Annotated in this window: 47 protein-coding genes, 3 pseudogenes and 1 CRISPR repeat array (1 of these 51 running past the window's edge); of the genes and pseudogenes, 32 read left to right on the top strand and 18 right to left on the bottom strand. The window is 41.3% G+C overall.

From position 1 onward, the window contains the following. Nucleotides 1–19, top strand: partial view of a pilus motility taxis protein HmpF gene (hmpF, locus tag H6G97_RS08445; protein WP_190940195.1) — the end only. The gene continues 1742 nt to the left of window position 1, outside the view; the window shows 19 of its 1761 coding nt (coding positions 1743–1761); the start codon falls outside the window, past its left edge; it ends in the stop codon at nucleotides 17–19. Nucleotides 20–75: 56 nt separating this feature from the next. On the opposite strand, the gene H6G97_RS08440 is transcribed toward hmpF, so the two are convergent. Together H6G97_RS08440 and tilS are read right to left on the bottom strand one after the other, a co-directional pair. After that, nucleotides 76–249, bottom strand: a complete 174-nt coding sequence (locus H6G97_RS08440; protein WP_190940194.1) for a hypothetical protein — start codon at nucleotides 247–249, stop codon at nucleotides 76–78. Nucleotides 250–286: 37 nt separating this feature from the next. Beyond that, entirely contained in the window at nucleotides 287–1282 is a 996-nt protein-coding gene (gene tilS, locus H6G97_RS08435) for a tRNA lysidine(34) synthetase TilS (RefSeq protein ID WP_190940193.1), read from the bottom strand. A 219-nt stretch (nucleotides 1283–1501) separates the two neighbouring features. On the opposite strand from tilS, the pseudogene nrdJ reads away from it, so the two are divergent. The 5 genes and pseudogenes from nrdJ to H6G97_RS08405 all read left to right on the top strand — a co-directional run bounded on the left by nrdJ (nucleotide 1502) and on the right by H6G97_RS08405 (nucleotide 7762). Beyond that, nucleotides 1502–4090: pseudogene (gene nrdJ / locus H6G97_RS55885) on the top strand (ribonucleoside-triphosphate reductase, adenosylcobalamin-dependent). Nucleotides 4091–4411: 321 nt separating this feature from the next. Further along, entirely contained in the window at nucleotides 4412–4630 is a 219-nt protein-coding gene (locus H6G97_RS08420; RefSeq protein WP_190940192.1) for a ssl0294 family protein, read from the top strand. 181 nt (nucleotides 4631–4811) lie between these two features. Beyond that, complete coding sequence (locus H6G97_RS08415) at nucleotides 4812–5981, top strand: pyridoxal phosphate-dependent aminotransferase (RefSeq protein ID WP_190940191.1); 1170 nt, start codon at nucleotides 4812–4814, stop codon at nucleotides 5979–5981. A gap of 107 nt (nucleotides 5982–6088) precedes the next feature. Further along, complete coding sequence (locus H6G97_RS08410; RefSeq protein WP_190940190.1) at nucleotides 6089–6526, top strand: secondary thiamine-phosphate synthase enzyme YjbQ; 438 nt, start codon at nucleotides 6089–6091, stop codon at nucleotides 6524–6526. Nucleotides 6527–6709: 183 nt separating this feature from the next. Then, a complete protein-coding gene (locus tag H6G97_RS08405; protein WP_190940189.1) occupies nucleotides 6710–7762 on the top strand; it encodes an aromatic ring-hydroxylating oxygenase subunit alpha in 1053 nt (350 codons plus the stop codon). A gap of 1 nt (nucleotide 7763) precedes the next feature. Here H6G97_RS08405 and H6G97_RS08400 read toward each other — a convergent pair whose 3' ends face one another. Continuing rightward, a complete protein-coding gene (locus H6G97_RS08400; RefSeq protein WP_190940188.1) occupies nucleotides 7764–8441 on the bottom strand; it encodes an SDR family oxidoreductase in 678 nt (225 codons plus the stop codon). 11 nt (nucleotides 8442–8452) lie between these two features. Beyond that, nucleotides 8453–9433: an alpha/beta hydrolase family protein gene (locus H6G97_RS08395; RefSeq protein WP_190940187.1), complete on the bottom strand. Its 981-nt coding sequence runs from the start codon at nucleotides 9431–9433 to the stop codon at nucleotides 8453–8455. A gap of 300 nt (nucleotides 9434–9733) precedes the next feature. Here H6G97_RS08395 and H6G97_RS08390 point away from each other — a divergent pair, with 300 nt between their 5' ends. The 6 genes from H6G97_RS08390 to H6G97_RS08365 all read left to right on the top strand — a co-directional run bounded on the left by H6G97_RS08390 (nucleotide 9734) and on the right by H6G97_RS08365 (nucleotide 16830). Continuing rightward, entirely contained in the window at nucleotides 9734–10129 is a 396-nt protein-coding gene (locus H6G97_RS08390) for a hypothetical protein (RefSeq protein ID WP_190940186.1), read from the top strand. A 605-nt stretch (nucleotides 10130–10734) separates the two neighbouring features. After that, complete coding sequence (locus H6G97_RS08385) at nucleotides 10735–12507, top strand: WD40 repeat domain-containing protein (RefSeq protein ID WP_190940185.1); 1773 nt, start codon at nucleotides 10735–10737, stop codon at nucleotides 12505–12507. Between the two features lie 374 nt (nucleotides 12508–12881). Beyond that, nucleotides 12882–13874, top strand: a complete 993-nt coding sequence (locus tag H6G97_RS08380) for a glycosyltransferase family protein (RefSeq protein ID WP_190940184.1) — start codon at nucleotides 12882–12884, stop codon at nucleotides 13872–13874. 298 nt (nucleotides 13875–14172) lie between these two features. Then, nucleotides 14173–14364, top strand: coding sequence for a hypothetical protein (locus H6G97_RS08375; RefSeq protein ID WP_190940183.1), 192 nt, complete (start codon nucleotides 14173–14175; stop codon nucleotides 14362–14364). 90 nt (nucleotides 14365–14454) lie between these two features. Continuing rightward, nucleotides 14455–15597 (top strand): AI-2E family transporter, encoded by a 1143-nt coding sequence (locus tag H6G97_RS08370; protein WP_190940182.1) that lies wholly within the window; start codon nucleotides 14455–14457, stop codon nucleotides 15595–15597. Nucleotides 15598–15660: 63 nt separating this feature from the next. Further along, the gene (locus H6G97_RS08365; protein WP_190940181.1) at nucleotides 15661–16830 is read left to right on the top strand and encodes a homocysteine biosynthesis protein; all 1170 of its coding nucleotides are present in this window, start codon (nucleotides 15661–15663) and stop codon (nucleotides 16828–16830) included. 85 nt (nucleotides 16831–16915) lie between these two features. On the opposite strand, the gene H6G97_RS08360 is transcribed toward H6G97_RS08365, so the two are convergent. Then, nucleotides 16916–17941: a hypothetical protein gene (locus H6G97_RS08360; RefSeq protein ID WP_190940180.1), complete on the bottom strand. Its 1026-nt coding sequence runs from the start codon at nucleotides 17939–17941 to the stop codon at nucleotides 16916–16918. Between the two features lie 378 nt (nucleotides 17942–18319). Between H6G97_RS08360 and H6G97_RS08355 the strand changes: the two genes are divergently transcribed. After that, complete coding sequence (locus H6G97_RS08355; RefSeq protein WP_190940179.1) at nucleotides 18320–19213, top strand: tetratricopeptide repeat protein; 894 nt, start codon at nucleotides 18320–18322, stop codon at nucleotides 19211–19213. Nucleotides 19214–19299: 86 nt separating this feature from the next. On the opposite strand, the gene H6G97_RS08350 is transcribed toward H6G97_RS08355, so the two are convergent. Both H6G97_RS08350 and H6G97_RS08345 read right to left on the bottom strand, forming a co-directional pair. Next, nucleotides 19300–19920, bottom strand: a complete 621-nt coding sequence (locus tag H6G97_RS08350; protein ID WP_190940178.1) for a TMEM165/GDT1 family protein — start codon at nucleotides 19918–19920, stop codon at nucleotides 19300–19302. Between the two features lie 705 nt (nucleotides 19921–20625). Beyond that, nucleotides 20626–21588 (bottom strand): protochlorophyllide reductase, encoded by a 963-nt coding sequence (locus H6G97_RS08345; RefSeq protein WP_190940177.1) that lies wholly within the window; start codon nucleotides 21586–21588, stop codon nucleotides 20626–20628. A gap of 388 nt (nucleotides 21589–21976) precedes the next feature. On the opposite strand from H6G97_RS08345, the gene H6G97_RS08340 reads away from it, so the two are divergent. The 4 genes from H6G97_RS08340 to H6G97_RS08325 all read left to right on the top strand — a co-directional run bounded on the left by H6G97_RS08340 (nucleotide 21977) and on the right by H6G97_RS08325 (nucleotide 28083). Beyond that, on the top strand, nucleotides 21977–23347 hold the full coding sequence (locus tag H6G97_RS08340) for an AAA-like domain-containing protein (protein WP_338421628.1): 1371 nt from the start codon (nucleotides 21977–21979) through the stop codon (nucleotides 23345–23347). 204 nt (nucleotides 23348–23551) lie between these two features. Beyond that, nucleotides 23552–25114: an AAA-like domain-containing protein gene (locus H6G97_RS08335; protein WP_190940176.1), complete on the top strand. Its 1563-nt coding sequence runs from the start codon at nucleotides 23552–23554 to the stop codon at nucleotides 25112–25114. Between the two features lie 145 nt (nucleotides 25115–25259). Next, nucleotides 25260–27416 (top strand): DNA helicase RecQ, encoded by a 2157-nt coding sequence (gene recQ, locus H6G97_RS08330; protein ID WP_190940175.1) that lies wholly within the window; start codon nucleotides 25260–25262, stop codon nucleotides 27414–27416. A gap of 103 nt (nucleotides 27417–27519) precedes the next feature. Beyond that, nucleotides 27520–28083 carry a Uma2 family endonuclease gene (locus H6G97_RS08325; protein ID WP_199349310.1) on the top strand — a complete coding sequence of 188 codons (564 nt, stop codon included), beginning with the start codon at nucleotides 27520–27522 and terminating at the stop codon, nucleotides 28081–28083. A 155-nt stretch (nucleotides 28084–28238) separates the two neighbouring features. On the opposite strand, the pseudogene H6G97_RS08320 reads toward H6G97_RS08325, so the two are convergent. The 5 genes and pseudogenes from H6G97_RS08320 to H6G97_RS08300 form a co-directional block, all read right to left on the bottom strand. Continuing rightward, nucleotides 28239–28541 (bottom strand): annotated as a pseudogene (locus tag H6G97_RS08320) (nitroreductase family protein); the annotation flags it as partial. Between the two features lie 84 nt (nucleotides 28542–28625). After that, nucleotides 28626–29384, bottom strand: a complete 759-nt coding sequence (locus H6G97_RS08315; RefSeq protein WP_199349308.1) for a class II aldolase/adducin family protein — start codon at nucleotides 29382–29384, stop codon at nucleotides 28626–28628. Then, a complete protein-coding gene (locus tag H6G97_RS08310; RefSeq protein ID WP_190940173.1) occupies nucleotides 29371–30036 on the bottom strand; it encodes a cysteine dioxygenase family protein in 666 nt (221 codons plus the stop codon). The genes H6G97_RS08315 and H6G97_RS08310 overlap by 14 nt, the downstream gene beginning before the upstream one ends. A 213-nt stretch (nucleotides 30037–30249) precedes the next feature. Further along, a complete protein-coding gene (locus H6G97_RS54700) occupies nucleotides 30250–30378 on the bottom strand; it encodes a hypothetical protein (RefSeq protein WP_422394171.1) in 129 nt (42 codons plus the stop codon). A gap of 550 nt (nucleotides 30379–30928) precedes the next feature. Further along, nucleotides 30929–31378, bottom strand: coding sequence for an orange carotenoid protein N-terminal domain-containing protein (locus H6G97_RS08300; RefSeq protein WP_190940172.1), 450 nt, complete (start codon nucleotides 31376–31378; stop codon nucleotides 30929–30931). Between the two features lie 338 nt (nucleotides 31379–31716). Between H6G97_RS08300 and H6G97_RS08295 the strand changes: the two genes are divergently transcribed. The 4 genes from H6G97_RS08295 to H6G97_RS08280 all read left to right on the top strand — a co-directional run bounded on the left by H6G97_RS08295 (nucleotide 31717) and on the right by H6G97_RS08280 (nucleotide 37281). Next, a complete protein-coding gene (locus H6G97_RS08295) occupies nucleotides 31717–32406 on the top strand; it encodes a Uma2 family endonuclease (protein ID WP_190940171.1) in 690 nt (229 codons plus the stop codon). Between the two features lie 135 nt (nucleotides 32407–32541). Then, on the top strand, nucleotides 32542–33381 hold the full coding sequence (gene fdhD, locus H6G97_RS08290; protein ID WP_190940170.1) for a formate dehydrogenase accessory sulfurtransferase FdhD: 840 nt from the start codon (nucleotides 32542–32544) through the stop codon (nucleotides 33379–33381). Between the two features lie 782 nt (nucleotides 33382–34163). Then, nucleotides 34164–35411, top strand: coding sequence for a hypothetical protein (locus H6G97_RS08285; RefSeq protein ID WP_190940169.1), 1248 nt, complete (start codon nucleotides 34164–34166; stop codon nucleotides 35409–35411). Between the two features lie 133 nt (nucleotides 35412–35544). After that, complete coding sequence (locus H6G97_RS08280) at nucleotides 35545–37281, top strand: RluA family pseudouridine synthase (RefSeq protein ID WP_190940168.1); 1737 nt, start codon at nucleotides 35545–35547, stop codon at nucleotides 37279–37281. Between the two features lie 300 nt (nucleotides 37282–37581). Here the strand turns inward: H6G97_RS08280 and H6G97_RS08275 are convergent, their stop codons facing one another. From H6G97_RS08275 to aroA, 3 genes are all read right to left on the bottom strand, one after another. Then, a complete protein-coding gene (locus tag H6G97_RS08275) occupies nucleotides 37582–39171 on the bottom strand; it encodes an alkaline phosphatase D family protein (RefSeq protein ID WP_190940167.1) in 1590 nt (529 codons plus the stop codon). Nucleotides 39172–39396: 225 nt separating this feature from the next. Beyond that, nucleotides 39397–39948, bottom strand: a complete 552-nt coding sequence (locus H6G97_RS08270) for a PEP-CTERM sorting domain-containing protein (RefSeq protein WP_190940166.1) — start codon at nucleotides 39946–39948, stop codon at nucleotides 39397–39399. 1166 nt (nucleotides 39949–41114) lie between these two features. Next, on the bottom strand, nucleotides 41115–42395 hold the full coding sequence (gene aroA, locus H6G97_RS08265; RefSeq protein ID WP_190940165.1) for a 3-phosphoshikimate 1-carboxyvinyltransferase: 1281 nt from the start codon (nucleotides 42393–42395) through the stop codon (nucleotides 41115–41117). Between the two features lie 836 nt (nucleotides 42396–43231). On the opposite strand from aroA, the gene H6G97_RS52280 reads away from it, so the two are divergent. The 8 genes from H6G97_RS52280 (at nucleotide 43232) to H6G97_RS08220 (ending at nucleotide 49923) form a co-directional block, all read left to right on the top strand. Beyond that, the gene (locus H6G97_RS52280) at nucleotides 43232–43495 is read left to right on the top strand and encodes a hypothetical protein (protein ID WP_242054846.1); all 264 of its coding nucleotides are present in this window, start codon (nucleotides 43232–43234) and stop codon (nucleotides 43493–43495) included. Between the two features lie 410 nt (nucleotides 43496–43905). After that, nucleotides 43906–44211 (top strand): hypothetical protein, encoded by a 306-nt coding sequence (locus H6G97_RS08250; RefSeq protein ID WP_190940164.1) that lies wholly within the window; start codon nucleotides 43906–43908, stop codon nucleotides 44209–44211. Nucleotides 44212–44610: 399 nt separating this feature from the next. Further along, nucleotides 44611–44865, top strand: coding sequence for a hypothetical protein (locus H6G97_RS08245; protein ID WP_190940163.1), 255 nt, complete (start codon nucleotides 44611–44613; stop codon nucleotides 44863–44865). Between the two features lie 111 nt (nucleotides 44866–44976). Then, nucleotides 44977–47199 (top strand): FdhF/YdeP family oxidoreductase, encoded by a 2223-nt coding sequence (locus H6G97_RS08240; protein WP_190940162.1) that lies wholly within the window; start codon nucleotides 44977–44979, stop codon nucleotides 47197–47199. A 174-nt stretch (nucleotides 47200–47373) separates the two neighbouring features. After that, nucleotides 47374–47553: a chlorophyll a/b-binding protein gene (locus H6G97_RS08235; protein ID WP_190940161.1), complete on the top strand. Its 180-nt coding sequence runs from the start codon at nucleotides 47374–47376 to the stop codon at nucleotides 47551–47553. A 171-nt stretch (nucleotides 47554–47724) separates the two neighbouring features. After that, on the top strand, nucleotides 47725–48048 hold the full coding sequence (locus H6G97_RS08230; protein ID WP_190940160.1) for a hypothetical protein: 324 nt from the start codon (nucleotides 47725–47727) through the stop codon (nucleotides 48046–48048). A 333-nt stretch (nucleotides 48049–48381) separates the two neighbouring features. Next, a CRISPR array of direct repeats spans nucleotides 48382–49135; the repeat unit is 37 nt; unit sequence ATTGCAATTCAATAAAATCCCTATTAGGGATTGAAAC. A gap of 262 nt (nucleotides 49136–49397) precedes the next feature. Beyond that, on the top strand, nucleotides 49398–49631 hold the full coding sequence (locus H6G97_RS08225; protein ID WP_190940159.1) for a hypothetical protein: 234 nt from the start codon (nucleotides 49398–49400) through the stop codon (nucleotides 49629–49631). Further along, complete coding sequence (locus H6G97_RS08220; protein ID WP_190940158.1) at nucleotides 49624–49923, top strand: hypothetical protein; 300 nt, start codon at nucleotides 49624–49626, stop codon at nucleotides 49921–49923. Before H6G97_RS08225 ends, H6G97_RS08220 begins: the two co-directional genes overlap by 8 nt. Before the next feature lie 242 nt (nucleotides 49924–50165). On the opposite strand, the gene H6G97_RS08215 is transcribed toward H6G97_RS08220, so the two are convergent. The 3 genes and pseudogenes from H6G97_RS08215 to H6G97_RS08205 all read right to left on the bottom strand — a co-directional run bounded on the left by H6G97_RS08215 (nucleotide 50166) and on the right by H6G97_RS08205 (nucleotide 53425). Further along, nucleotides 50166–51395, bottom strand: a complete 1230-nt coding sequence (locus tag H6G97_RS08215) for a glycosyltransferase family 4 protein (RefSeq protein ID WP_190940157.1) — start codon at nucleotides 51393–51395, stop codon at nucleotides 50166–50168. Between the two features lie 70 nt (nucleotides 51396–51465). Further along, entirely contained in the window at nucleotides 51466–51585 is a 120-nt protein-coding gene (locus H6G97_RS52275) for a helix-turn-helix transcriptional regulator (protein ID WP_242054845.1), read from the bottom strand. A 929-nt stretch (nucleotides 51586–52514) separates the two neighbouring features. Further along, nucleotides 52515–53425, bottom strand: a pseudogene (locus tag H6G97_RS08205) (S1C family serine protease). A 159-nt stretch (nucleotides 53426–53584) separates the two neighbouring features. Between H6G97_RS08205 and H6G97_RS08200 the strand changes: the two are divergent. From H6G97_RS08200 to H6G97_RS08190, 3 genes are all read left to right on the top strand, one after another. After that, nucleotides 53585–54424: a uroporphyrinogen-III synthase gene (locus tag H6G97_RS08200; RefSeq protein WP_190940156.1), complete on the top strand. Its 840-nt coding sequence runs from the start codon at nucleotides 53585–53587 to the stop codon at nucleotides 54422–54424. 165 nt (nucleotides 54425–54589) lie between these two features. Next, nucleotides 54590–54883 (top strand): 2Fe-2S iron-sulfur cluster-binding protein, encoded by a 294-nt coding sequence (locus H6G97_RS08195; RefSeq protein WP_190940155.1) that lies wholly within the window; start codon nucleotides 54590–54592, stop codon nucleotides 54881–54883. A gap of 436 nt (nucleotides 54884–55319) precedes the next feature. Then, the gene (locus H6G97_RS08190; protein WP_199349306.1) at nucleotides 55320–57488 is read left to right on the top strand and encodes a S8 family serine peptidase; all 2169 of its coding nucleotides are present in this window, start codon (nucleotides 55320–55322) and stop codon (nucleotides 57486–57488) included. Nucleotides 57489–57671: the final 183 nt, after the last annotated feature.

Below are 57671 nucleotides of genomic sequence, written 5' to 3'. Positions count from 1 at the left end.
AGAATTACTGGCGTCTTAACAAGTTCTGGGGCTTTAGCTAGGCTAAAGCCCAACTACGAACTACGAGCTTATTAATTATTCCATAAATAAAGTAGATTCTACATTAAAAAACTCTCCCAGCTTACGCGCTTGTTCTGTATTTATCTTCTCTTGTCCATTTAAAACATTATCAACCAAATTTTTTGTTCCTAAAACCGCTACTAAATCATCTCTATTTCTCTCAGATTGCTCTAAAATAAATAACAACAATGTGCATTGTCCCTGATAACAAAAAGACTTTAAATAACTATTTAAAGCAGATCCAGTCGCCTTCTACTTGAGCGATCACACCACCAGGAAATGGATCGGTTTGCGATCGATTGGGCGCTATAATTAAAGCCGTTAATTTTTCGATATGTTCAAAACTGGGGGCATCAGTCAGTCTTTGCTGCAATACCTGACGCATCACCCGACGTTGCAACGCCAATGGTGCTTTCTGCAATACCCGACGATTTAACCTTAAGGAAGGAAGAGAACTAAGAGAATCTTCTTTATGCCCCATGTTCATCGCCTCTTCCCGCAACTGCTGGGCAGCTTTTTCTAAATATTCCACTTCTGCTTGCAGCAATTCTGCTGTTTGGGCTAAGGCTGATTCTACTTGGGGGTTGAAATTCTCTCGCAAATATGGTATCCACTCTTGGCGAATGCGGTTGCGGGAATATTGCAAATCTTGATTGGTGGAATCTTCCCAAATTGGTAATTTAAATTCTTGACAAAATTGCTCTGTTTGTGAGCGAGTGATTTCTAAAAGTGGACGCACTAACATAATGCCTGTAGTCAGGGAACGTTGCCAAGTCAGTGCTTGTAAGCCATCAGCACCAGTACCGCGAATTAAATTGTAGAGGAGAGTTTCGGCGCGATCGCTTGCGGTGTGTCCTGTAACTATATATTGATAATTATTTGCTTGGGCGATCGCACATAAAGCTTGATAGCGCCAATCGCGTGCAGTAGCTTCACTATTTATCGGTTCGTTCGCTGTTTCTAAATAAAAGGATATACCCCAAGTTTTAGCTAAATTTTCGACGTGATGGGCATTAGCTTCGGAGTCAGAACGCCAGCGATGATCGCAGTGAGCGATACCTAAATACCATCCCCATTTGGATTGTAAATCTAAAAGTAATTTTATTAAACACAGAGAATCCTGTCCGCCGGAGACAGCGATTAATAGACGCTGGTTGCGCTCAAATAAGTGGCGCGATCGGATGGTGCGATGTATTTTTGCATGTAGAGGCATCCATAGCATATAAAAATAATTTACTCATAATTGAATATGTGCTAATTAAAACCGACTATATATCTTCCACCCAAGAGTGAGAGACATTATACATCATAAATTTCTGCTGTAATTAGTGCAGGGTAGAGCTAGCGTAAAGTGGACAATTTGACAATCTTTAATACTCAAACTACTTGGCGTATAGTCATAATCTGTCCGCACGCAACAAGAACGCAAGACACTTAATATATGGTTCGAGAGCTAGAAAGAAAACGCCAGAGTGCAAAGTTTCCCGAAACAGCACCGGCTGCTAATCCCGTATTTTTTAGAACCTATAGCCGTCGCACAAAGGCGGGACTAAGGGAAACATGGGATGAGGTATGCGATCGCACTCTACTCGGTTTAGTGGAGTTGGGAAAGCTAACTCAAGAAGAAGCTGCCATACTGGATAAGATGCAGCGCAACTTGAAAGCCATGCCCAGTGGGCGCTGGCTATGGGTTGGTGGTACAGACTGGATAACCAAGCCTAAGAACTTTTCCGGGGCTTATAATTGCACCTCTACCAATCTCGAAGACTGGAGTGCCTTCGGATTAATGATGGATTTGGCAATGATGGGCTGTGGTACTGGAGCCGTCCTAGAACCACAATTTATTAACCAATTACCTCCTATCCGTAATCAACTGAATGTCACTGTCCAAGGTGAAATTGGCAGCACTCCTGTGCAACTGCGACGTGAATATACTCAAACTCATATAGAAGGCAATAACGTCATTATTCACGTTGGAGATAGCCGTGAAGGTTGGGTTGAATCATATCAAGCCCTATTAGAACTCTCCACGAATGAACAGTTTTCAGCAGAAGTTGAAGTATTAGTTGATATCAGTGATGTCCGAAAAGCAGGAGAAACTCTCAACGGCTTTGGAGGAGTTGCTAATCCTGTGAAATTGCCCGGACTTTATCAGCGTTGTGCCTCCATCCTGAATAAAGCTAGAGGACGACAATTAAGTTCAGTTGAATGTTGTCTGTTAATCGATCAGGCTGCTGTAACAATTGTTGCAGGCAATATCCGAAGAAGCGCGGGGATGCGTCAGTTTGATTCTGGCGATAACCTAGCAGCCACGGCCAAAGATAATTTATGGCAACAAGATGAAAATGGCAACTGGCGAATTGATCCGGAGCGTGATGCACTCAGGATGGCGAACCATACGAGAGTTTTTCACTGCAAGCCGACCTTAGAAGAATGTCTTGATGCCGTCCGCAAACAATATTATAGTGGCGAGGGAGCGATTCAATGGGCAGGTGAAGCCGTCGCGCGATCAAACATTGATTTGCTGCCAACACAAGCTTTGAAAGTTGAATTTTTACAAGCTTATGAACAAGGAATAGCAAAACAGTGGTTAGAAGAACGTTATTCAAATCTTGATGTTAATGAGTTAGAACATCGTTTAGCTCGTTACGGTTTAAATCCGTGTGGTAATTGATTTTGCCTCACGTTAAAAACCTCGCAAAAACGGGGAAAGCTGAGATGCTAATCCCGTGGTAATCAAAGGAAGTAAAAAGCCTTTGATACCGTACAGCGTAGAGAGTGAAACTAGATTACATCGAAAATTGGTGTCTAGAATATAATCTCTCCAAGAGTGCGGGGGCGGATGTGAAAAATACTTTTATTATCTGAAGTCACATCTGTAAAAGGTACGCGGAGCTACTGCGAATAATCAAGCAGTAGAACTAGGGGATAAAAAGCCTCTAGGGTAACAAATCTGGAAATCATCGGTAGTAATTTCCACTGCAATTTGTCAGAGGTTCACCTTAATCAAATCGATCCATATAACTACAAAGAACAGGAGGAAGCTTTCACTGCTGGGGCGCTATCTGTAGCAGTACTTTTAAATCACAAATTTTTGGAACCACGCTATCAATACAGCCGTGAATTAGACCCGATTGTAGGAGTTTCTTTTACAGGTTTATTTGATTTCTTTGTCCATGCTTTTGGCGTTGATTGGCTGCGCTGGTGGGAAGCCGGAAGACCTGCAACTCCACAAGGATTAGCTTTCAAGCGTGAGGAAGAAAAATATCTAAGTTCTTGGAAAGATATTGTACATCGGGTAGTTTGGGATTATTGCGATCGCCATAATTTCAAACGTCCAAATCGCTGTACCACAGTTCAACCTAGTGGCACGAAGGCATTATTAACTAATGCTAGTTCAGGATGGCATCCCCCGAAAGCGCAAAGATTTATTCGCCGCATCACCTTCGGCAAAAATGACCCAGTAGCCTTAGCTTGTATTGACTACGGTTACAACGTCATTCCCTCTCAATCAGATAAAGATGAACAGGGCAATTTGCTCAACGATCCTTTTGACTCACGGGTGAGTGAATGGTTAGTAGAAATTCCTGTTTCTGTATCTTGGGCTGATTTACCAGGTGCTGATGAAATTGATGTTTCTAAGTTTTCAGTCTTAGCCCAATTTGATTTTGTCCTTCAGGTTCAACGTTGGTATGTGACTCACAACACATCAGCAACTTTAGAACTTCGCTCTGATGAAATCGAACCTTTAGGACAGCGAATCTACGAAACTATCCAGAATGATGAAGGATATATTTCAGCCGCTCTTTTAGCTCGTTTTGACGATTTGCAATCATTCCCACGTTTGCCATTTGAACCAATAGACAAATCAACCTATACTCGCTTGAATCAAGAAGTTAAAGCACGGCGCAAAACAGATGATTTCTGTGCAGTCTTAAGCCGCTACGATTTAGGCGAAATGGCAGAAGCTGGCCCTAGTGGTTGTGATTCTGACAAGTGTATGTTTCCCGATCAGCAACCAAGCGCATAAGGTGAAATGACTGGGGGCTGGGGAATGTGGGGCCCCTCTGGGGATAAGGGGGTCTGGGAAGTAGAGGAAAATAATCAATAGACCTCTTACAAAAGTGCTTTTTGCAAGAGGGGGGAAAAGGCTAAAGGTTAAAGGGGAAGTGGACAATACAAAACCTTTTCCCCCGCCCCTTATCCCCAGAGGGGGCCCCACCTTCCCCCTTCCCTTTTTCCCGACTTATGCAAGAAGTCTAATGCCCGATGTCCCATGCCCTACATCGCTCAACACGTTACGATCAATTAAGAGGTAATAATTTTTTACGGCAGTGCCAGGAGTCTCTTAATGTTTATTAATGAATTGTCACCTATATTCAAAGAATTTACTCAGCATCCAGTCTCATTTGTGGGTGGGTTCTTCTCTGGTGTGCTTCGGCTCAATCTTGCAGATGATCCCGTTAAAAGCTGGCTGGATAAACAGATTCGCTCAAATAGTTACACCAGTAACACAACAGACGCACATAATGGCAAAGCCAGTGGCCCTCAGCAAATTTCGATTGACTAAATTTTGAAATTCGGGAGACGCAGGGATGCACTTACATGGGGATTTAAGAGAGGGATTCTCCATCTCTTCCACTCTGTTGCTCTTTGCGTCTCTTTCAATAAAGAGCAGTTGGGATATATGACTACTAGTCAATTGCTCCCTTAGCAAAAGATACAAAAATCAGACAAATAGGCATGAAAATATGGAATCCCTAACCTCTCGTATGCAGGCGGTACAGTCACCGATTATTCCTGTGGTTGGGGAACTGATTAAAAATTCTCCTGGAACAATTTCTTTAGGACAAGGTGTTGTTTATTACAACCCACCAGATGAAGCCAGAGAATTTTTAGCCAGATTTTTAGCTGAACCTGCTAATAATTTATACAAATCAGTTGAGGGAATTCCCCCGTTGCTGTCAGCACTTGCAGCAAAATTGCAAGCCTTCAACGGCATTGAAATCAATGGGGAAAACTGCATCGTTGTGACAGCCGGGAGCAATATGGGATTTATGAATGCCATTCTTGCTATCACTAACCCAGGTGACGAAATTATTCTGAATACGCCTTACTATTTCAACCACGAAATGGCGATCGCAATGGCTGGTTGTCGTGCGGTGTTAGTGGCGACGGATGAAAATTACCAATTACGCCCAGATGCGATCGCTCAAGCAATAACTCCCAAAACACGGGCTGTGGTGACAATTTCACCGAATAACCCGACTGGAGTTGTCTATTCTGAAGCGGCATTGGGTCAAGTAAATCAAATTTGTGCTACTCGCAGTATCTATCACATCAGCGATGAAGCTTATGAATACTTTACCTATAACGGGATAAAACACATTTCACCTGGTGCATTTGATAATAGTAGCAAGTACACAATTTCTCTTTATAGCCTTTCCAAAGCATACGGTTTTGCTAGTTGGCGTATTGGCTACATGGTGATTCCCAAACATTTGCTTGTCGCCGTCAAAAAAGTCCAGGATACAATTTTGATTTGTCCACCAGTAATTTCTCAATATGCAGCTTTAGGGGCATTGCAAGCAAAAGAGGAGTATCTGAAAACTAATATAGGAGCCATTGCTCAAGTACGCCAACTAGTATTAGACTCCCTTAATCGTCTACAAGGCTTATGTAGTATTATTCCTGCCAATGGTGCTTTCTATTTTTTCCTCAAAGTTCATACCCAGATGGATGCTTTTGAATTAGTCAAAAGACTGATTCAGGAACATAAAGTAGCGGTTATTCCAGGTACAACCTTTGGCATGGATGACGGATGCTATCTCCGTGTTGCTTATGGGGCGCTGCAAAAAGAGACGGCAAAAGAAGGTATAGAGAGATTAGTGCTGGGTTTGGAAACTATAGTTAGGAGCTAGGAGTCATTCAATTTTGATTTTGAGATTTTAGATTTTCCTTAAATTTATAAGGGCGTTAAGCTGCTTTAGCGTACCTCGTTCACAATCCCAAATATAAAATTCAACAGATGTCAATTATTAATAAGTTAATTGAAATTGAAACTGAGCCAAAAATTAATATTTATAATATTACCTCACAAATCCAAGATTTTATTGCCTCAGCATCAATTAAAAATGGACAAGTTTTAGTATTTTCTCAACACACTACAACAGCGTTATCTATCAATGAAAATGAAGTTAGATTATTAGAAGATATAAAAATATTCTTGCAAAAATTAGCACCGGAATCAGACAGCTATTTACATAATGACTTGCATTTAAGAGATGTCCCAGAAGATGAGCCGATTAATGCTCACTCTCATTTAATGGCAATGATGCTGACCACTAGTGAGATAATTCCCATTGTGGATGGTAAATTAGCTTTGGGAACCTGGCAATCTGTGTTGTTTTTTGAGTTGGATGGCCCGCGTCAAAGAACAGTATTTGTACAAATTTCTGGCGAATAATGCAATTTTAAACCTGTAATTATCCCAGAACAACCTAAATCTGAGAGAATTACGAACACGATCAAAAAGTGTATCAGTTGAATTTACCTACAGCAATTAAAAATCTGAAAGAATGTTTTCCAGCATCACCTTCCTTTCCACAAACCAGGACTTTCGTTGTGTCAAAGGCAGAGGCCATTAGTTATGAAAAATAACGATAATTTTGTATTACGTAATACTTGGTACTATGCTTTGCCTAGCGATCAGATCAAGCCAGGTATGATGATCAGCCGCATTTTCTTAGGAGAACCGGTGCTGTTAGTTCGCGGCCAGGATGGTAAAGTGTCTGTAATGACGGATATTTGTCCCCATCGTGGTGTCCCCTTGAGTTGTGGGAGATTCAATGGGCAGGAAGTTGAATGCTGTTACCACGGTTGGCGCTTTAACTCTGCTGGGCGCTGTACTGCGATACCTTCTCTTGTGGAGGAACAGCAGATGGATTTGAGTCGCTTCGACGTAAAGTCTTATGCAATCCGGGAAGCCCAAGGGAATATCTGGATATATATAGCTGATCCCGATAACCCTCAACCTGCTTCTGAGATGGAAATTCCAGTAATTCCAGGGTTTGGCGATCGCTCTCACCAGTTCGTAGAAGTGGTAAAATTCCCTTGTTTTATAGATCACGCAGTGGTAGGTCTGATGGATCCTGCTCATTCACCTTATGTTCATCGCGCTTGGTGGTGGCGAAGTGAACAACTGCATGAAGAAGTGAAGCAATTTGATGCTTCGCCCTACGGCTTTACGATGCGACGACACCGATTACCAGAAAACGGCGGTCGATTATACTGGCTGATTGGCGGTGGTGTCCCGGAAACGGAGATTTCTTTTCGTTTACCTGGAGTCAGAATCGAAGAAACCACCATTGGTAAACATCGAGTCGTTAATTTGACGGCGGTTACACCAATTTCAGACACCGAAACTGAGGTAACTTTTGCTCTTTATTGGACGCTTCCTTGGGTAGGATTTTTCAAACCATTGTTACATGTGCTGGCGCGGACTTTTATTGACCAAGACCGAACGGTTGTAGAAAAACAGCAGATTGGTTTGAAATATAATCCCGTGCTGCGACTGATTAAAGACTCAGATATGCAGGCGCAATGGTATTACCAGTTAAAGCGAGAGTATGCTAAGTCTGTCGCTGAAGGACGAGAATTTGTGAATCCTGTTAAGGGTCAAATACTCCGTTGGCGTGCTTAAATTACTCAAAAGTAAATTCTGCAAATTCTCTTTGCCCAAACTGCATATTTCGGTCTATGGCTGACAAAATTTTATTATTGGCGCTATCGCTATTTAAACAGCGACCGACTAACTGTGCGACATCTGCACGATTTATGCTACCAATAATGTGCGGATCTTCAGTTAAAACACCATTGCCCGTTGCTGGTTCTGACTTTAGTCCACCAGGACGGATGATTGTGTAGGTGAGTCCACTGGCAATTAAGTGTTGTTCAGCTTTGTCTTTCTCAGCTAAAACTTTTCCCAGTACCGCTAAAACTTGGGGTGAGGCAGCAACAACACTATTGCCAGCACCAATAGAAGATACAAGAATAAACTTTTGTACTCCAGCTTTAACTGCTGCATCGATCAGATTTCTATTACCAGGGTAATCCGGTCTTTCTACATCTGATGGTAAACCGCCAATTGTACTGATAACGGTGTGAATAGGTTCATCTGTAAGCATTGCGCGTTCTACATCGGCAATATTCAAAGCATCTCCCAAGACTATCTCAATACCGATTTTTTCTAGTTCAGCAGAAACTGCTGCTGTTCTGAGGAAAGCTCTTACCTTTAGCTGTTGGGCTGTGAGATATTGAGCAATTTCTCGACCAACACCGCGACTTGCTCCAGCCAGAAAAATATAAGATGCACTTGTCATAATAAATTTAACTATTTACGCTCAAAGGATTTTATCAGAGGATTGGCAGTATTCAATAATTGCTCAAGCGACTGAGATGCTTCTGGTTGGTGGCGAACATGAGTGTCAATAAACAAACTAATGATTTCACCCATTAGTAAACGGAAGCTTTCTTGGGGTTGGGTGGCAGGAAAGTCTAACAAGGGTGTATCTAGGGTGGAGTCTAGTGGGTCAACTATCGAAAAGTGATTTGCCCCATCCAAAAGTACCAGATAGCTATCATTTCGTCCGCCAGTAATTGCTTCTTGGAATGTACGGATGACTGGGGCGGTAGCATTTCCAGGAGTTATACCATAGCGATCGCTATTGTTCGCAATCACTCCATCACAGGTTCCTCCTATCAGTAGCAGGGGTACAGAATCTGGTAAGGGTAAGATAGTACCTGCTTCGTACCCCAATAATAACGTTCCCATAGTGTGTGAACCATAACTAAAGGATGCTGCGACTTGAGGGAAAAAGTGGGGATCAGCATTTTCGATCGCTACTCTACCACCTGCGGAGTGTCCACCTAAAATTATTCTTTGTAGATCAAGCATTCCAGCTAAAATACCCTCAGACTGTAACTGTTCCACTTTCGCTAGCAGTGTTGGCAAAGCCGATGCAGTGGGAACAGTACGATAAATTGTTGGTTTTTCCTTTTCAAAATCAACCCCTGGAGTCAGACTAATTATTCCTGGTATAGCTTCTGCAATCCAGTTAAAGAGAATCACCACTAATCCACGTTCAGCGAGTTTAACCGCCAACCATTGATATTGTTGAGCATCACAGTTAATGCCGTTGAAGAAAATCACTACTGGAAAAGGTGCTTTTTCTAAATCAACTGGTATTTCCCTATTTGTTTGTACTTTACGCCTCGATATCTGTGCTGGATAGAAAATTTTCAGGTGAATGGTATCGTAAGGAGGCTGGAAACCTTCGACTTTAGCAGCTTGGAAAAAAGCACGAACTGTCATCTGGTTATTTCTGATATCATTGAAAATTTTTCTATTGTCTAGGTATAACTGCTCCTAACAATCCCAATCTAGCGATCGCCAACAACTGAGTAACTATAATTACAAAAAAATAGGATTAATACTTAATTTTTGCACAAAACTCAGTATATCTTTATTCCTTTTTTCCTGTTCCCTAGAAGTGATTCAGTAATCAAAAATTATTCCTATATTAAGATAGCAATTATACTTAACCCCATCGTAGGAAGTAATTTAGTAAACAATTGTGCCAATCTAGCAAATAACTTTTCTTTGGATAAACTTATGGCTAAAAAATCTCAACCTAATTTAGAACAATACCAAGATGTCAGATTATCTGCCACTACAAGAATTTGGGTAGTTACAGTAGCCATTCTTGGAGTTTGCATCCCACTGTCAGCCGTTACTAAAAGCGGTGCTATTCTTCCTTTAGTTGCTATTGGTGGTGCAGCTATGGGTACGGTTGCTGTTTGGCGTTCTGATGAGCAAAAAGCAAAAACTAACTATTTGCAACAGCAGCAAATAGAACTGCTAGAGCGGAGATTAGCAAATTTAGAAACAATTGTGAGCAGTGATGACTTGAACTTACAAATGAAAATTAAACAGATCGAAGCAAGAGATACTTTTGGCGACTCCTCTGATGTAAGTACTACACCCAGACAACCAAAACGCAAAGGTTAAAATTAGCCAATTTTCACTATTTATGTCAATTTTAGATGATATTCCCAAGAATCATCGTCACTAAATTATTTTGTGTGGGTATTTCTTGACTTAACATTACCGCAACCTTTGAAATTCCTCTCAGATTAAACTTTTCTTTGCGGCTATAACTGTTTCTAGGGAAACAGTATCTCGTTCTCTATCCAGGGCAAACGCATCTAAATTACTCTTGATCACAACGAAGGTTAAGAACCAACGAAAAAATCAGGATTTCGAGCTTGATTATTTTTTAAGCCCCAAAGCGATCGCCTAAAACTTTCGCAATAAGCAAAACTTAATGACATTGATTTTAAATCTATTCTCAATAAAGTATGCTTATTGACATGATGCGGCCGCCCTGGTTCTCTATCTCCGTTAGAATTGACTGACATCATTTAATTCTATATACTTCAACTGCATTAGTTCATGAAATATCTAAGTGCAATAATCTTTATTTTTCCTGTAAGCATCTACTAATGGCTGTGTTTTATTAGACTACTAACATTACTAAATTTTTAATAAGGTTATAAACTTGAATAATTGCATTGGTATAGCTTACCGTAGGTATGCAATAGTTTGCCGTAAGAATGCAGATGGATTGGATTAGCTTACTCAAAGCTCAACAAGCTGACTTCCTTCAACGTGTGAAAAAACCTAAAATCTATGACTTATCTTTGCTGGAAAGTCAAGTTAAAGGTTGTCACACTGAAGTTATGGCTTTTTGGGGTGAGCCATTGGCTAGACTCCAAGAGCTTTCTCGCCAACAAGCAGAAGTTCTCGCTAAAAATCCGCCGCCTACACCGCCTGAATATCCTGAACCTCCCGACTGGACGATACCTTTTCCCAAACACTTCCAACAACAAGCTCAAGATTATCTTTTGCGGGAGCATATTGTTGATGGGGTGATAACTGAACGTTTGGGGAAGTTAGTAAAAAAGGTATCACAAGATACCGTGGAAAACATGGTTTTAGATGATGAGGGAAATTTGTGTGGCGAAAGCAAATTTTCTTATGTACTAAAAGATAATCCTCAGCTAAGTGTTCAAGTTTATGTTGCTGATGGAGAAAGTTTTAATGGTATTAAGAAAAACAAAGTTAGGTGGTCGGTTACTCAAGAAGATTTAAGAAAGCACCAAGTATTAATTTTTCTGTGTTTATTTTATCCATCTACAGACAAGCTAGGATACGAGGAGAAACAGAGCATAATTACAGGCTTTTTACCTGCCAATCAAATTGAACTTACTGAACCAAAACTCTACATTAATCCGAGTAACTTGTTGTATGCGGGGGGGTTGAGTTGGTATTTAGAATCACTTATTGGTAAAACAGACACGTCGCCATTAATTAATGAGAATGCGATCGTAGATACAATACAGACTCTACCATCAGAGCATTGCCTCAAGGATATAGTCGGTGACTGGGAATGCTGGCAGACTTTGCAAGGACACACCAGAGGCATTAATTGTCTAGCTTTCAGTTCCGGGTGTAAGAATGGCAAAGCCTTACCCATATTGGCAAGTGGTAGTCGGGGAGAGACGAAGCTATGGGATTTAAGCAAGGGTGAATTAATAGATACATTATCAGAGTATCCTTGGGTGATATCTGGGCTGGTGGATGAAGTCAATTCCCTAGCTTTTAGTTCCGATGGACAGACTTTAGTGAGTTGCGGTGCAGATTCGACAATTAAGCTTTGGCACGTAGGCGCTTTAGACTTGATAGATATTTTGCACAAACATAATGGGGTAGTGCGGTGTGCTGCCTTCACCCCAGATGGCAGAATGTTAGCAACAGGCGGAGATGATAGAAAAATTCTCTTTTGGGATTTGATGCAACGCCAGGTAGCGATCGCACTTTCTTTAGATGATACAGCTGCTCATTCTCTAGTTTTAAGTCGAGACGGGGAAACTTTGGTGACAGGTAGCTACCGCAAAATCAAAGTCTGGCGTACTTTACCCAAAACTGGGATCAAAAGTTTAAAAGATGCACAACCACTGCATACCCTCATGGGTCATTCTCACATCGTTCGTTCCTTAGCAATCAATGCAGATGGTAAACTGCTGGTGAGTGGTAGCTGGGATCAAACAATTAAAATTTGGCATTTGGAGACTGGAGAATTACTGCATACTCTGAAAGGACATAGAGATAGAGTATATGCGATCGCTTTAAGTCCCGATGGGCAAATAATTGCTAGCGGTAGTGCTGATAAAACCATCAAGTTGTGGCATCTACAAACTGGGGAATTGCTTGGTACTTTTACAGGTCATGGGAATATAGTTACAGCATTAGCCTTCACAGCTTCCGGCGAGATGTTGGTTAGCGGGAGTTTAGATAAGACAATTAAAATTTGGCAACGAAGTTAGGAGTAGATAAGCTTCACGCATATCAGTAGATTTTCGTCAGTACGTAAGTTATAATGCAAGCATTCTTGTCAGCCTAAAACAAAATTAATTTTGTCAATAGCACTTAGGCTGTAAATTAGCTCAGTGTGTGAGTATTAAACTAAATCTTACACAGGGTTTTGAAGACAAAAATGAGTGATGCTTTTTCAGATAAAGCTTCACCCAACAGTCTACCGTAAGCATCGCTAACTTAAAAATTGTGTTTTCCACCCTTATTTTCGCCAATATGTTAAACACTATTACTTGATTGACAAATTGTTTATGACTTTGAACTGTCAAGAATGTAATACAAGTAGAAAACAAAAGTTCGGATACTGATAATTAAGGAAAAAGCAATGGTTATTTCAAAACGTGGTATTATTACCTACGCTTACGGGGCATCTTACTATATCGAAATGGCAAAGTCATTAGCGCGTTCTCTACGTCTTCATTCACCAAATGTTCCACGCGCTATTGTTACCGACAATCAAAATGATAAAGAGTTACTCGAACTTTTTGATTACGTTATAAGTGTTAAAGAAGAATACGGTTCTAACGTCAGACAAAAGCTTCATGTCTATGATTACTCTCCATTTGAATCTACACTTTATATTGATAGTGATTGCATAGCAGTAAGGGATATTAACTTTATTTTTGATGATTTTAAAGGTAGAAGTTTTAGTGTGCCAGGTAATGTATATCTTCGAGCAGGTGATAAAGATAACTTCGTTGAATTAGATGACATCCTCAAACGATTTAATCTGACAAAATTACCTAAATTTAATGGAGGTCTTTATTATTTCGAGAAAAACGATACTGCTAAGGCATTTTTTGAAACAGCACTAGAATTTTCGAGCGACTGGAAAAAGCTAGGTATTGGTGAATTTCGTGGTGATGGGCCTAATGATGAACGTCTTTTTGGTATAGCAATGATGCTACACAATCAAAGTATGTTTGAAGATTATGGCCAGATGATGCGAACACCTATTGGTCTTCGTGGTTCTTTTGATATAGATGCTATTACAGGTAAATCTAGTTTTCAAAAATACAATGAGGTGGTGTCTCCTGCTCTTGTACACTTTGCCTGCGTTTGGGGAGAGCATCCCGTATATCATCGGGAAGTATCAAGGTTAAAAAACCTAAATAAAGGTTCCGTTAACGAGATCAAGTCTGATATACTTTCCACAATTAAATATAAGTTTGGCTATCAAATTGCCTTATTAAGGTATATAGCAAAACGTGTACCTAAAAATCCTCAGTATATTCAAGCTAGAGTGAAAAAACTTTTGAGGCAATTGCCTGAGTTGATTAAAACTAGATACAAAACTCAGTTAATTCGTAGCAAATAAAATTTGGGAAAACTCGGTATCCCTTTGTACTTACTCTAAATCACTCAAAGGGTGCCCTGGTTACTTTCTGCATAGCTTTACTTGCACAGAAAGTGCTGTCTGCGGTTCAGGCAGCACTTAAAACTTTTCATGGAACTGAGAAGATACAAACCGAAATTTCCCGTCCTTCGCTCCTGGCGGGTACTAAAAATTATATTTTTGTGAAACTCACAAGGATTGTATCTGTAGGTTTATTGTAGAAACTGGGCGGTACAGCGCAAATTCGCGTGTACCACAAAAATTTGTATGCCGTACTTTTATGCAAAATCAACTAGGATTTGTTCTGAAACTGCTTTTACTCTCGGCTTTGTTATCAGTATTGATTAAGTATGCAGGGCCAAGCCTACTAATTCCGGCGACAGCAACCAACGCGCTAATTATAGTATTGTTGCCAATTGTGATTATAGCGATCGCGCTACTGTGGCGATTCCAAGCACAGAAACAAAATTAACTCAAACTATCTACGCAGAAGTTCCTAAAATCAGCTAACCTAGCTTAATTACAATAAAATTGCATCTCGCCAACCGTTGGGAGTCAGCCTGTGAACCTCGGTCAATGGATCGGCTTAATCGCCATAGTTCTTTCTTTATACATCCTGTGGCAAATTCGGGAAGTGCTTTTGCTAATGTTTGCCGCAGTTGTGTTAGCCACAACCTTAAATCGGCTAGCGAAACGCTTCCAACGCTTTGGAATGAGGCGTGGATTCGCCGTCCTGCTAGCGGTAGCTATCTTTTTAGCAGGTGTCGTGGGTTTTTTCTGGCTAATTGTGCCGCCATTTGCACAGCAGTTTCAAGAACTAACCTATCAGGTTCCTAAAGGGTTTGGGCGCTTTAATGGTTGGCTTGACGCGCTGAGAACTCGTATCCCTGACGAGTTAGTTCCTTACATTCCAGATATCAATAGCCTCATCCAACAAGCACAGCCCTTCGTCAATCGGGTACTGGGAAACTCCTTCGCCTTTGTATCTGGCTCTTTAGAAGTTGTCCTCAAGATTCTGCTAGTGTTGGTTTTAACAGGAATGATATTAGCCGATCCTGTGGCTTACCGCAAAGTCTTTGTACGGCTTTTCCCCTCATTTTATCGGCGGCGGGTGGAAGGAATTTTAAATAAATGCGAAGTCTCTCTAGAGGGATGGATTACAGGTGCTTTTATTGCGATGTTTGTAGTGGCGCTGATGAGTCTAATTGGCTTATCAATTTTGGGTATAAAAGCAGCACTAGCTTTAGCAATTTTAGCAGGATTTTTAAATTTAATTCCCAACCTTGGCCCAACGCTGAGTGTAGTGCCAGCAATGGCGATCGCACTGTTGGATGATCCCTGGAAAGTTGTCGCTGTCTTGATTCTATACTTTGTTATTCAACAGGTTGAAAGTAATTTCATCACGCCAATTGTGATGGCGCAACAAGTTTCGTTGCTGCCAGCTGTAACTTTAATTGCCCAACTATTTTTCGTTACTTTTTTTGGATTTCTCGGATTATTTCTGGCGCTACCTCTAACTGTTGTCGCTAAGATTTGGTTGCAAGAAGTGTTAATTAAAGATGTTTTAGATGAATGGGGAAATAATCATCTAAAAGAAAGGGAATTGGTTATAGTTTCTGAATCTCCCGCAGCAGATGATAATTGGACGGCAGGAAATCCAGATATAAATGAGAATCCCTCGATTGGTGATGATATCTTGAAATAAGAGTAAGCCAGTTGGTAATCAGGACTTTAGTCCTTATTTTCTAAACACTAAAGTACTGATAAGATGCGAACAATTGCAGAAATTAACGAGAAAATCAGCCGCCAACGTGCGGTAGTGTTGACAACTGAAGAATTAAAAGCACGAGTTGTAGAAATCGGTGTTACTAAAGCTGCTAAAGAAGTTGATGTAGTTACCACTGGCACATTTGAGCCGATGGAATCAAGTGGTGCAATTATCAATTTGGGACACACTGACCCCCCAATAAAAATTCGTCGCTGCTGGTTAGACGGTGTGCCAGCATACTCTGGTTTTGGGGCAGTAGATTTATATGTGGGTGCGAGTTCGGCTGTGGAGACAACAGATGGTGAAGAAGTCAGAGAACGTGGCGGTGGTCATGTAATCGAAGATTTGATCGCTGGTAAACCCATACACGTAAAAGCCCAAGGACAAGTAACAGATTGTTATCCCAAAGCAACTTTTGAAACTACTATCACCAGCGAAACAATTAATCAGTTCTATTTATTCAATCCGCGCAATCTTTATCAAAATTTTATTGTTGGTGTAAATGGTGGCGATCGCCCCCTCTTCACCTATCTCGGCCCTTTACAACCGCGTTTGGGGAATGCCGTTTACTCTAACCCAGGTGCTATTTCTCCCCTACTCAACGACCCAGATTTGCAACTCGTTGGTATAGGTACTCGAATTTTTTTAGGCGGCGGTATTGGCTATGTCGCTTGGGAAGGCACTCAACACTTCCCCTTACAAAAGCGTTTAGCTAATCGGACACCGATTGGGCCTTCCGCCACTTTAGCTTTAATTGGTGATGCCAAGCAAATGGATGCTCATTGGGTGCGGGGTTGTTACTTCAAAAGTTATGGCCCCTCATTGATGTTAGGCGTTGGTGTCCCACTACCAGTATTAAATGAACAGGTAATTGAACACTGTGCTGTGCAAGATCAAGACTTGGTAGCCCCGATAGTGGATTTTTCCATTCCCCGGCGCGTCCGTCCCACCTTTGGTTTGGTGAGTTACGCTCAACTTAAATCTGGGAGGATCACCATTGAGGGCAAAGCAATACGCTCTGCCCCCTTAGCGAGTTTGTTTTTTTCTAGGCAAGTCGCCCTAGAGTTGAAAAAGTGGATCGAAGCAGGTACCTTTACCCTTACAGAACCAGTTTCTCCAATTCCGATGGAGCGATCTTTTCTACCCCAAGACCGTCGGACGGATTTTTGAGCGTGGGGAATGGGAAATGGGAACTAGAAAAAATTAGTTGAACCCTAATATTTAATCTAATCCCTAATCTCCAATTCCCAATTCCCTACTCTTGAGTTGGTTTCGGCCGCTTAATGGGTTTAGGAGTAGGTGTTTTTGGTATAGGTTTTGACACCACTGAGGGATCGCCGCCTGTACTTGTTTTTTTGATGGGACGAGGAGTTTCGCCACTGCGTCTGGGGGGGAATGGTTTTCTACCACCAGCACCACCGCCACCGCCAGCACGAGGGCCACCTTTGAATGGTGGTTTGCGTTTTTTGGGCAAGTCAGCGATCGCCTCAGCTTTTTCTACCACCAAAACATCAGCTTCTCGCTTGGCTTGGAAGTCCCAGAATTTTCCTACTGCTTTGGTGGTCAGCACACCCCTCAATTTCAACTTAAAATACTTAGGTTTATCAGTTGATTTGCGAGGAGCCTGCCTAATTTTGACTACCAAGCTTTTAGCATCAAAAGACTGGTATACTACTTCACCACGAACAGAAAAACCACCATCTACAACTTCTGATGAGGGTATTACGGCAATTGTGCTTAGTTCAGAATTTTCGGATAAGCCATCATCGGGTGTTTGTAACTCTTGCAACTCAAAATCTGACTCGTCCTCATCTGTTGAGTTTTTAGCCAGATTTTCTGGCTCCCAAACTCCGACGATCTGGATGTGCAAGGTATCATTTTCTTGTCTTGTACGTGGATACACTACCCACAGATGTTCTTTTTCTAAGTCTAGATGATTCTTGACTAAGCTCATAATCCGGCCTAGGAGGACGGCATTGAGTTCTACACCATCTGTAGTCAGCAGTGTACCTTGAGTAAATTGTTCGCTGCTAGCATGATAGCGACCCCGGACTAACCCGATCGCACGATATTGCATCGGCTCACTGGGAGGCGGAATTGGTTGCTGTCGATTGACTAAATTCCCATTTGAGTCAGTCTCGATGGGGTTAACAGGCGAATTTTCAGGTTTAGAGGAGTGAGCTGCTATATGAACATTAGCGGCTGCCTCTATGTTAGTTTGGCCCTGGTTAGAGGCAGAAGAATTGGAGGATTCAGGCAACGGCATCAGGTCGGAATTCATAAAAACTCCTTGCGGCGGAGACACATCCCATTGTGGGATTTTACAAAGGCAGCTGGAAAGAGCATTTGTGCGACTGATGAAAGTATATTGGCTTTTCACAAAGTCACATTAGGGTACTCTAGACAATCCTAAAGGCGCTAAATTTAGTGTATAAACACTAAATGTCTAATTTAGCGGCTTTACATTAGTTTCGGAAGCATATCATAGCTACAATTCTGACGGCTCCTCCTAAAGTCATCACTTACTTTAGCAGTGTGGATAGTTAATTGTTATAAAATTCACAGGCAATTGGCGGTATTCCGCAAAGTTTTGGAAATTTTTAACTTTACGATTTGTGTAAACGATAATGTCATTAAAATTTAGGAGAAAGACAAAACTGTGTCTCAAACACGCAATCGTTGGATAGTTCAAGTCATCTTGGCGCTGGCAATTCTTGCTTTTGTGGGTGTTTCGGTGATTCCCATCATTGGAGCATTTAATAATACGCCACCCTCAAATCAGAATCCTGCTAGCACCAGAGGCAGTTTGACTTCCGCTGACCAAAAATCAAAACTGGAAGACGAAGCACGGGGTTATGAACAGGTTTTGCAACGGGAACCAGAAAATCAGACTGCCCTTAAGGGACTATTACAGGCGCGGCTGCAACTACTGAGCCAAAAAGAAAAAAGTGAGGTTAAACCAGCTGATATTCAAGTTGTGATTGAACCTCTAGAAAAGCTAGCCAAGCTGAATCCTGAACAATCAGAATATTCAGTGCTACTAGCTCAAGCTAAACAGCAAATTGGCGATCGCGAAGGAGCCGCTCAAGCTTATCGCTCGATTTTGTCTACAAAACCAGGCGATTTGAAGGCTTTGCAAGGAATGGTGGCTCTGTTGATTAGTCAGCAACGCCCGGAAGCAGCCATTGGTTTGTTGCAAGAAACCCTTTCTAATGCAGCCCAAGCAAATACAATTCAGCCTGGAAGTGTCGATACAGTAGCCGTGCAGGTACTATTAGGTTCTGTTCACGCTTCCCAGAAACGCTACGCTCAAGCTAGCTCTGTATATGACGAGGCAATTAAGAAAGATCCCAAAGATTTTCGCCCGGTTGTGGCAAAAGCCATGCTCCTAAAACAACAGGGCAAAGATGCAGATGCAAAACCTTTGTTTGATAGTGCCGCAGCTTTAGCACCTGCTCAGTACAGAGACGAAATTAATAAGGCAGCAACAGTTTCTCCTATTCCTAATCCTGCTGCATCTCCCTCGCCTTCAGTCGAAAGTAAGCCTAAATGATGGGGATTGGGGAAGGTGGGGCCCCTCTGGGGATAAGGGGTAATGGGGATTGGTTATTATTTTTCTCTCCCTGCTCCGCCTACTCCTCACGTTCCCTCAACGGCAGCAACGATGCCAAAGACTAAAAACAGGCATCCGCCAACAAAGGTGAGTTGACGTTCAGAAATGCGTCCGGCAATCATTTTGCCGCCAATAACTGCGATCGCAGCACAAATGGCATGTCCTAAAATTGCACCTATTGTCACTCCAATGGGATCATTACCTGCTGCTAGGGCAATGGTGGCAATTTGGGTGCGATCGCCCCACTCTGCCATAAATGTCAACGCAAAGGCTTCTATGACAATTGCCAACCCAGTCTTTTGTTTTGGCAATTGCAAATCGGCTTGTTTTACCGCAGCTTCCGCTTCTTGTACAACTTCTGTATCACAAGCAGCGCTAGACATCTTACTAGCGTCATACAACAGCTTGATACCAAAGGCAGCAAATAAAGCTATTTCAGCGTAATGAATAAAAACTTTTGGTAAAAAAGATACCGCTTGTCCAAATATCACCGAAAGGATTGTCATCGCCGCCAAAGCAGCTGTCACACCTATAAATACCAGCCGTCGAGGGTGGTGCATTGCCAAAATCACAGCAATAAAAAATGTTTTATCGCCTAGTTCTGAAACTGTAATTAATAATAAACCTGCGGTAAAAGCTGTTAACACTCTCTCAAGCTCCTGAAAAATCGTTTACCGATGTGAAGCTTGATGAGAACCAAAAGACCTCACCAAGTTTACACTTTTCGGTGTGAACTTAGTGAAGGTCTCGCTTTCAAATATTGATTATTTGCCACCTGAACCAGGCTCATCGCCAGTATGTTGATTCAGATGTACTGGCTTTCAACTTTTTTTTGCCAGCAGCTACTCCCCTTCTATGCGCCCATAATTATACATATTTTCCATGTATAAGTCAAGAAAATAAGGAATGGAGGGGCATAACTGTAATTAACTTTCGTTAGGAAATGACATTTAGAAGGCAGGAGACAGAAAAGAATAGATTCCTCGTAGTTTGATCTGCGATCGCTTAATTTCCTAAAATACCAACTCACTAATACTGAAAGAACCTATCTCTCAAGCACTCTCGGCTTTAGAAAGGGAAGTTTGGCTAACCTCTCCTTCGCTACCCTATCGTCGGGGTGCAAGGTCTTGCGCCCCTACATAGCTACAAATAATTTAGGAAAATTGATTTTTTGCAATTCCCTAAAGCTGATTTAATTTAATGGACATATAGTAATTCTCATATAAAGTCAGAGGTGATCTATAATCACCTCAATTATTGGTTACTTAGACTAACACCAGTTAATTCAAAAAAAGTGGAACTATCAATCATGTAGGACAGTTGGCATCAATGGTAACGCCAAGTGCGTTCCATCACGCAAGTCCAACTAATTTGGCGCTTAGTTCCCACATTCGCTTGGATTTTTCGTCATCACGGGCTTGAGGAGAGACTTTTTGAACGAAGGACTTGCCATCTTTCTTCTGGCGATTTCCCCAACTCCAATAGACACCGGATTGATTATATTCAGGATCGGCAACTACCGCAGCAACCCTTTCTCCTGCTAACTCCTGAGACACATATCCCCCAGTGATGTACTTTTGGAATAATGGGAAGATTTTCTGAAACAAGGGATAGTGATTTCTAAATAGCGGTGTTTCTGCAACACATCCCGGATAGAGAGAATTGAAGACGATACCGGTTGACTCGTGATAACGATCATGCAGTTCCCGCATAGTTAGCACGTTGCAAACCTTACTGTCTTTGTAAGCTTTGACTGGTTCAAATTTCTTGCCATCAATCATCGAGATTGGCTCTTTAAACCCTTCTGCAAAGCCTTGCAAATCACCTAAGTCGGGACGCGGTGGGATCTTCCCACCCAATTCGTCTGGATTATGAGTCACAGTTCCTAAAATGACAAGTCTTGGTTCTAAAGATGATTTCTTCAGATCCTCTAGCATCAGGTTGCACAATAGGAAATGACCAAGATGATTTGTGGCAACGCTTAACTCGTAGCCTTCTGGACTACGTAACGGCTCCTTTATTAAGGGCATATAAATTGCGGCATTGCACACCAAAGCGTCTAAAGACCTTCCAGTTGCTCGAAAGTTATTCACAAACTGTCGAACGCTATCCAAAGAGGCAAGATCAATATGTATGCTGGTATAACTGTTGTAGGGGATTTCCACACTTTGAGCAGCCTTTTGTGCCTTAGCTAAATCTCGACAGGCCAATACCACATACCACCCTCTTTGAGCAAGAGCTTTTGCCGCATACAAACCCACCCCCGAAGAGGTACCTGTAATTACAACCGTTGGCTTATGATGTTGTTGTTCCATTATCTTCGGTTTCTATTGACTGTCTCTAGGATCTCACACCAGCGAACCATTATTGTCACCAGCTTTTTCAAGGTTGTATTACATTATTTTTCAGGTATTTAGACCACACTCACACTGATATGGAGAGTAGAGAAATAAGAAGTAGGGAGTGGCGTAGTTGAATTACTTGAAAGGCACTGTAAGCTGAACTAACCTCGTACTCTAAGTAATAAACAATCATCTTTAATAAAAAAATATATAATTATAATAATATTTGTGATCTGTACTAAGTGCTGATTGTAGCAATATAATCTTGACTTTTTTGTTTTTAAGTATTTTTTCAGATGTAGATTACTACTAAGCTGAAAAGTAAAAGTAAACTTGCTAGCTGTTTAACTATTTATACACCGTGGATGAGCTTCTGGAATCTGTAAAAAAAATCCTCCAAGACAAGCCTCTCGGTTCTATTCAGTGGTTTGTGCTTAATCAATCGTGGTTAGGCAAAACTTACAGTGAAATGGCAGAGGAATCTGGCTACGGCAATAATTACATTAAGGAAATCGGCTCTGAGTTGTGGCAAGACCTTTCTGTTGCGCTTGGAAGAAGAGTAACGAAAAAAAATCTACACTTAGCCTTGAAGAAACACCTGCAATCCGAGATCAGTGTTCAAGAGAATTTTCTTGAACAAAAGTTCGACGAAGAATCTAGCTCAGAAATAGTTTCTCCAGACTTATTTTCAGCAAGCAATATAGAATTTCCTAGCGGCCCCGTAGCACTTGGTTCTCCTCTTTACATCAATCGCCCTCCCCTAGAAGAACTTGTTTGTCAAGAACTTTTACACCCTGGTGCTTTAATCCGAATCAAAGCACCTAGAAAGATGGGAAAAAGTTCGCTGCTCAATCGGATGATTGCTTATGCTAAAGAGCAAGATTATCAAATTGTCTATTTGGACTTTCAAGAAGCTGACCAAGACGTTTTTGCTTGCCTGGATAAATTTTTGCGTTGGTTTTCTGTGAATGTCAGCAGGCAGTTAAATCTCCTTCCCTGTTTAGATGATTTTTGGGATACGGAAATGGGCAGCAAGGTTAGCTGCAAAATCTATTTTGAAGCATATCTGCTGCAATACATTGAGCAAAGTCCTGTAGTTTTGGCTTTAAATGAAGTCCATCGAATTTTTGAACATCCTAATATTGCCCAAGACTTTCTGCCAATGTTGCGATTTTGGCATGAACAAGCAAAGCAAGATCCAATCTGGCAAAAGTTGCGGATGGTAGTAGTTCACACAACAGATATCTATATTCCGCTTAAGCTTAACCAATCGCCTTTCAATGTAGGGATAACAATTACACTGCCACCATTTACTCTCAAGCAGTTACAAAATTTGGCTTTATGCTACGGACTCGATTGTGCAGCAGATTCGGAAGGAGTAAAACGCCTTGCACCTCTACACGCAATGGTAGGAGGACATCCCTATCTGCTTAACCTTGCATTTTATCATCTATGCCAGGGGGAAATGACGCTGGAGGTATTACTAGAAACTGCATCTATACCAGTAGGAATTTACGGTCAGCATTTACGAGAATTGTTGACTCTACTGCAAAAAGAACCAGAATTAATGTCAGCTATGCAACAGGTAATTGCAACAGATGAAAAAGTGGAGTTAGATGCGATCGCTGCTTACAAACTAGAAAGTATGGGGTTAGTTCAACTTAACGGCAATCAAGCGAGTGCCATGTGTAAGTTATATCGCCTTTATTTTAGTCAACAGTTTGGAAAGTAAAATGCTAATGCTTCTAGCATTTTTTAAACTAGTTTTGAGGGTTCGTAGTAAGCACTTTAGTGCTTATAATTTAATGTTGATAAAATCAAGGCTAAAGTCTTTACTACGAAATTGCTTACCCATCAATATTATAATTATAAGAATTTTCTCAATTGTCCCAGGACAAATTTGTTAATTTAGATGTAAAACGATATTTAAAATTAAATGAAAAATTATCGATACCAAGTTGGCGGTACACTCACCAGTGATGCTCCTAGCTATGTTGAGCGTAGAGCAGATGTGGAACTTTACGAAGCTTTGAAGCAGGGGGAATTTTGCTACATTCTGAGCAGTAGGCAAATGGGCAAATCCTCACTTATGGTAAAAACTAAACATCGCTTCCAACAAGAGGGGTTCAGATGTGCCACCGTTGATATGACTAATATTGGTTGTGAAAATATAACTCCAGAGCAGTGGTACAAAGGAGTTGTAGCCGACCTATGGTTGAGTTTTAAACTCTTAGGAAAAGTTAATTTGAAAACTTGGTGGCAAGAACAAAATGACATTTCTTTGGTTCAAAAATTCAGTCGGTTTATTTCGGAAATTTTGTTAGTTCAGTTTCCTAACGAAAGAATTTTTATTTTCATTGATGAAATTGATAGTATTCTCAGCCTTGATTTCTCTGTTGATGACTTTTTTAACTTGATTCGTTTCTGTTATAACCAACGAGCAATTGATCCAGAATATAATCGAATTACATTTGCAATTTTCGGCGTTGCGACACCTTCAGACTTAATTTTATATCGAAATCATACTACCTCGTTTAATCTTGGTAAAGCCATACAAGTAAATGGTTTTACATTTGAAGAAGCTCAACCACTATCTTTGGGACTGGATATTAAAGACAATCATCCCCAAAAACTTTTAAAACAAGTATTAACTTGGACAGAGGGACAACCATTTCTTACTCAAAAACTGTGTCGGCTGCTTGTAAGTTTATCTCAAGATGATATGGGTAGAAATCTCAAAATTCCTCCTGGCACAGAAGAATTTTGGATAGAAAATGTAGTGCGAACATACATCATCGAAAAATGGGAATCACAAGATGAACCGGAGCATTTGCGGACAATTCGCGATCGCCTCCTCAGAAATGAAGAAATTGCCGCTAGATTGCTAGGAATTTATCAACAAATTCTCCAAGGAGTAAAAGTATCAGCCGACGATAGCCGAGAACAGGTAGAACTGTTGCTTTCTGGTTTGGTGATCAAAAAGCAAGGTTTTCTCAAAATAAAAAACCGAATTTATCGAGAAGTTTTCAATTTAGAATGGGTTAGAAAAAAATTAGCTTACTTGCGCCCTTACTACGAAACCTTTAATGCATGGGTAGCCTCAAAGGAAAGGGATGAATCTCGCCTATTGCGCGGACAAGCCTTGATTGATGCCCAAAGTTGGGCAAATGGTAAAAGCTTGAGTAACTTAGATTATCGATTTTTAGCTGCTAGTGAAGAATTAGATCGGCGAGAAGTGCAGCAGGCATTAGAGGCTGAACGTGCTAAAGAAGTCGAAGCACGACTTGCGGAACAACAAAAAAGGCTGGCTCAACAAAAGAAAAATGCCACAATAGTGACACTTTTACTCGTAGGCATGACAATCAAGTTAGTGATTTCTATAGTGTGGGGAGTGTCACTTTTACGAAAGATTGATGCTTTAGAATCACAGTTAAAATGTACCCAGATAGGGCATCAAGGCAAAGAGATAACTGCAAATTCTCGGTTAGATGGATGCTAAAGTGAATTTTAGATTACAAATCTGCTTGTTACTAAAAAGCCTAGTGGAAAAACGCAGTTATTCCGAAGGCTGCCGATGATGTGAGTTAAAATCCTGATATCTTCAATAACTATCTACGCAGAACGCCCCCGAAAAAGCGATCGCTATGCTTCAGTATACCCATCTCGAACAAGCGCTAAAATATCACTTCGGTTATGACCAATTCCGCCCCGGACAACGGCAAATTATCGAAGATGCGCTGCAAAATCGAGATTTAATGGTTGTGATGCCAACTGGTGGGGGGAAATCTCTGTGTTTTCAGCTACCAGCGTTGTTAAAAAATGGACTAACGGTGGTGGTGTCGCCGTTAATTGCTTTGATGCAAGACCAAGTGGAAGCACTGCGAAATAATAATATTAACGCCACATTTCTCAATAGCAGTTTAAATGCTTACAAGGTGCGATCGCGAGAAGAAGCCATCCTCAACGGTAAAGTAAAATTACTCTACGTCGCTCCTGAACGTCTCCTGAGTGAAAGATTTCTCCCGTTTCTCGATTTAGTTAAAGAAAAAATTGGTATTTCTAGCTTTGCTATTGATGAAGCGCACTGCGTTTCTGAATGGGGACACGACTTTCGCCCAGAATATCGCCAGTTGAAATCTCTCAGGAAACGCTATCCTCATGTCCCTACCGTCGCCCTCACCGCCACAGCAACCGATCGCGTCCGTGCTGATATCATTCAACAATTAGGACTAAAGCAACCAAGCATCCATCTTGCCAGTTTTAACCGGGAAAATCTTTATTACGAAGTTCGTCCTAAAACTAAGTATGCTTATGCTGAATTATTAGAACTAATTCGAGAAAGTGAAGGTTCGACAATTATTTATTGTTTAACTCGTAAAAAAGTTGATGAACTCACTTTTAAATTACAAAATGATAAAGTTGTTGTTCTGGCTTATCATGCCGGCTTAAGTGATGAAGAACGTAGTAGTAATCAAACGCGATTCATTCGAGATGATATCCGGGTTATGGTGGCAACAATCGCTTTTGGCATGGGAATTAATAAACCCGATGTGCGATTTGTAGTTCACTTTGATATGCCTAGAAATATAGAAAGTTATTATCAAGAATCGGGTAGAGCCGGTAGAGATGGAGAACCATCTCAATGTACAATATTTTTCAGTTTTGGTGATGTTAAGACAATTGAATGGAGTATCGATCAAAAAACTGATCCTCAAGAACAGTTGATTGCTAAACAACAACTGCGGCAGATGATCGATTACGCTGAAGGCACTGATTGTCGGCGAACGATTCAACTGGGTTATTTTGGCGAAAGGTTTCCTGGGAATTGCGGTAACTGTGACAATTGTCGTCACCCCAAACCCATGCAAGATTGGACAATTGAAGCCATGAAGTTTTTATCTTGTGTGGCGCGTTGCAAAGAAAGGTTTGGGATGGTACACATAATTGATGTGTTACGGGGAGCAAAAAAAGACAAAATTATCCAGTACGAACACGATAAACTTTCTACTTATGGTATTGGTAAAGATAGAACTGTAGATGAATGGCGAATGTTGGGGCGATCGCTTTTACATCAAGGGTTAATAGAACAAACTAGCGATGGTTACTCAGTTTTAAAACTGAATGCCTTAAGTTGGCAAGTCATGCGAAAACAACGCACAGTTTCGCTAGCTGTAACCACAGTCCAAAAGATTACCTGGGAACAGGGGAGTGAAAAAGCAGAAGAAGCAGAAATATTATTACAGAAGTTGCGATCGCTACGTAAACAATTAGCTGATGAGCAATCTGTACCACCTTACGTCATCTTCCACGATTCTACTTTAAAATTGATGGTACAGGTGCAACCCCAAAACTTAGCTGAATTTGCCAAACTTTCTGGTGTTGGTAGTCATAAACTCGCTCAATATGGTGAAAAGTTTATTACAGAAATTCGCGCCTACCGCCAAGAAAAAGGTTTGCAAAATAAATCTGTTACTTCCGTATCTTCTGCCAAGTCATCTTCTTACACCGAATTACAAACATTACAATTACATCAGCAAGGTTTAAATATTGCTCAAATTGCCCAAAAACGCAACCTTAGTCCGGCAACAGTTAGCACTCATCTAGAAAAACTAATTGAGAAAAATCAGCCAGTTGATTTAAATCGATTAGTACCTTTAGAACATCAACAAAAAATTTGGCAAGTTTTAGAAGTACTCGGTGACATTTCCCTCACTCCCATTAAAGAACAACTAGGTGAAAGCTACACTTTTGATGAAATTCGCTTAGTGCGGAGTAAGTGGCGGCGTGAAAATCGTAAATGATAATTGAAGAAGAATTGAGAATTTAGAACCAATTAGTATGATTCATAAATTCTATTTTATTAAAATTCAAAAGCCAGATTAAAGGAGTTAGCCGATGAGCGAGATGCTTAATACAGGAGTACGTTGGACAACTCACGATGTAGAACTCTTCGCAGAAAATGAAGGGACGCGCTACGAGATAGTTGATGGAGAATTATTCATGACTAGGGCACCTCACTTTAAACATCAGCAAACTTGTGGCAGAATTTTCCAGCAGCTTAACATTTGGTCAGATTCTACTGGTTTAGGAGAAGCTGTAATCAACCCTGGTGTTTTGTTTTCAGAATCAGATAATGTGATTCCTGATGTAGTTTGGGCTACTAAAGAAACCTTGGCGCTAACATTGGATGAAGCGGGACATTTAACTGGCGCACCAGATTTAGTAGTCGAAGTTTTGTCTGCTAGCAACGAAGACTTAAGACGAGATAAGGAAGCTAAACTTAAACTTTATTCTTCCAGAGGAGTAAAAGAATATTGGATTGCTGATTGGCGATCGCGTAAACTAGAGGTCTATCGGCGCGAACAAAGTCAACTTAGCTTGGTAGCAACTTTATTTAGTAGTGATAATCTAATTTCTCCACTATTGCCTGGTTTTCGCTGTACTGTAGACCAGTTTTTTCCTGTATAAATTGGGGCGCTCTTAAGGCAAGGGAGGCGGAAAAATTATTACAAAATTATTACTAAATAGCTCTTTCTCCCCCTGCTCTCTTCGGTGAGAATATGTCAAAGTAACTTGAAGCCAAGGTTATTGAGGGCTTCACGCAAGCGATCGCGTCCTCTCAGTTATTCTACGGTTGCGATGCGTTGGGCTGAGTGTTCTGAACAATCGCCAGCAATATTCATCTTTTGTTCAGTATAAAAGTCTTTGATGATTTCGTTGTAGTGAGCGATCGCTTCCTCTTGCTCTGCCAATTTATAGGTTTCACGGTGTAGCACGGCTGACTGGGGCAATCTTGGCTTAATCGCTGCTTCTACTTCAGGATTTGGACAGCCGACACATAGCCCAAATACAGCATAGACAGAGGAAGGCAAATTCAATATCTCTGCTACCTCTTGGGGGCGGTTGCGGATTCCACCGATATATATAGGAAAATTTGACATAAAAAATAAAGGGAAGTGGGGTAAATTGCTCCTTCCCCATCTATTATCCTAGTATCAAAAAATACAGCACTAATCTAGCAAATCGGGTTCTTCGCGTACAATTCTGTCGTAAAGAGGCTGGAAGCTGAACCACCCGCTTATATGTGACCCCACTTGAGTTTGTGTTAGACGGGCTGTTTCGTGTTTGATAATAGTGGGTCTACCCGCAGCTTCTGCCAAGAGTTGGGCTTGGCACGATCGCTCTAAGCTAATATACCAAAAGGCAGCTTCATCTACTGTATGTCCTACAGTTAAAATGCTGTGATTACGTAAAATTATGGCTTTGTTTGGCCCCAAGGCTTGCGCCAGTCGTTCACCTTCTGAAGTTTCTAAAACAACACCAGTGAAATCGTCAAACAGCGAATGTTCTTCATAAAAAGCACAAGAATCTTGAGTCAAGGGGTCAAGGAGACGACCTAAACTAGACCAAGCTTTACCATAAAGTGAATGGGCGTGAGCCGCCGCGATTACGTCAGGTCTAGCTTCATGAATCTGAGAATGGATGGCGAAAGCAGCTCGATTTACCTCAGCATCGCCTTTAACCACCTCACCTTCTTTGTTAACCAAGAGCAGGTCAGAAACTCGGATATGACCGAAGTATGTACCGAATGGATTGACCCAAAAATGGTCTGTAAACTCTGGATCACGAGCCGTAATATGGCCTGCGATTCCCTCGCTAAACCCAAACTTTCCAAAGAGGCGAAAGGCGGCGGCGAGACGTTGCTTGCGGTGGAGGCGTTCGTCTTCAATTCGCTCGAATACAGGGGGTTGTGGTCTATTGTAGGGCATATTCTTTTTCTTCTTCTTTACAAGGCGCGTTTGAATATCCAGAGCGAAAAGATTTGACACTGTGAGATTCTGGGATGAACAGGTGACGCAAAACACAACCAGTATCATTACCCAGGATATGGATGGATACAGATGCGCTCTGGGATGTGGTTTTAACGGCGTGGATATCACTATCTGGGGGTAAAAGGCGGTAGATATCCCCTGGTTGGAGCAATCGCACTTCAGTTACTTGTAATTGTGCGTGTCCTTCCGCTTCACCACTATCTACACGGCGATAGACTGTTTCCTCTTGATTGCCTTTATATAAACCAATCAATCCCCAGGCTAGATGATCGTGGACAGGAGTCGTGGAACCTGGGGGAATCACTAAACTGAATACTGACAAAGAACGGTCTTTAGCGCGATAAAGCAACCACTGACCAATACCGCCGCCCATCCTGCTTTCGGGATTGACTTGGGCAAACTTTTGGGGTAGCCATTCCTGTTGGGCAAGCAGTTCTTGAAAATAGGGTTCTAATCTAGCAAGAGTTTGGGTGCGATCGCCAACAGTACTAGCGCTAATTTCCCGCACTGTTGCGACAAAGGATCGTAGTTCCTGGCTCTCAATAAACCATTGGTCTTCTGGTAATGGTTCCAAGATGATGTGCGTCATCTATTAATTCCTCTGGTTAGGAGACGACTAAGATTAACTTAACTAATTAATTTATAATTCGTAGTTAAAAATTCAATTACGAATTACGAATTACGTTAGCGTAGCGGTAGCGACGTAGGAGCGTCATTACGAATTATTTTAATCTGTCACGGTGCCTTATGCTTCTAGCGAACCCAGCCTACAAGTTGGATATTTTATAATATTTGGAAGTCCTTAAGCGACAACAGTTGCTTGTCGCTCTCGGTGTTGAACTTCTGCCTGAACTAGGGAAATTAGCGCATCTCCTAACGGATCAAATCCCCGAATCAATTGAGTAGTTACCCCCGCGTCATAGTAATCCACAAGAGACTCTGCTACTTGCTCCGCTATACCAACAAGGACAGTAGTGTTACCATAAGCACTAGTAGCGGCTTTTATTACTCCTTTTATTCAAGAAAAGATAAGAATGAGAGTCTAAAGATCAACTCCAGCACTCTCGTCTTTACCGTTTATTAGGGATTTCCAAAGAATAAATCATCCAATGTTGTGAGGTAGTTTCATAATCAGTAGTTGGATACTTTTTATTGGGAAGTCTTTTAGACTGTGATGTTAGTTTTTAAATACGGTAATTCAGTTGGAGAAGCGGTGTTTAACTACAAGCAGAAATTATCACATACAAATTTAAAAAGGAATAGGCTGGTAGGAGCGTACAGATGTACGCCCAGGCGATAGGGGCGCAATGCCTTTATTGGCGTTAACTTAAACTGCATCAAAACTACCGCAGAGATGGTCATCTCTGCGGTAGTTTTAAGCTAACAATTATTAAACTAGAACAAAAGGAGCCAAGTCTAGCTTAATTTGCTACATTCGGTTTTCCCCAATTCTAGAAAGTATTGAGAGTTCTTGGATTTAATTAACCCATCGCTTGGACGACACTCAACATAAAATTAACGCGCTGCTCAAACTCTAGTTTTTTGATCATTGCGACAAATTCATCCGTTTCACCAGGAAGTTGATAGTCAGATGGTACTTGGATGACGCTTCCATTGTCCATTCCTTGTGCCAGCAGCAACCAAACATCTAATTTGGCATTGGGGCTTAGAGAATTATAGCCTTGGGTAATATTGTTAGCTGCACCATTAATAATGTCGCGTTGTGCTTGCAGTTGTTCTTCTTTAGACAAGTTCTGTATTTGGTCAAAGACTGCTTTAGCAGGAGCTTCAACGCTTTCAGGAGGTGCCGGGTTTAGCTGCTCTTTAAGATCCAAGTAACCGAACCAAAGCAAGGCTAGTTGAGTATCTACATCAAAGCCTTGAAAAGTTTGTAAAGCTGGTTTTGTTGCTTCATCAGCTGTGTAAGTCATAAAAAACTCCAACTAAGTTAAGGTTATTTTGGTTTCCTCAGTTACTTTCTGAGAAAATTTGCTTTCAGTACTTCATATAACTTAACGAACAAATTCAGATAGATAACCCTACTTAGGGTAGGTATATAGATAACCCAAGTTGCTAGTTACAAAAATGCCTACTTCAATGTATAGGAAAGCAGAGATAGTGTTAAAACTTTAAGTAACGACTGTGACTAGAAGCGATCGCGTGGTATAAGCATAGACGCAGAGCAACTGCTCATCAGACATCGCAGCCAACACTATCTATAAACTTCTACTGCTACGCTAAACTTAATGTCACCCCAAAACTTGCCCTCATGTCCGCCACCAAAGATTTTGACTTCCCAAAAGATGTAATATTTCCTCCAGGAGACTTATATAGTGACGAACCCCCCTTGGAAAGTGAATTACATCTACGCCAAATAATTCTGCTATTACAATGTTTGGAATTGTGGTGGCAAAATCGCAATGATTTTTATGCTGCGGGTAATCTGACAATTTACTACAGTCCTCGCCAGCGTAAATCAGAAGACTTCCGGGGGCCCGATTTTTTTGTAGCTCTGGGGTGTGAGCGCAAAGTTCGTAAAAGTTGGGTAGTATGGCAAGAAGATGGCAAATATCCCAATATCATTGTAGAGCTTCTGTCTGAGTCCACGGTGGCGATTGACAAAGGTTTAAAAAAACAAACTTTTCAAGATATTTTTCGCACTCCCGAATACTTCTGGTTTGACCCAAATAATTTAGAATTTGCTGGGTTTATTTTAGTTGGGGGTACTTATCAACCCATCGAATCTAACCCTCAAGGTTGGTTGTGGAGTCAGCAACTAAGTTTGTACTTGGGTGTTCATGAAAATAAATTGCGTTATTTCACTCCAGAAGGGCAGCTAATTCCCACACCTGAAGAGTTTGCTCAACAACAGACGCAACGTGCCGAACAAGAAAAACAAAGAGCCGATCATTTAGCAGCAAAACTGCGAGAATTAAATATTGATCCAGAAAACTTATAGCGGTTCCCATTCAGATGCGGTACAAAATTATATTGCAAGGTGTAGGGGCACGGCACTGCCGTGCCCCTACGGGTGTACCTCACGTAAACGAGAACCGCTATATAAAAATTGATCATGCCTAAAATTTTATAGGTAATGAATACACAAACTGGCAGTAAAATCAAAGCGCAAGTTTGGGTAGTGGAAAATGGTAAGATGCGATCGCGTTTAGACCAACTCACCACCGAAGAACCTTTAGAAATTCGCCTCGCCCCTTTCCAGAAAACGGTAGCTGTAACCATGCGGACACCAGGAGCAGATTTTGAACTAGCTGCTGGTTTCCTCTATAGTGAAGGAGTCGTTAACGACAGAGAAGATATCCGACGTATCAGCTACTGTGTGGATAAATTAGTAGATGGTGAGCAGCGCCATAACATCGTCAATGTAGAACTGCGGGATGGGTTGATTCCAGACTTACAGCCATTGGAGCGTCATTTTTACACTAGTAGCGCCTGCGGGGTGTGTGGTAAAGCTAGCCTTGAGGCTTTGCGTTTGCGGGGATGTCCAGTAATTCCTTCTGGCCCAACGGTAACACCTGAAATCATCTATAGTTTGCCAGACAAACTCCGCGCTGCTCAAGGTATCTTCGCTGCTACAGGAGGTTTGCACGCTGCGGCTATCTTCGATGCTCAAGGACAATTGTTAAACCTGCGTGAGGATGTTGGGCGACACAATGCTTTGGATAAATTGATTGGTACAGCTTTGCTCAGTGACGAATTACCTTTAAATAATTGTATTGTTTTGGTCAGCGGACGCTCTAGTTTTGAGATTTTGCAAAAGTCTACAACTGCTGGAGTTCCCATTGTCTGTTCTGTTTCCGCTCCCAGTAGTTTGGCGGTGTCTGTCGCCAAAGAATTCGGGATTACCTTAATTGGATTCCTGCGCGGAGAACGGTTTAATGTTTACACTGGTTTGCAAAGAATAAACACTGCTTAGGAACCGAAATTTAAAAATATTTTCATAGATACTTCTTGTTGCTCTATGACTACCGCTATCAGCCAAAAAGATAAAGGCTTAGGCGTAGCCTGCACTTCTCTACGAAACGCTGCGCGTAGCTTGCTTCCACGTTCGCGTAGCGTCCCGTAGGGAAGTGGTACCAATACGGTTCGGATAAGCAGGGGAGGCAAGAGAGTTATTATTAAGCAATTTCTCTTCCCCTGCTTCTCTTCTCCCCCTGCTCCCCCTGCTCGCCTCAACAGATAACTTTGTTAACCGAACCGTATTGGAAGTGGTACGACATACTTCGACTGCGCTCAGTACAAGAAGCTCTGTTACCACCACAGCCATTGCCCATGTCTCTTTGGCTTACAAAGTGTACACACAAATCTTTTAAAGTTGCTGTGTAACGTAGGGTGGGTTAATTCTTGTAGGTCGATGCAACAAAGGTACAGGGCGATGCAACAAAGGTGCAGATCAAAAGACGGCGTTGCAGAACAGTGGGATGAATTGAGGCAAGCAGGGGAGGCAGGGGAGGCAGAGGAAGCAGGGGGAGAATTTTAGAAGTTGCCAAATCATCCCGCAAATATGCAACGCCCAAAAGACTTGTATGTACACCGTAAGTCTCTTTAGCAGAGGTATTGTTTCTCAGACAAGTTTTTTAATATTCTGCATTGCTCAAGTAGGAGTAAACTACGACATAGTTTACTTGGTAATACTGAGCAATGTATAGAAATACTAAAAGACTTACTGCTATTTTTTTATTGGTGTTTTCTCTGATTGTGTCTGTCAATTTTGCTACGATCGCTCAAGATACTTCAGGTGTCCCTTCTGTAAATTTTGCATCGTCTCGCGCTTGTTATGTTCCTACGACTCTCAGAACTGAACGAGTCATTGCTGATAACGATCGCAGCCAAGTTAAAATGGGCGATCGCATCAGGGTAAAAGTTAAAGGATTGTCAGCAGCAGCCACAAGTACAACGCCTAAAGGCAATTTATTTGATCCTCGCCAATTAGTATTGTACCTAAATGGCTATCAGCTACAGGAACTCCACGGAGAACCAGTCAGTATCATGGAGGAGGGTGAAAATCAAAAGCCAACTCTTAATAATGATTGGTTAGCCTTTCGGCTTGAACGTAATGATGTATCTGAAACTGCATGGAATTCGCTGCTTGGTGGAACAACTAAACCTAGTATTGATGCCATAGTTGGGGTAGGCTGTCCCGGAAAAGTGGAGATTCCGGTGAGCGATCCTTTGTCACCTCCTCAATTAAAAATAGTTCTGTTCTCATGGCGATTTTGGCTGTGTCTGCTTCTAGTTATAGCTATTGTCTTGATATTTATTAGGTATGGGCGAGACAGCCTACGTAGCCCTGGAATAGAAGGAATTTACTCTAAAAAAGAAGTAATCAATGGTCAGGAAAGGTTGATTACAAAAGAATTTATGCCTAAAAAGAAAGGTCATTCGGGAATTGCTAAGTTTTTTCTGGGTTCAAAAGAAGAGTATAGAAATCCCTTCAGCCTCTCGATATCTCAACTCGCTTTCTGGACATTTTTAATTTTTTCTGCTTACCTAATTATCTACGGCATAACAGGAGATTACACCAATATTTTAACTGGACAATCACTAGTTTTATTAGGAATTAACTCTGTAACTGCATTTGGTAGTTCCTTAATTGATGGGCATGGTAATGAGAAAGAAAGAAAAGGTAGTCAAGGCATTTCTAAAGGTTTTTTTACCGATATCTTATCGGATATTAATGGTGTAAATTTTCATCGGTTCCAAACATTTATTTGGACAGTTGGCATCGGACTATTTTTTGTTTGGGAGGTAATTAAAAATCTGGCAATGCCAGAATTTGATGATACACTTCTGACACTACAAGGAATCAGTGCCGCAACATATCTTGGGCTTAGAGGGCAAGAACATCATGGTATGACAAAAGATCCAGAACCTACATCTGGAGAAGCCAACTTATCTCAAGAAGTGTTTATACCAGAAGACGATCGCACTTCAACTAATACTTAGTCAAGCTAGTAAAAGAAGGTTTGTAGTCAAAACTTTAGTGCTTAGAAAATAAGGACTATCCTGACTACGAACTTGTTAGTATAGGTAAGAATTTAAAATATTAGGATCGACTAGATTTGTAATCATACATTGTATGGTAGTTCTGGACCCACTTTCAGATTTCATCGACTACGATTTTGCCATCAGCGATTCATCTTGTAATTATTGGTACGAAGGGCGTTGTCCGCAAAGTGGCGATTGCCTAAAATTACCCCGCACTTCACTGTCCGAAGCGATCGCTTACGGACTAATGCAACGCTTTACTAATAATGAATGTTATTCTCACGAAGGCAAGATGTATGGAATACTATTGGTTGAACTGCCTAATGGCGAACAACGGGTACTAAAAGCCTTCTCCGGTCTTTTGAATGGTTGCAGTGTGGTTGAAGGCTGGGTGCCACCAATTCCCGGAAGAGACGAAGTTGCTTTCGAGGAAGCCCGTACTTTGGCACAGTTGGAAGCGATTAAGCAAGAAATTATTACTTTGAAGCAACTGACCGAACGCCAGCAGTATGAAATCTTGTTTAATGACTTTGAGCAGCAGTTACAAGCAATGAGCGATCGCCATCGCCATTGCAAACATCAACGACAGGAAAAACGTCAGCAAATTTACAATACACTCACTCAAGAAGCACTCACGATTGCCCTTGAAGAACTCGACGAAGAGAGCCGTCAGCAGGGAATTGAGCGGCGACAACTTAAACGCCAGCAAAATGCGGTATTACAGCCCCTACAACAGGTAATTGCAGCGACGGATGCGCGAATTAGTGAACTGAAACAACAGCGTAAAGCACTGTCTCGTCAATTGCAAGCTCAGATGCACGCTAGCTACAGCCTGACTAATTTTTCTGGGCGATCGCAATCATTGCAGGAATTGATGCCAGGAGGTTCACCCACCGGCACAGGAGACTGTTGTGCCCCAAAATTGCTTCATTATGCGGCAACACATAATCTCAAACCATTGGCAATGGCAGAATTTTGGTGGGGTGCGTCTTCCGTAAATCAGGATAAAATTCAGGGAGAGTTTTACGGAGCGTGTGCCGAGCGATGTCAGCCATTGATGGGCTTTTTGCTCTCAGGGTTAAGACCTATTTCAATCCCTAATAGGGATTTTAATACAACAACACATTTTCGTAACTCTAATGTGTTTGACTCCAATGAAAAACGTTGTAATTTCCCAGCCTTCTCTCCTATTAAGGGAGAAATTCCCATTCTTTATGAAGATGAATGGCTGATTGCTGTAAACAAACCTGCTGGGTTACTTTCGGTACCTGGACGTTATCGCGATCGCCAAGATAGTGTTTTGAGCCGATTACGTCATCTTTTACCAAATGGCATGGCGCTTGCATCTGTGCATCGCCTAGATCAAGAAACATCTGGTATTTTGTTGTTAGCACGCGATCGCCAAACCCATCGACAACTTAGCCAGCAGTTTCAGCAACGTCAGATTCACAAAGTTTATGAAGCCATACTTTTTGGCGCTGTGACAGTTGACCAAGGTGTGATTGATTTGCCATTGTGGGGAGATCCTGAAAATCGTCCTTATCAAAAAGTTGATTGGCAGCACGGTAAACCCAGCTTGACACACTTCCAGGTAATGGCGAGAGAAGGAGACTATACCCGCGTAGAATTTACCCCGCTCACAGGGCGAACTCATCAATTAAGGGTGCATGCGGCTGATACACGAGGACTTGGAGTAACTATTTTAGGCGATCGCCTTTATGGATGCTGTGCAGTTACTAGTCGGTTACATCTGCACGCTAGAGAACTTCGCTTCGAGCATTTACAATTGAGACAAACGCTGCATTTACAAGCAAATACGCCATTTTAATTCAATGCCATATCCAGTTTCGCTATTCTAGCGATCGCTCTCAGGGACTTCCAACTAAAAAAATACCCATCGCTTTAGTGAGCAGGGGGCGCTGGCGTTGCAGGGGAGGAAGCAATACAGTTCAGTTAAGCATTTCTTTCTTCTCTCTGTGTTCTCTGCGCCTCTGTGGTTCGAAAAAACTGGCTTTGACAAAAAGTTTTAGCCTTAACTAAACCGTATTGGGATAGAAACAGATAAACACTGATGATTTACCTGTTTCTACCTGTGATTGTCTGATACTAATACCTGGGAATTCAACGATTAGGCTTGTTGTATTTCTGGACGGCCATTTTCAACCACAAATGAAGCCCGTTTACTAATGGTGCCATTGGGGGTTGTGACATTTGACATAACTAAATAATCTGACTTCCAGGTTGTGGGAGTCAGGGCACAGCGAACATATCCTCGTTGACTATTGAAGAATTTAATGTGTGGGTTATCGGGTAAGTAAGCTTCAACTGCGGGGGTAGTGTCTGATCCATCGCCACCGGAGCTAATTGAAGAACAGACAAATTCACTGCCGAGTGTGGCAGATTCTGGCTGATCAAAGTTAGCCTTCAGATTCATCGCCCAGTGGGAATGCACATCACCTGCCAAGGATACTGGGTTAGAAGGCTTGCGCTGTCCGAGGAAAGCCATCAGGCGATCGCGCGAAGCCACATAACCATCCCATTTATCCATGCTGTAAGTTCCGCCAGGGCCTGGTGTCGTGTCCCGTTGAGCAATGGGTACTTGCTGCGCCAAAACATTCCACTTGGATTGTGAAGTATTTAAACCATCAAATAACCAATCCTCCTGCGCCTTACCGGTAATCGTTGCCTTCGGATCTAAATTTTCTGGGCAACGTTCTTTAGTGCCATCACCACAGGGCTGATCGGTGCGATATTGGCGGGTATCTAGAACATGGAAGGTAGCTAAGTTACCAAAGGAGAGCCGACGATAAAGTTGCATATCGGGGCCAACAGGGCGCGAGAACGGACGCAAAGGCATGTGTTCGTAGTAAGCCTGATAAGCAATAGCTCGCCGTTGGAGGAAAATTGCCCGATCCTGATCTGGTTCAGTATCAACTTGAGAGATGTCGTTGGCGTAGTTGTTTTCTACTTCGTGGTCATCCCAGGTAACAATCCAAGGAAAGGCTGCATGAGCTGCTTGCAGATTGGTATCTGTTTTATAGAGGGCGTGACGGTTGCGGTAATCTTCTAAAGTAAAAATTTCTGAACCATTGTGTTGTCTAGGGCCATTGTCTGAGATTCCCCCTTCATAGATGTAATCGCCAACATGCACTACTAAATCGAGGTCTTCTTGTGCTAGATATTTGTAGGCGGTATAGAATCCCTGTTGATAGTTTTGGCAGGAGACTAGACCAAAGTTAAATTTACTCAAATAGCTATTTGCTAGAGGCGCTGTCCGAGTACGACCAATGGGGCTAGAGTCTTGTCCAACAAGAAAACGATACCAGTACCAAGTATCAGATTGGAGTCCTTCTACTACAACTCGAACTGAGTGAGCTAGTTGTGGGGCTGCCAGTACCGTACCTCTGGAGACAACCCGCCTCATGTCGGGATCAGTTCCTACTTCCCAGCGAATTGGCACATTTACAGGTGGCATTCCACCTCCGTTTAAGGGTTCGGGAGCCAGACGAGTCCAGATCACTACGCTGGTAGGGTAGGGTTCACCCGACGCTACACCCAAGGTAAAAGGATAATTGGAAAATCTGCTTTTAGCGATCGCTCTTTGAGAAGAAAATTGATTAGCGATCGCTAAACCAGACAATGCTCCTGCGCCGATAATTAAGTTGCGTCGTTTCATTCGACTGTGCAGGAACTGCTCAAAATTCCGGTAATCTACCATTTTCTACTCCTGACTAACAGGTAAGTTAAAGTACAGCAACAGCTAACACAAAGAAGGTAGGTTAATTGTAGGAAAACTTCGTAACTAACTTCCTTACAAAATTAGGTTTTAATTCCTAATTTTTCTCTTGCTATCAATGTGTTAGATGTTGTTTTGCCAGATAAAAGCCTACTAATCAAAGATTAATACTTGGCAAAGAAAGCGTTAAGATCAACTTAATCAAGGTTAGATTTTAACCTTTTTCATTGATACTACTTTTCTCTTCATCATCCAGCCAAGGCTAGAAGCAAATAAAACGCCAATTAAAGGTGTAGATTCAGGTACTTGTCTATAAGAAACTGTCCCAGATATGGGTTCAAAATTTGGAGAAGTTCTAGAGTAAATTGTAAAATCCTCACCAATAATTTCATAACTGATAGAACTGGAAGGATTAGCTTTATCATTGAAATGATAATCTAATGCAAAATATGTTTCTCCTGTTAAGGATGTGGTTGGAAAGACAAGAGGAAAATCTGGGTAGTTGGCATCATCTTGTTCAGTGTAAACAGTAGAGTCGCCATCAAATTTGAAAGAGAGCGACTTAATATTAGCTTCAGGATTATAGTCATTACTAAAGGTTGAGTCATCAAAGCTAAAAAAGCCATTTCCCTTAGTTACTGGGCTATCAACTGTGAAAGCGTAATTAAGAATTGCGGCAGATGCAGATTTGGCATCTACGGTAGCAAAACCTAAAGTAAGGGTAGCAGCAGCAACCAATAATTTTGGAACCAATTTCATCTCAGTTTTCCTCACCATACACTTCTGTAAGCCATGCAACTACACTAAGCTAACGATACAGCCCTTATTTTGACTGCTTCCCACCCTTTGGGTTTTACAGCTATTCGGATAAAAATAACTTGTTTTTAACTACGTTATTTTCCAAATGGGTATTCATAGCTGGTTAGAACAGCGATGAAAATCAATGATTTTTCCTGTTTCCAGAAAAAGAAACAAGTCTTCAACTATTTTGAGACACTTTATTTTAGAATCCTGAGTTTAAGCTAACTTTAATTAAAGGTAAAAATAAAATATAATTTAAGTTTGCTAATAAATAAGTTAGCCGATAAACAAGTCATTTCTATGAAAACTTTAGAAGCTATATGTTATGCACCATTTCAGAAGTTTCAGCCCTATTATTGAGGGTTGGTAGTGCTGATCCGAAAGGGAAAAATAATTTATAATAACTATAGCAATCTGATTTTATTTGTGAGAATTCCAAGCCTGATATCCCCGCTTGCTTAGAAAAACCGGGGATCTTGTTGATAGCGAATTAGTCAGCATTACTATTTACTCGCAATACAGTTCGCATGAGATTTTTAATGTATTCCCTATCCATGTAAAGACGCGTTAGCACAGACTTAAGAAGTACAGTTTCGCGTATTTACACACTCAAACTCACCGTTAATATAAACCTAACTGAACCGTATTATATCTACTCATCGATAGATATCTTGCAAAACTCCTTAATACCCAACCTTTAATCCCTTCCTCGCTTGCAGGGTTACAGTGTACACACAAGTCGAAAAAATCTCAATTTCCCATTTCTCTGGTTTATCGAACAGAATTCACGAGTCATATCAAGTTCGGTAAATCACTTAGGATATGTCATTGCGAATGCAACGAAGTGGAATGAAGCAATCGCAAGGCTTTGGTATTGCCGCGCTTCGCTCGCAATGACATAAGTATTAAATCGGACATGATATCAGGTGGTCGCCGAGCGCAGTTGAGGTGAGTCAGAATGGGCCAAACGCCCCGCTACCGCTAACAGAATGAATTTTGTACAACTATAGGGTAGCGAGTATTCCTTCGCGCAGCGTCTCGTAGAGAGCGTCGCGTCTTGATTCAGGAGCGGAGGCAGAGCGTCTCCGGCTCTGCTCCTGAATTCTGAATTCTTGTTCAACTCGTTATTGTTCTATCATTTTAAAGAATCGGGTAAAGTAATCTGGAAAAGTCTTCGCTGTACAGCCAGGATCTTTAATTACAATCCCTGGAACCTTTAAACCGGTGACAGCAAAAGCCATCGCCATTCGATGATCGTGATAAGTCTCAATCGCCGCCGGGGTAATGGGGCCAGGCTCAATTCTCAGTCTATCTGCGAATTCTTCAACCTTGACTCCTAGCCGACGTAACTCTGTAACAACAGCTTTAATCCGGTCAGTTTCCTTATATCGAATATGTTCCACATTACGAATAGTAATCGGTGAACTGGCAAAAGGCGCGATCGCTCCTAATGTTTGCACTAAATCCGATATATCATTCATATCAATGTCGATGCCTTGCAATTGCTTCGGCCCCGTCACTTCGGTGTAATCATCCGAATCCTTAATTTGGCAACCCATCTGTTCTAAAACATTCAGCCAGAGAATATCACCCTGACAGGATTGTTTGGTCAAATGTTTGACTCGCACCCGTCCACCCGTCACGGCGGCGGCGGCAAAAAAGTAAGAGGCATTTGACGCATCAGGTTCTACTGTGTAATGTCGAGCTTGGTAACGTTGACCGGCTTTGATCTGAAATTGATTATCGCCGATTTGAATCACTTCCACCCCAAAATCCGCCATCAGACGACAGGTCATTTTGACGTAAGATTGAGAAACTAATGTCCCCTCAACTTCAATGCTCGTATCTTGTTGAGCATAAGGCGCAATCATCAGCAATGCCGAAAGTTGCTGACTTGTTTGGTTAGCTTTCAACCGAAAATTTCCGCCAGCGAATCCCTGACTATAGACGGTGTAGGGCATAAACCCGGAGTTTCCCTCAAAGTTAACGGTTGCTCCACCCGTTTGCAGCACCGTCAGCATGTCACCCATTGGTCGTTCTCGCATCCGAGGAACGCCATCTAGCCGATATTCGCCGTTCCCCAGTGCCACCAGCGCCGAGATAAACCGTGCTGCTGTACCTGCCAAACCCACAAATAAATCTGCCTGTTTAGCTGGAATGTCGCCTCCCCTTCCCGCCACTTGGATCTGTGCCAGATCAGGATTTAGCGTAATGGGAATGCCCAATTGCTCTACGCATTTGGCAAAATACTCGCTATCTTCACTAAATAAAGCATTTTCTAAAATGGAGTCACCTTGCGCCAAAGCAGCGACAAGCAGCGCCCGATTGGTAAGACTTTTAGAACCGGGAATTTCTACTGTGGCATCTACTGGCCGATTTAGAGCAGGAATTTCAATGGTATCCACTTTAGACCTCTACGTAGGCGGTTAGCTACAACTTTATATATTCCCATATCTTGAGCAAAAGGGGCAGGGGAGTCAAGGTAAGCAGCTAGAGAAGAGAGAAAGTTTTAGTAATTTTTACTATCTGAATAATCCTGAATACACTTGTTTCTTTCTCTCCCCGTGCCTCAAGACAAATTTGTACAAATTGCCCAGCTTTTGCATAGATGCTGGGATTTGGCATAAAGCGCTGACTAGTTTCGTACAGCTACGCTGGACTATTTTTCAAGTCAGTTGGTTTAAGTGCGATCGCTTCAGAACCATTGATCGATTGTTGCACATCCGACGAGAAATCAACACCAAATTAAAAAGGGCATTGGTTATTAATTATTCTCCCCTGCTCTCCCTCCTCCATCATTTCCACCCACACTTACCAATAAAAACGAGCGATTGCTTGTGCTATTGCTTTGCAATTGGCAATGCAGCAAGTGAATAAACAAAATCAGCAAATTAATTTCCCAATTCTCGAAATGGGAATCTGGATTAACACTGGCGAGGCTGTAGCGGGAAATGTTGGTTCTCAAAAACGCGCTCAATAGACTTCTTGCAGAAGTGGGGAAAAGGAATGAAATTTTCCCTTTTCCTTTGCCCTTTTCCCCTTCCCCTGCCTCTTGCAAAAGGAACTTTTGCAAGAGGTCTAATATACAGTTGTTGGCAGTCATGTTAATTTAGCTGCCCGAATTGAGTCTTATACCGTAGGCGGACAGATTTTAATTTCCGAAAATACCTGTAAAGATGCCAATATCGACCTTCAAATTGCTAGGCAACTACAAATATAACCTAAAGGAATAAAACACCTTGTGACAATTTGTGAAATTCGTGGCATTGGCGGTAAATATAATTTATTCTTGCCTAATGATGATGAAAAAATAATTGTTCTCAATCGAGAAATACCTGTAAAATATACCATTTTGCAGGAAAAATATGCAGTGAGAACAGTATTTATAGGAGCATTGATTAGCCTCTCTGAAAAAGGGGCGAAATTGCGATCGCCACATTCTTTAGAACTCTTGAGTAATCTCAAACTCAAGTTATTAATTGAAGCAGAACCGTCTATAGAATAAGAACACATCTATGCCAAGGTGATCCAACAGTCTCATGTTGACGAGCATCTTTTTCTGCTTTGGTTTACAGCGGTTCTCCCGAAAGCTGACGAAATTCTCAATGAACTGCGTCAGCTAGGGTGAGATTAAGGCATCAATCTTGAAATGGTAACAAATGGAGGTGTATCTAAATAGAGTAAACCGAAAAAGTAGGTAGTCTAGCTTTTTCTCAAACAGTAACAATTGTTGCTGATACAGCCAAGCGATCGCGCTAAGATTTTGGACTTAAGGCTGATCCAACTCCCATAACTCATAATTTTCAACGAATAATTAATAATTCGTAATTTCTGCTATAAAGCAACTCACTTGAGTTCTGGAGTTAAAAATATGATTTCTTCTAAAACTGAGATTCAATTACACACAAAGGACAAATGACGAACGTAAACAAATTTCAAAGACTAGTAGAACTTGCAAACGATCATGGAATTATTTGCCAGCCAACACCAGAAGAATGCTTAATTGCATCCTTGCCTGGAGAGGATGATTTCTTATTAGCTTTTACTTGGTCTGGTACAATTGAAGGAGAGCCGCCAGAGCATGAATTAATCGCAATTAGTGTACAAGATATTGTCAAAGAAGTTACTGTTGCAGCTTGGCAGATTCCTTTTTATTTATTCGGAAACGTTTTAAGGCAGGCTCAAATGCTTGTCACTGCCCACAAAGATTTTGTTAGCTGAGAGACAAGCCTCAGCTAAAAACCGCTATCCCTGTCAACTGTCTGTGGCAGGGATTTTTATTTCAACTACTGCTTTAAAGATTTATAAAATATTATCTGTTGAAAGTAAAAAAAGAAACAATTAATCTCTTCTTTTATTAATTTTTTTAACCGAAAGGTATTAATGTCTATGACGGGCTGCGCCTACGCAGGTTCTTGACAAAGAGCGATCGCATTCCTTTTTTCATATTGAAGTATAATTTTATGCTTACTAATCCCGGATTAAAAAAAGTTAAAAGTATTTATTCTTAGCTTGTGTTCAAGGATAAAACCTAACTTAGGCATCGAAATTATAAGGAATGCTTTCAATAACTTACCTGAACTTCATCTTTTGACTAAATTCAATAAGCAAAATCTGCAATTGCTTTCTCAAAAGCTGCTTTTACTGTCTCAAAAGCAGCTATTTATTTCTCATTTTGGTATATTCAGCAAGCAAAAGCAGCTTTTTATTTTTCAAAAGCAGCTTTTTATTTCTCATTTTGGTATATTCAACAAGCAAAAGCAGCTATTTATTTCTCATTTCGGTATATTCAGCAAGCAAAAGCAGCTTTTTATTTCTCATTTTGGTATATTCAACAAGCAAAAGCAGCTTTTTATTTCTCAAAAACAGCTTTGACTTTCTCCTTTTGGCATATTCAGCGAATAAAACGATTTTTAACTGTCTGCTACTCATTTCGTAATCAAAACGATAGCCTAAGAGAATCCAGCAACTTACACATATTGCCTCATGTTACCCAAACCCAAAAAACACTGGACACCCCAGCACTGGGCAAGTTGGAAACCCTTTGGCATCGGCGAACAGTACCCTAACAACTACTGGGAAGTATTTCGCGCAATTTGGTTATCTCGTAAGAAACTACCATATACGTGGAATATCCTAAATAAAGGTGTCTGCGATGGTTGCGCTCTCGGAACAACCGGGATGAAGGATTGGACATTAGATGGGATTCATCTCTGCAATGTTCGGTTGCGGTTGTTGCAGATGAATACGATGCCAGCTTTTGACCCTGTGCTATTGGCGGATGTCTCGCAGTTGCAAAAGCAAAAAAGTGCTCAATTACGGGACTTAGGAAGACTCCCGTACCCGATGATTCGTCAACGAGGGGAAAAAGGCTTTCGCCGTGTGAGTTGGGATGAAGCTTTAGGGGTAATTAGCGATCGCATCCACTCCACTACACCAGACCGCCTCAGTTTCTATGTTACTAGTCGCGGCACTGTCAACGAAACTTATTATGCCACCCAAAAAGCTGTGCGGGCAATGGGAAGCAATAATATTGATAACGCCGCCCGCATTTGCCATTCTCCCAGTACGGCGGGGCTGAAAGCTGCTTTGGGTGCAGGGGCTACGACTTGTTCTTATAAAGACTGGATTGGAACTGATTTATTAGTCTTCATTGGCTCCAATGTTGCCAATAATCAGCCTGTTACCGTTAAATATCTCCATTATGCTAAAAAAGCTGGCACAAAGATTGTAGTTATTAATACTTACCGCGAGCCAGGAATGGAGCGCTACTGGGTTCCCTCAATTGTAGAAAGTGCTGTTTTCGGTACAAAGTTTGCTGAAGACTTCTTCTTAATCAACATGGGCGGGGATATAGCATTTTTAAATGGCACAATTAAACATATAATTGCTAACAACTGGGTAGACCAGTCATTTATAGATTTATACACAGATGGCTTTGCTGAACTCAAAGCATCGTTAGAAAGCCAATCTTGGGAAGAATTAGAGCGGCTTTCTGGTACATCCCGCGAGTCAATGTACGCCTTTGCCAAAATGGTCAAAGAAGCGAATAAAGCCGTATTTGTTTGGAGTATGGGCATTACCCAGCATGAATGCGGTGAAGATAACGTGCGAAGTATCATCAACTTAGCTCTTACCAAAGGTTTTGTCGGTCGGGAAGGCTGCGGTTTAATGCCAATTCGCGGTCACTCTGGGGTGCAGGGTGGTGCTGAAATGGGATGTTACGCCACAGTATTTCCTGGTGGTAAATCTATCACTCCAGAAAATGCTGCCCAATTGAGTCAGCATTGGGGCTTTGATGTGCCAGCGAGTAAAGGTTTAATTGCTCCAGAAATGATTAACGCTGCACATCAGGGACAATTAGATGTGTTGGTTTCCGTGGGTGGAAATTTCTTAGAAGTTCTGCCAGAACCAGATTATGTCGAAGCGGCGCTGAAGAAAATACCGCTGCGGGTACATATAGATATTGTTCTCTCCAGCCAGATGTTGGTGGAACCTGCTGAGACTGTGGTGCTTTTACCTGCGACGACTCGCTACGAAATACCAGGGGGAGTGACTGAAACTAACACCGAACGCCGGGTAATTTTCAGTCCAGAAATTCCGGGGCCGCGCATTGGAGAAGCGCGTCCTGAGTGGGAAGTGTTTTTAGAATTGGCAAGGCGGGTAAAACCAGATTTGGCAGATAAGCTGGCTTTTGCTGACACAGCTGCTATCCGTCAAGAAATTGCTCAAGTTGTCCCCCAATATGCTGGTATTCAACATTTACAGCAAGCTGGCGATCAGTTTCAATATGGCGGCTCACATTTGTGCTTTGGTTGGAATTTCCCTACACCAGATGGTAAAGCACATTTTGGGGTATTATTGCCACGCCAAAGAGAATTACCAGAAGGCTATTTCTTATTAGCAACGCGCCGAGGCAAACAATTTAATAGTATGGTGCAAGAACGCAAGGATGCAATTACTGGGGCAATGCGAGAGGCGGTGCTAATGAATGCTGCTGATGCTGCACTGTTGGGTTTAAAAGATAGCGATCGCGTCATCCTCAAGAATGAGTTAGGCGAGTTGTTCTGTCAAGTCTATATTGCGCCAATTCAGTCAGGAAACTTGCAAGTGCATTGGCCAGAAGGGAATGTGCTACTAGATAAAAGTAAGCGATCGCTTGAAGGTGTACCTGATTATAATGCGATCGTGCGTCTGGAAAAAATCTGAAACGCTTTGTGCCTTCAGGATAGGATGCTTTTTAACTGGAACTCCCTTACCCAATTTCTAGTTCTTAATCCGCAATCTCTAGTCCATTTTACTGTTGCATTTTTTTAAACATCTGTTACATTACTTTACAGACACTTACAACTGCCATAACACTTGAATTTTGGAGTTTTACTCATGTCAGGTTTTAAGAATCCTGCGCCTATTGTTTCAGAAGATCCTAATGCTGTGCGTTTTGGCTTCACTCCTCAGAGTGAAAATTGGAACGGTCGTCTTGCAATGATTGGTTTTCTATCTGCGATTTTGATTGAAGCTTTCACTGGTCAAGGTTTACTCCATTTCTGGGGTATCCTCTAAATTGATCATAGCAGGGGCGCACAGGCGTGCGTTCCTGTATATATTCTACGTAAGACCTTTGTTTTTAAGCTATGGGAGTTGTTGAGATTGGTGCAAAATCTCAGATTTTTCCGGTTGAGCCAAAATATAACTGAATAATTACTTTACATTGAATATGTATAGCTAAAACTTATGGAAATACCCCAGCGCGTATCAGTTCGCTACAAAGACGCGTCCTACAACACTAATGAAATCCGCTTGACAACTTTTCGGCTTGGGTTGCAAATATGGGATGAACAAACCAAACCTAGAAAAACAGAGCTTTATCAGTTTATATCGTCTTGTTTGAAACAAGTTGACCGCCAAGATCGTTTTATGTTTTCTCTGTTGTTTATAGAATTAACAGACCTCATACGCAATTCTTCGCTAGAAAGGGGAACAAAAGAGGTTCTGATTAAAACAGCTTTTAGAGAATTTGCTTGTGCCATAACAGACTTTGAAGACGTTGCCAAGTAAGTTAAGTCATCATGGTGTTGGCATTGCTTTGAAGTCAGCTAACCTAATCGAATAGGATATTTATAAAGTCAGCAGCTTTCTAATCGGATTAGTTTTTTCACTGAATGCGCGGATGGGTAGGTGTTGGGGAAGGGGTGACGACAAAAATGGCTGAATCGCCCTACATGCAATCACTTGAGAGAATTAGCATTTCTAAACCATTCGCGCACCTTACCTGGACTAGTTTTCAGCCATTTGCCTTTAGCCAAATCACAACGCCTCGTGTTATTATTTTCATGTTCGCGCAACAGAACCTTGAAAATCCAAATAAGGCAAAGCTTTCAGAAGCCAGCGATTGCAATTCAATAAAATCCCTATTAGGGATTGAAACATGCGATCGGACAGCTTTACTCAGAGCTTCGAGAATTGCAATTCAATAAAATCCCTATTAGGGATTGAAACCAAGCATCGAAACGGGCGGAGACTTCAGATGCGATATTGCAATTCAATAAAATCCCTATTAGGGATTGAAACAGTTATTCGATATATATGATTCAGTGATTTCTAAAATTGCAATTCAATAAAATCCCTATTAGGGATTGAAACTTTGCTTATGCTCTTAGCACTTCTCGTCATTGTGATTGCAATTCAATAAAATCCCTATTAGGGATTGAAACTTCGGATGGAGAAGTAAAGGGTAAAAGTGGTGTGAATTGCAATTCAATAAAATCCCTATTAGGGATTGAAACACGCTTTGGGAATATATAGGAAAAATAGAGGATAATATTGCAATTCAATAAAATCCCTATTAGGGATTGAAACTGAATATGTCTATCTTAGTAAATCGTGAATTGACATTGCAATTCAATAAAATCCCTATTAGGGATTGAAACAGATGGCAGAAAACAGCGCAATCTTTATTTGATGCATTGCAATTCAATAAAATCCCTATTAGGGATTGAAACAGCTAATTACTTTAATCTTGACCCTGACGGCATGATTGCAATTCAATAAAATCCCTATTAGGGATTGAAACATAAAAGTCGCCTTGAATGAATTTTGTAGCTATAAATTGCAATTCAATAAAATCCCTATTAGGGATTGAAACAGTGCCATTGCAATTACCTAAAATCCTCAATGTGAAGACAATTTAAGATAAGCGATCGCTTTCTTCAGAAGATGCTATGCATAGCTTACCGCACCTAGAGCGAGATTGCTGAGATATCAGGCTAGTTTGCATAATTTCGGATAGATTACCGCAAATGCGCTGATACTTTAATTTCCTTTCTTCATAAATTCCGCAAAAACACCGTTACGCTATTTGGACTTGTGATCAAAACTTAGAGCATCAAGTTTATTAGGGCGTGTTTATGACCAACCCTGTAAAGACGGTTATCCAAGTCAATGTGAAGATGGCTCTAGAAGTAGCTCAAGAATTGGAGCAAGCTCCATACACTCAACTCAGTACTTATTGTTTGGAAATTTTACGGGAAATAGGGTGTCCTGGTACTGAACTTCCACTGAACTTACAAACTCGCGATCAGCAACTAAACTTTATCACAGGCTTTGCATCTTATGCTTTTGGGGAGGTACAAAGTGTATAAAGCATTACTCGAAGATATATTTTCTAATTCAGAAGATGCAGAAGATATTGAAGATGTAGAAGATACTACTTTTCCTGCCACAGATAAAGATTTGTTAGTTTTAACAGAAAAATTTTTAGGGTTTGAAATTCCGCCAAAGGTTTTCTTGCAAGCTATAGCTATTGCTGATTATGACTGTGCAGCGGCTTTTCGTTACGTCGATAACTATTTGACTACCCTGAAAAATAAGAATAAGCGTAAGCATAAGAAATTACTTGTGTTAGGAGCTTCGACTAAGTTTGAAAATAATTAATGTGCTTTTTACCAAGCTAACCTTGAAACAATACAATTTGGATAAGATAATTTGCACGACCGATGTAGAGACGTTGCATTGCAACGTCTCTACAAATATTTGTCCCACAGCTATAAGATAGAACAATTAGAATTTATCTAAAAGCATAAAATGGGATCTTTATTTATTAGATCAAGCATTTTTATGTGTGTCATAATTCAGAATTACGTAGCTTGCTTCTCGCTTTTGGCGAGTATTACGAATTACGAATTAGTATGATTCCTTCCAAGACAAACTTGTTCATAACTTTTACCAGCGATATCCCAAGTGAATTCTGTTTCTACGAGTTGTCTACCGTTGTAAGACAATTCTGACCGCAGATGTGGACGATCAAATAGTTGACTAATAGCGGTGACATACTCTGTGGGTGTATTCGCTCGTAATGCCCTTAATGTATGACTAGCACCATCTACGCTCAATCCTTCTAAGCCGCGATCGCTAGCTACTACAGGTATACCAGCTGCCATTGCCTCTAAAGTTTTATTTTTAATGCCAAACCCAGTTCGCATGGGTACAACGCAGATGGCGGCTTGATGCAAATATTCTACCATCGAAGGCACACGCCCAATTACATTAATTCCTGGTTTTTGATTAAGCGCTAAAACTTCTGATACCGGATGAGAACCGACAATATCGAAAGTTGTATCAGGATATAATTTTTGGATTTCTGGCAAAACCTCGTTGCTGAAAAAGCAGACAGCATCAATGTTTGCTAAATTATCCATTGCACCAATAAAAATTAGGCGATGTCCTCCTGGATCGGTGGTACGGTTGGGGAAAGAAACTAAATCTACGCCATTGGGAATAACTGTAATTTCACTATTGGGGTTAAATTCCTGTAGTTGAATTTTATCTTCTTCTGTTGTCACCACAATTGCCGAAAATTTAGCACAATAGCTTTGCTCATAACGCCGCAAAAGTGGCAGATTAATTTTATCTCTGAATGAATTTTCAGAAATACCCGTTGCTAGTTGGTTCCGACAGGTAGCGTAAACAGAACTATGAACATTAACTATGGTTTTTAGTTGTTTCTGAAAATGCGATTGTATATAAATTTCATTGACGCTATGTTCGCAAGTAATTACATCGCATTTCCCTGCGTTCACCCAGTTATCAATCCATGTTTGCATTTCAACCGAGTAGCGGTTGAGTACACTTGGCGGTGTCCCCTGTTGCAAAAATCTACCAAATCTCTGTATTTTCTTTAATATTCCGGTAGTTTGAGAATTTGGCGGACGTTCAAAAATAGCTAGATGATCTACACAATCGCGTAATCCTGCTATTTCTGCATCTGTAACATCACCCTCGCGTTGAGTTGCTAGGGTGACAGTATGACGTTGGCTCAGGTATTTAAGTAAATTAAATGTCCTAACTTGGGTTCCCCCGCGCGTTGGTGGGTAGGGAAAGGTGGAAGATAGCATTAAAATGTTCATATAAGTGATGAATCAAATGTGATATATACACCATGACCTCATTAGAGGCTTTATGTCATCATTTGATTCATCAAAGCATAATTAAACCCAGGCGCACACCTACAGCAACAGCCTCGGTGCAACTGGAGACACTGAGCTTTTGAAAAATAGATGAGAGATGAAATTTGACGGTATGCTCAGAAATATGCAAGCCTTTAGCGACACTGAATAGCCCGTCGTAGACATCGCTTTATTCCCCAACCCAGAACCAAGCATACCTAAAACCTCTATCTCCCGTGGTGTCAAGCTTTGCACAGGATTTGCTACCACTTTTTCTCGGATAGATAGTAATTCTACAGCATCCGGGTGCAGCACCAGCAAACCAAAAGCGATCGCTTCCACAGCCGCAACAATTTCTGGCTCTGTGCTAGTACTGGGCAATATTCCCCGAATTCCAGAACGTAACGCTGTCTCTAAGTCGATATTATCCAGCTCCTCAACAATGACGATCATTCCTAATGGGTATTGCTGTTCTTGAATAGCCAGCAATTTTTCCCACACTGATTTTTGAAGATTACCGCTTAAATCTACCAGCACCGCATCTGGTTGTAATTGCCCAACTTCACTCGCCAATACATCCAAATCAGATGCACTCCCCACAACCGGGAAAGTAAATTCTGACAGTTCCGAGTTCAGAGGCTCAACGTTCGAGTAAAAAGGTCGAAGTTCCGAGTTCAGAAGCTCAACATTCGAGTAAAAAGGTCGAAGTTCCAAGTTCAGAAGCTCAACATTCGAGCAAAAAGGTCGAAGTTCTAAGTTCAGAAGCTCAACATTCGAGCAAAAAGGTCGAAGTTCCAAGTTCAGAAGCTCAACATTCGAGTAAAAAGGTCGAAGTTCCAAGTTTAGAAGCTCAACATTCGAGCAAAAAGGTCGAAGTTCCGTGTTTGAAAGTTAAAGTTTCGAGTTCAGAAGCTCGAATGAATAGAAAAGTTAGATATAGCGCTTCTCATTTACGTGAGGTACACCCGTAGGGGCACGGCAGTGCCATGCCCTTACACCCCGCGATATAATCTTGTACCGCATCTGAATCGGAATCGCTATAAATTTTCAAAGAGCTAGTTAAACCCATCCAAATTGGGATTATTCCTTCTTAGTAGGCCGTTCGCCAACTGCGATCGCTAACTCAATTAACACTCTACCCCGGATAATTTGCACATTGACAGCTTTACCAATGCGATCGCTACTATTAAGTAACGCTAACACATCACCTGTATCGCCTACCGTTACGCCATCGAATGTTACCAAAACATCACCAAGCAACACACCTGCTTTTTCAGCAGGGCCCGAAGCCTCAACATTGAGAACAATTACCCTAGTTGCCGAACTTAAATTGAGAGCAGTTTTTAGGTTATTTGGTAAGCGTACAGGTTGCATTCCCACACCCAAGTAGCCCTTAGAAATACGCCCTTTTGCTAGTAATTGGTCAACCACGCGATCGACTGTAGCAGTAGGAATCGTCAAAGCAGTACCACGCCGCCCCGATGTATTCATGCCTACCACAAAACCAGCAGCATCCACGAGCGGCCCGCCTGCAAAACCAGAGTAAAGGGTGATGTCTGGGCGGATGAATTGGTCAATATTTCCGCCACTCATACTCCGCCAAGCACCGCTAACTACACTCACTGCACCCATCGCTGCCTTTAAGTCACCTTCGTTACCTCTTGCCAGTCCTAGTACCAGATGACCGACTTTGAGCGTTTTAGCATCGCCAATTTTTGCCACAGGTATTTCTACATTCTCTAGTTTAAAAACAGCTATATCGGTGCTAGAGTCATGACCGATAAGTGTTACTGGTGCAGTATTACCATTTGATAGGGTAACGGTGATATCATCATAGCGCTGGAGAGATTCATCAGAGGTAACAATGATACCATTACGCCAGTGAATGCCACTTGGGAAAGACGTGTACCCCCATTTACAGCAACCACAGCACTCCCAGCTTCTTCTACGGTGTCAGCTAAACTATTGGATAAAGCCAGTAATGAAGACATAAGATTTTTCCGTAAACGTTCTTGGATGTTCATATCGTGCCGTTTTATCAACACAGACGACATCAGAAAAATGAGGAGAATTTATCCTAGAAAAATGGCTAGGATTTGCATCAGCTTTTTGGCGTTGCGGAATCAAGATATGAAATGGGAGATAAATAAATGCACACCCAATCAAAAGAAATAAACTTGCTAACTCCATCCAGAGAATTACCTCTATATGGCAAGAGAATTTTAGTTACAGCACCGAGAAATTATGCTTATAGGTTATCTGAACAAATCATCAAACAAGGTGGTTTACCTGTTTTCATGCCCACTATCGAAACTTGCTATTTATCAAACTACAATAAATTAGATACTGCTCTAATCCACATAGAAGAATTTGATTGGATTGTCTTCACAAGTAGAAATGGTATCACTGCATTTTTTCACCGGATGAATGATTTAAATATTCCTGTATCTGTCGTGCAAAAATGCCAATTATGTGCTTTGGGAAAAGACGCAGAAAGCTTATTATCTTTTTGTGGCAAAGTAGATTTAATTCCCACAGAATCTAGTCCAGCCGGAATTGTGGCTGAATTAGCGAAACTTCCGCATATTCACGAAAAAAAAGTACTATTACCTGCTCCAGAAGTTGTTGGTTTGCCTGAGCCTGATGTTGTACCCAACTTAATTACGGATTTGCAGAAATTGGGTATAGAAGTAACTCGCGTATCCACATATATCACACAAGGTTTAGACGCAAGTATCTATGGTGTTGAATTAAACTTGATGCGTCAAGGAATGATCGATGTAATTGCCTTTAGTAGCACAGCAGAAGTAGAAAGCTTTTTGAAAATGGTCAACTCGCCAAGCGATTATGAACATTGTGTCATTGCATGTTTTGGCCCTTATACCGCCGCTAATACCCAAAAGTTGGGTATGAATGTCTCTATCGTGTCTAAGGATTATAGTTCATTTCAAGGATTTGCTGATGCGATGTCTACGACGGGCTACGCCTAGGCAGCATTTTTTCCTCTCTGATTTTCGTGTAGAGCTTTTGGTACATATAAACTAGCCCAACTAACCCCTGGAGAATCTAAACAGTCAACCATAATCAACTCTAGACTAGCAGCACATAAACTCGTAGTATCGAATATGGAGTTTATTTGAACTAGGGATTGTTACATGGCAACTTATAAAGTCACATTAAAGACCCCAGATGGCGACAAAACAATTAATGTTGAAGATGATGTATACATCTTAGATGCGGCTGTCGATGACGAAGGTATAGACTTACCCTACTCCTGTAGGGCTGGTTCTTGCTCTAGCTGCACCGGCAAGCTGATTTCAGGTTCAATTAACCAAGATGATCAGAACTTCTTAGACGACGATCAAGTTAACGATGGATTTGTCCTTACCTGTGTTGCCTATGCTACTTCTGACTGTACAATCTTAACCCATCAAGAAGATGAGCTTTAGAGATCGCTAACGAGAAATATGATCTGGACTTGCCTTCTTCCTGTAACGCTGGTTTTTGCTCCGTAACAGACAACAGGCAAGAAGGAATAAATCTGTACTGAATTTTGTTCAAAAATCAAACAGGAGTCCTAAATTATATTGCCGTGTGCAACTTTTACTCAAACCTAACCCCCTTCCATTTGAAATAAGGGGGAAAATTCTATTCCTCTGTCCTTTTAGGAGAGAGGAATAGAAGTAATATCAGAATATTAAGTTGCACATCGCTTCGCCGCCAAGAATAATATAATTACCAGCAATACCTTCGCCGAAATAAGAGTCTACAAAAAACTTGGACAAACTGGCAAAATTACCCTCAAAAATATACGCTGAAGCGATTGTTCGTTCAGTAAGTGGGGAGTCGTTGTTGCACTCTTCGAGCCTTGTCACTAGTGAAAATGTGGCTCAATTTTATGCGGAACCAAACCTGCTCAGTTTAGCAGTTAAACGCTTACAGGCAGAAGGATTTGAGATTTTAGACGTTGGGAAGACATCAATTAGTATAGCTGCCGATTCAGATATTTATGAGCGATCGCTCCAGACAAACCTAGAGACAGTTGAAATTCCCGTCATCAAGAAGATAGTTGGAGAAACAACAGCTACATTTATCAATGCGATCGATGATAAGCCCTTTGGTGAAATTGATACATCGCAAACAATTTGGAATCAGCTTTTAGATGGAATTGCTATCAATGAACCTGCTTTCTACTTTCGACCCCCAATTCCTGCGGAGTCTCCACCAGAAACAATTGTTAAATATCTGCGTGTACCAGATGACATTGCTCAAGGATTAAATGCAACTTTAGCTCATCAAAATGGCATCAAAGGTAGAGGTGTCAAAGTTGTTATGGTTGATACCGGATGGTATCGTCATCCGTTTTTCAACAAGTATAACTACAAGGTAAATGTCGTCCTTGCTCCTGGTTCATCGGCTCCTTTGAAAGACGATAACGGTCATGGAACTGGGGAATCTGCCAATCTGCTGGCCGTGGCTCCTGATGCAGAGTTGACAATGGTTAAGGCTGATGTTTTAACACTTCCAGGCAAATTCAAGAACGTCAACGCCGTTGCGGCCTTCAAGAAAGCTGTTGCACTACGACCAGATATTATTACTTGCAGTTGGGGCAGTGATCTGAGCGTTCGCCAATTCTCTCCCTTTAATCAAGCCTTAGCTGTAGCCATTGCTGATGCCGTCAGCCGAGGAATTATCGTCATTTTTGCTGCGGGGAATGGTCAATGGAGTTTTCCATCTCAACACCCGGATGTGATTTCGGTGGGGGGTGTTTATAAACATCTGGATGGACTGTTGAAAGGACAGTTGGAAGCAAGCAATTCCGCCAGCAGTTTTATCAGTCAAATTTATCCAGGGCGCAGGGTTCCAGATGTATGTGGTTTGGTTGGCCAGCGTCCCTATGGAGCTTATATTATGTTGCCTGTTCCTTTTGGTAGCCAGAAAGATCAGGAGCATTCTTTAATTGGTGATGGTACAAAACCCACAGATGGGTGGGCTGCGTTTAGCGGCACTTCAGCAGCAGCACCGCAGTTAGCTGGTATCTGTGCCCTGATGAAACAGCTTGATCCTGGTCTATCTCCAGCAAAAGTGAAGGAAATTTTACAGCAAACAGCCCGCGATGTTATTGAAGGTTCTGGTAATCTAAGAACGGGGGGGAATCGGGCGCATCCAGGCCCAGACATAGCTACAGGTTATGGATTAGCTGATGCTTCTGCATCAATAGAAGCAGTAAAAAATAGAGTCCTGGGGACGAGCTTGTATGACTCAGCATTGCCGTTGGTGAATTCTCAGAACGCAGAAATAGACAAAGACGATCAAATTAATGAATTATCTAAGGTTATTGACTCGGAAGTTACTAGAGCTTCTCCTTCTCTGCCTAAGATAACAGAGTATCAAAACCCAATTTATTTGCAAGATATTTCAAAAACAACAAGGAGACAAAAAATGTCCTCTGATTTTCCTAAACTCAAGGCAAAACTGGATCAAATATTATGGGAAATTGATCAGATTCTAGAAAAAGAGATTAAAAATAATGAGATTGAAGATGTTGAACTAAGGATCAGGGAAATAGATTTTGTGCCTCGTTCAGTAACAGCTAAATTAACTTCTTCTCTGCGGAAATCTTTAGAAGATTGCTGGACGACAGAAGAAAAGACCATAAAAGGTCAAGCAAAAGAAGTAAATAAAACATTGGATGTGTCCAAAATAGCTCCCAAACACATATCTGTAGCACAGGGCTTAATTAAATTTGGTAAATATCAGGTAACTGCGATCAAAGTTTTAACTGAAGCTTTGCAGAGTAATGACGATGTTGTAAGAGATGCAGCTATAAAGGCTTTGTCAGAATGCGTTTCTGATATTAGTAGTTTTGATGATGCTACTAAAAATGATTTAGAAAAAGATGTGATTTTTGATTTGTATGATGACCCAATAATAAGTCCTCGGCACAATATAATATGTTTTTATGATAGAGATACAAAACAATACTATCGTACAGACTGCTGTCAAGGAAAAAAATTTGACAAGAAAGAAGATTGCCTACAATGCAAATGTTAGAAATTCAAAAAATAACAATGTAAAAAGCCCTTTCGTTAGCAGGGTAAGCTCATATAATTTGGTATAGGGTGAGCTTGACAAATTAAGTAAGATAAGCATAAACAAAGGCGGAAAAAATGCACTTGACTTAAGAACAAGATCAATGAGAAGACTTTAATACTGTTGTCCCAAAATCTTCAGGAG

The sequence above is a fragment of the Nostoc flagelliforme FACHB-838 genome, from assembly GCF_014698065.1.
Taxonomy (GTDB): domain Bacteria; phylum Cyanobacteriota; class Cyanobacteriia; order Cyanobacteriales; family Nostocaceae; genus Nostoc; species Nostoc flagelliforme_B.
This window is presented reverse-complemented; position numbering and strand designations above follow the sequence as displayed.

Coding starts and splice junctions, on each gene's coding strand:
- H6G97_RS08240 (WP_190940162.1), top strand. CDS start 44,977: ATGTTACCCAAACCCAAAAAACACTGGACACCCCAGCACTGGGCAAGT.
- H6G97_RS08405 (WP_190940189.1), top strand. CDS start 6,710: ATGAAAAATAACGATAATTTTGTATTACGTAATACTTGGTACTATGCT.
- H6G97_RS08310 (WP_190940173.1), bottom strand. CDS start 30,036: ATGACGCACATCATCTTGGAACCATTACCAGAAGACCAATGGTTTATT.
- H6G97_RS08380 (WP_190940184.1), top strand. CDS start 12,882: ATGGTTATTTCAAAACGTGGTATTATTACCTACGCTTACGGGGCATCT.
- H6G97_RS08195 (WP_190940155.1), top strand. CDS start 54,590: ATGGCAACTTATAAAGTCACATTAAAGACCCCAGATGGCGACAAAACA.
- H6G97_RS08235 (WP_190940161.1), top strand. CDS start 47,374: ATGTCAGGTTTTAAGAATCCTGCGCCTATTGTTTCAGAAGATCCTAAT.
- H6G97_RS08315 (WP_199349308.1), bottom strand. CDS start 29,384: ATGCCCTACAATAGACCACAACCCCCTGTATTCGAGCGAATTGAAGAC.
- H6G97_RS08225 (WP_190940159.1), top strand. CDS start 49,398: ATGACCAACCCTGTAAAGACGGTTATCCAAGTCAATGTGAAGATGGCT.
- H6G97_RS08300 (WP_190940172.1), bottom strand. CDS start 31,378: ATGACTTACACAGCTGATGAAGCAACAAAACCAGCTTTACAAACTTTT.
- H6G97_RS08215 (WP_190940157.1), bottom strand. CDS start 51,395: ATGAACATTTTAATGCTATCTTCCACCTTTCCCTACCCACCAACGCGC.
- H6G97_RS08390 (WP_190940186.1), top strand. CDS start 9,734: ATGGCTAAAAAATCTCAACCTAATTTAGAACAATACCAAGATGTCAGA.
- H6G97_RS08270 (WP_190940166.1), bottom strand. CDS start 39,948: ATGAAATTGGTTCCAAAATTATTGGTTGCTGCTGCTACCCTTACTTTA.
- recQ (WP_190940175.1), top strand. CDS start 25,260: ATGCTTCAGTATACCCATCTCGAACAAGCGCTAAAATATCACTTCGGT.
- H6G97_RS08335 (WP_190940176.1), top strand. CDS start 23,552: ATGAAAAATTATCGATACCAAGTTGGCGGTACACTCACCAGTGATGCT.
- H6G97_RS08200 (WP_190940156.1), top strand. CDS start 53,585: ATGCACACCCAATCAAAAGAAATAAACTTGCTAACTCCATCCAGAGAA.
- H6G97_RS08385 (WP_190940185.1), top strand. CDS start 10,735: ATGCAGATGGATTGGATTAGCTTACTCAAAGCTCAACAAGCTGACTTC.
- H6G97_RS08420 (WP_190940192.1), top strand. CDS start 4,412: ATGTTTATTAATGAATTGTCACCTATATTCAAAGAATTTACTCAGCAT.
- H6G97_RS08275 (WP_190940167.1), bottom strand. CDS start 39,171: ATGGTAGATTACCGGAATTTTGAGCAGTTCCTGCACAGTCGAATGAAA.
- H6G97_RS08325 (WP_199349310.1), top strand. CDS start 27,520: ATGCTTAATACAGGAGTACGTTGGACAACTCACGATGTAGAACTCTTC.
- H6G97_RS08375 (WP_190940183.1), top strand. CDS start 14,173: ATGCAAAATCAACTAGGATTTGTTCTGAAACTGCTTTTACTCTCGGCT.
- H6G97_RS08410 (WP_190940190.1), top strand. CDS start 6,089: ATGTCAATTATTAATAAGTTAATTGAAATTGAAACTGAGCCAAAAATT.
- fdhD (WP_190940170.1), top strand. CDS start 32,542: ATGAATACACAAACTGGCAGTAAAATCAAAGCGCAAGTTTGGGTAGTG.
- H6G97_RS08345 (WP_190940177.1), bottom strand. CDS start 21,588: ATGGAACAACAACATCATAAGCCAACGGTTGTAATTACAGGTACCTCT.
- H6G97_RS08230 (WP_190940160.1), top strand. CDS start 47,725: ATGGAAATACCCCAGCGCGTATCAGTTCGCTACAAAGACGCGTCCTAC.
- H6G97_RS08280 (WP_190940168.1), top strand. CDS start 35,545: ATGGTAGTTCTGGACCCACTTTCAGATTTCATCGACTACGATTTTGCC.
- H6G97_RS08360 (WP_190940180.1), bottom strand. CDS start 17,941: ATGAATTCCGACCTGATGCCGTTGCCTGAATCCTCCAATTCTTCTGCC.
- H6G97_RS08415 (WP_190940191.1), top strand. CDS start 4,812: ATGGAATCCCTAACCTCTCGTATGCAGGCGGTACAGTCACCGATTATT.
- tilS (WP_190940193.1), bottom strand. CDS start 1,282: ATGCTATGGATGCCTCTACATGCAAAAATACATCGCACCATCCGATCG.
- H6G97_RS08395 (WP_190940187.1), bottom strand. CDS start 9,433: ATGACAGTTCGTGCTTTTTTCCAAGCTGCTAAAGTCGAAGGTTTCCAG.
- H6G97_RS08365 (WP_190940181.1), top strand. CDS start 15,661: ATGCGAACAATTGCAGAAATTAACGAGAAAATCAGCCGCCAACGTGCG.
- H6G97_RS08250 (WP_190940164.1), top strand. CDS start 43,906: ATGACGAACGTAAACAAATTTCAAAGACTAGTAGAACTTGCAAACGAT.
- H6G97_RS08400 (WP_190940188.1), bottom strand. CDS start 8,441: ATGACAAGTGCATCTTATATTTTTCTGGCTGGAGCAAGTCGCGGTGTT.
- H6G97_RS08295 (WP_190940171.1), top strand. CDS start 31,717: ATGTCCGCCACCAAAGATTTTGACTTCCCAAAAGATGTAATATTTCCT.